The sequence below is a fragment of the Allobosea sp. GW822-FHT05A11 genome (assembly GCF_058800455.1).
The window spans coordinates 55259-112929 of the sequence record NZ_JBXAMI010000007.1 but is presented as its reverse complement, the minus strand read 5'-3'; the positions used below and the strand labels follow the sequence as shown (position 1 = coordinate 112929).

The window sequence follows — 57671 nt, the reverse complement described above, 5'->3', positions numbered from 1 at the left end:
TTGACCGCCAGCACGATGTGCCGGATGCCGAGGAGCGAGCAGATGTAGGAGTGCCGCCGTGTCTGCATCAGCACACCCGTGCGCGCATCCACCAGTAGAACGGCCAGATCGGCTGTGGAGGCGCCCGTCGCCATATTGCGGGTGTACTGCTCGTGGCCGGGGGTGTCGGCGACGATGAAGGAGCGGCGCTGCGTGCGGAAGAACCGGTAGGCGACGTCGATGGTGATGCCTTGCTGGCGCTCCGCCTCGAGACCATCCATCAGAAGAGCCAGGTCGACCTCTTCGCCGACCGTGCCATAGACGCGACTGTCGCGCCGTAAGGCTGACATCTGGTCTTCGAAGATCGATGCCGTCTCATGCAATAGCCGGCCGATCAGGGTGGATTTGCCGTCGTCTACTGAGCCGCAGGTCAGGAAGCGCAGCAGGCCCTGGGGGGCCACAGAGGCGGTGGACGCCATCAGAAATAGCCCTCGCGCTTCTTCTTTTCCATGGAGGCGCTCTCGTCGCTGTCGATCAGCCTGCCCTGGCGTTCGGATGTGCGCGCCGCTCGCATTTCGGCGATGATCTCTGGCAAGGTCGTAGCCTCGGATTCGATCGCTCCGGAGAGCGGGTAGCAGCCGAGGGTCCGAAACCGGACCGAGCGCATCTCGACAGTTTCACCCGGTGCAAGCTCGAGACGGTCGTCATCGACCATGATCCAGGTGCCGTTGCGCTTCACCACCGCTCGCTTCTGGGCGAAGTAAAGCGGCACGACCGGGATGTCTTGATCGAGAATGTAGTCCCAGACGTCGTATTCGGTCCAGTTCGACAGCGGGAACACCCGCAGCGACGTGTCGGGGCGCAATTTGGTGTTGTAGAGCGACCAGAGTTCGGGACGCTGCTGGCGCGGATCCCAGCCATGGTGCTCGTCACGGAACGAGAAGATGCGTTCCTTCGCCCGGCTGCGTTCTTCGTCGCGCCGCGCCCCGCCGAATGCCGCGTCGTAGCCGCCGACATCGAGAGCCTGCTTGAGGCCCTCTGTCTTCATCACCTGCGTGTGGAGCGACGATCCAGAGCGGATCGGATCGATGCCGCGCGCGATGCCGTCTTGATTGACGTGCACGATGAGATCGACCCCGAGCCGGCGCGCGGTCTCGTCGCGAAAGGCGATCATGTCGCGGAATTTCCAGGTTGTGTCGACATGGAGAAGCGGGAAGGGTAACTTCCCGGGAAAGAATGCCTTGCGCGCGATGTGCAGCATCACGCTGGAATCCTTGCCTATCGAATACAGCATCACTGGTTTGCGGCATTCTGCCACGACCTCGCGCATGATCGCGATGGCTTCGGCTTCGAGGCGCTTCAGATGCGGAAGCAAGTCAGGGAAACTCCATGCATTGGGCGCGCTGGCCGAGTGGCGGCACGCCGCCGGCTAGCCGAAGCGCTGCTCTAGCAGTTGCGCGACCTTGAGGCTCGCGTCACCGTTGCCGTAATCGGGGATTTTGCGCCGCTCGGCGTAGGTGTCGGTCGTCCACAGCCGATTCCAGCCCGCCTCGACGGTTTCCACCCATTCGGTTTCCTGGCGCAGCGTGACGCACGGCACCCGGTGGAAATACGCCTCCTTCTGCAGGCCTCCCGAATCGGTGAAGATTCCCGCCGCGTTATTGGCAAGGCGGGCCATGTCGATATAGCCGACTGGCGCTATAATGCGGATGCCTTGCGGCTCCAGGCCGAGGCGCTCGAGAATTTTGCGCGTGCGCGGGTGGAGCGGCATGATGATCGGCAGGCGCGCGGCCTGTTCGGTCAGCCAGGCGAAGACGCGTTGCAACTGGTCCGGATCGTCGGTGTTTTCAGCGCGATGAAGCGTTGCGAGCGCATACTGGCCCGGCTGCAATCCCAACTCTTCCAGGACCCGCGATTCGGCTTCAGCACGCGCGGTCGCCTGTAGGGTCGCATCGTACATCACGTCGCCAATCATGTGGACGTTCTCGGTGATGCCTTCCCTTGCCAGGTTGGCCACGGCGATTTGCGTGGGGCATAGCAGCATGTCGCTGGCATGATCGGCGAGGACCCGGTTGATCTCCTCCGGCATCTGACGGTTGAAGGAGCGCAACCCGGCTTCAACATGGACGACGGGGATATGAAGCTTCGCTGCGGCGAGCGCGCCGGCGATCGTCGAGTTGGTGTCGCCATAAACAAGAACGGCGTTCGGCTTCTCCTTCAGCAGCGCGGCCTCGATGCCCTCGAGCATGCGCCCGGTCATGGCGCCGTGGCCGAGGCTGCTGATTTCCAGATTATAGGCCGGCTTTTCCAGTCGCAGCTCGGAAAAGAAGACGTCCGACATCAGCGCGTCGAAATGCTGCCCGGTATGGACGATGATCTCCCGTAACGTGGTATGCGCCGCGATCGCAGCGGCTACTGGCGCAGCCTTGATGAACTGCGGTCTGGCGCCAACAATGGTTACGATCGTCCGCGTCACTGGTACCTCTGCATGGTGGGAAAGAGCAGCAGCGCTATTTAAGTTTCGCGCTATAGTCAATTCGAGTGCCTGCGGTCCCCGCCGCAGGCAGCAGAAGGCTAATGTTCCCTTCGAGTTGCCGTCATGCCCTCGCGTTCTGCCGGTACGGGTGCTTGAAATTTGCAGGCCGCTCGGTTAGCTGGGCGGCGCGGATCATGCCGCGTGCCCCTGTGCGGGCGGTCGTTCTGCGCCCACATTATGGGAGGCGACCCCGCGACGGATCGAAAGTTGCCGGATGACTGTCGCGAAACTGCGGATATTGATTGCCCTGTGCCTGCTCGTCGGGATTGGATTGATCGCTTATCCGGCTGCTGCCTGGCTTCATTCCGGGCTGATCGCTTGGATGCGCGACCCGATCGTCAATGCCCAGCTTGGTCGCTTTGCGCCGCTTTGGGGAGGCGTTGCGCCGGCCGCCAGCAATCTCGGTTTCTATCTGCCGTTTCCGATAGCGTTTTTCATCGCCTGCGTTGCTCTCAAGGGCCAGCTGCGCAACCTGATGGCGGATGGGATCGGCGCGGCCGTGCGTGGTGCCGTCTTGGTGGCGGTCGCAGCCTGCTTCCTCTGGATCGGTCTGCTCTTCGCTTTTTCGCTGCTTGCGTCGCTCGACCGCCTTTTCGTCGCCACGCTTTTCATTGCGACGCTGGGGCTGCTGGTCTGTGTGCGGCTGGGGCTTGGTCTTGTGCGCCCGTCTGGCTGGACCGTCATCGGCGGTATCGGCGCGGTCTTCGCAGTAAGTTACGGCGTTCCGGCGGAGCACGCCGCTTTGAGGTCGGCTGTCGCGGTCGTGATGGCACTTTCCATGCTGGTCAGCTTTTCGGTGCTGGGCGGGGCGCTGGCCCGGCGCGGTTCCGCGGCGACCATCGAGTTGATCATCTGTGTCGTCGCTGGCCTTGTGCTATTCGTCGCCGGTTCTTTCTTTCTCGGCGCGCTCGCGGCCGTGCCGCGCGGCCTGCTGCTGGCCTCGCTCGTGGTGGCCGTTGTCCTTGGCCTGGCTCCGATCCTGTTCGAGGCCCTGTTCGATCGCCGCGCGGGCAACCCGGCATTCTACCACCCCAGTCAGTCAATCCAGCCCGGGGCATGGGCTGAGCTCCAGCGGCCGTCTGCCGCAGCCGACAAGAGCGACGCCGTATGGATCGTGCAACGCGGCGAGGGGAGCCTTGCGCGTTTGCATTTCCTTGCAGGCGCTCTCGCGGATGCCGGCCGTTCGGTAGTCGTCTGCGTTCCGGCTGTCCTTGCTGGCCAGGTAAAACAAGGTCCTTGGGCGGTTGTGACCTTGCCTCGGATCGTTCCGCTGCGCCTACGCGCGACGGCACTGCTCGCTCTGCTGCGTACCGCCGCGCGGCTCCTGCCGTTTGTCGGCGAGGCGAAGTCCCGTCGATTCGCCTATGATCGTCGTTCCCAGGTCTTCCACGATAAGACGAGCTTGCGGCGTTTCGCGTCCGACCACCAGGAGCTGCGTCCGGCTGTCGTGATTTGCGTGGATTGGGAAGGTGGGCCGGTGGCCGAGGCTCTCGCCCGGAGTGCCGCCGCTAAGCTAGCCTATGACGTTTCCGAGTACGAGCCGGATCAGTATTTCAACGACGCGCGCTGGGTTGCGAGCGAAGCATCAGTGGCGGCGACGGTGGCCGCGGCCACTCAGAAGGCCTCGACATTGACGATCGTTGCTGCCGAAGCCCTGCGTTCGCGCGTTCGCGAGCGCAACCCTGCTGGCGGTGAGGTTCTGGTGGTTCGCACGGCTCCTCCCATGACCATGGCGCCTGCTTTCAGGCCGATCGATGGGCGCATCCATTTGCTTTATAGCGGCGATATCGTCGGAACCCTCGGAATCGAGATGCTCGTCGATGCGATGGCGGCTGTCCGAGGGCGTTATCGGCTGACCCTCAGCGGGCAAGCCGATCACGGCTTCCTGGGTGATCTGAAGCGGAGGATCGCCAAGCTCGGCCTCGATGAAGATGTCGCGATAGACCTGATCGACGCGCCGGGCCATGAGCGGGCCGGGGTCGTTGCCGATGCGGGGATCGTGCTCTGGTCGCTCGATACGCCGAAGGTCGCCTATTCCGTCCCGGAGCAGCTTTACGAGCATGTTCAGGCCGGACGCGCCGTTTTCCTTGTCGGTTCGGGCGAGGCGGCTGATCTCGTCCGGGAGACGAAGATCGGCTATGTGATCGGTGGCCGCGAGGCCGCCGACATTGGCGCAGCGCTGGATTCGGCCGGCGCCAGCGAGATTAACGCTTGCAAGCTTGCGGCTGTCGATGCAGCAGCCGAGATGAATCGAATGCATGGCGGGCACAAGCTCGCGGCTTCGCTCTGAGCGAGGCTGCCCGGCTGGCGGGTGAGGCTGCCGACTGGGTGCAGGGTATTCCGCAGCCGATGATATTCCCCATCCCCAAGGGGGCAGGGGCAGGAACCGGCCTATCCGAATGCTGTCTAAGGCAAACTCACGGCCGAACGGGGCAGGCGAAGATCGGTGAGGCCGGATGACGAGGTCGCTGATCTCGGCTCTTGTTCCTATGCGCCCGGTCCGACGGCTCGAGCCTGCTGTTGCTGGCTGCGGTCCATAGGGCGGGGGGGCGCGGCTTTCCGACGCGGAACTGGGCAAAGAGGGGTAGACTTTGCCCGTCACGTTCTGGACCGGCTTTTTAGGCCGCGCAGATCGAGCTGAGGCCCGAATAGCGCGGTCGGCCGGAATTCACGATGGGCGTCCTTCGCGCAATCGGCTCAAGTGAAGACGAGTTGACGAGGTCGCGAACGATCAATTCGCGGGCCCGATATCGCATTCTCCTGTTGATTCGAGAAAAAATCGCAAGCTCGGCCATCTTGCTGGCAAATGCACACCCTTCTTCTGACGCTTAGAATTCGCTTGAGCAGCTCTAGCCTGAGGTTTAGATGGTCATCATGGCTTGAAATAGCCATGCGGGACTCCCCGGTGGTCGCTCTCCGAATGCCGGGTTTGTCTGTACCTTCTTTCGGAATGCTTGATGGCGATCATTACTAAAGCTTGGGATCCCGCGGGGCGAGAACGCCAGTACCAGATGTGCCGGCGCTGCGTGATGGATACGACCGATCCGGAGATCACTTTCGACGCCGACGGAGTCTGCAGCCATTGTCGGCGCTTCGAGGTCGAGATGAAGCCGCATTGGAAGCCGACGCCGGAGGGCGCGCATGAGCTTGAGCAGATCATCGCCCGGATCAAGGCCGAGGGGCAGGGCAAGCGCTACGACTGCGTCATTGGATTATCCGGCGGAGTCGACTCCTCCTATCTCGCCGTCAAAGTCGTCGAATGGGGATTGCGACCGCTCGTGGTCCATGTCGATGCCGGCTGGAACTCGGAGCTGGCAGTCAAGAATATCGAACAGATCGTGACGAAGCTCGGTCTCGACCTGGTAACCTGCGTCGTCGACTGGGAAGATATGAAGGAACTGCATCTGTCCTTCCTTAGCGCCGGTCTCGCCAATCAGGACGTGCCTCAGGACCACGCCTTCTTCGCTGCTCTTTACAAGTACGCCACCGATGCCGGCATCCGCCATGTCATCAGCGGGGCAAACTACGCCACGGAAGGCGTTCTGCCTCAATCCTGGGGCTACGACGCGATGGACGCGACGCATGTCCGCTCCGTGCATCGGAAATTTGGGACGCGGCCGCTGAAGAATTTTCCGATCATTTCATTCTATCAGTATTATTTCTACTTTCCTAAGATCAAAAATATGGAGGTCATCGCGCCGTTGAACTATATGCCTTATGAAAAGGCGATCGCAGTCGAATATCTTGAGAATAATTTTGGTTGGCGCTATTATGGCGGGAAGCATTACGAGTCGCGTTGGACGCGCTTCTTCCAGGCGCATTACTTGCCGACGAAGTTCGGATACGACAAGCGCAAGGCGCATCTGTCGAGCTTGATCGTCTCCGGGCAGCTCAGCCGGGACGAGGCCCTGAAAGAGTTAGAAGGGCCGCTCTACTCCGACAACGAGCTTGCCGATGACAAGGCGTTCGTCGCGAAGAAGCTCGGCATCGACGTTGCTCAGCTCGAGCGGTTTATTGCCGAGAAGCCGCATCATTATACCGAGTTCCCTACCAATGCCCAGCAGGTGAAATGGGGGTTGCGCGCCATGCGATGGACCCGTCTTCCCGGGCTGGTGATCAGGAAGCTCCTGCGGAAGCACTGACACACGGCGCTGGCACAGCCTGTGCCGGAATTGACGTATTTGACTGCCAAGTTCGACGAAGCGGCGCGGTCGAAACTATACTCGATAGCTCATTTTCCTTTGATGGGAGTTTCCTTGAAGGCGGACGAACCTGGCCCTGGGCAGCATTCGCCTTGCATCGGCATCCTCTCGCTTTCGGCTGTTCCCGATGATCCGCGCGTAAGGCGACAGGGCGACCTTTTTGCGAGCCAAGGCTGGCGGGTGCGGGTATTCGGTCTCGGCGGCGCCAGTTCAGCCGCGCCCGAATGGCCGTATTTCGCTCTGCCCGATGCTGAAGCTGACGGTCAGCAGACGCAGGAGGGAGCGGCTGTTAAGAATGGATTTACACGATGGGGCCGCAGCCGCATGGCTCGCAGGTTACGCAAGCTGCGTCATGCCTGCCAGACCGCGCTCGATCCGCGGCATGCCCAAGCTGCCTACTGGGCGCTCGATCGCCGTTTCGCCGCGCTGCGTGACCTAGCTGGCCAGCACAAGGTGGACATCTGGCTGGCCAACGACTGGCAGATGCTGCCGATCGCGCGTCAACTCGCGGAGCAGCAGGGCGTTTCTTTCGCTTACGATACGCATGAGCTTGCGGTGCACGAATATGCACATCGCTGGCTCTGGTCCTTATTCCAGCGCCCGCTCATCGCTGCCGTCGAACGCGAAGGCATCGCCAGGGCGGTATTGGTCAGCTGCGTCTCACCTGGCATCGCCGACTTCCTCCAGTCCCACTACGGGTTGTCGAAGCGTCCGACGGTGGTGAGGAACATGCCGAGCTATGAGGCGCATCCGCTGCGCTCCTGCTGTGAGACGATTGAGGTCCTCTATCACGGGGTCGTGTCCCCGGGGCGAGGTCTTGAAGTTTGTATCGAGAGCGTCGCGAGCTGGCGGCCGGAGTTCCGGCTGACGATTCGTGGCCCCGCGAGCGCGAGCTATCGCGCGGAGCTGCTCGGGCGAGCGAAAGACGTCGGCGTGGAGGAGCGCATCGTGTTCGCTCCACCGGTGCCCATGCTCGGCCTCGTCAAAGAGGCGGCGCGGTTCGACATTGGGCTGTTCGCTCTGCCCGATCATTCGAGGCAGAATGTTCTCGCGCTGCCGAATAAGTTCTTCGAATATATGATGGCTGGTCTGGCGCTCTGCGTCTCGGACCTTCCGGAGATGTCTGCACTTCTGCGGCAGTACGACCTCGGCCGCTCGATCCCGGCGGTGACACCTGCTGCAGTTGCGGCAGCGATCAACGGCTTCAATCGAGCCGACGTCGAGCATCACAAGGCGCAGGCACTGGAAGCGGCCAGGACGCTGAACTGGGAAACCGAGGGCGGGCGCTATTTTGCCGCTGTCGCAGAGGTGTTGCGCGAAAGCCAGGGCTTGGTCTGGCGGCATAGCGGCGGCTAGGTCCGCAGTAGCTGGTCGACCAGGCTGAGCAGCTTCAAGCCCTCCTTCTCAAAGTTGAATGACCGCGCCCCGGCCAGGCTGGCCTGCTTGCAGCGGTCGATGAGCTCTGGCGTGAGAGCGGCCAGCTGCGCTGCGATCGCCGCCGGCGTGTCCTCTTCCAAGGCTAGCCCGCCGCCCACCCGCTCCAAGAGCGCGCGGACCTCCGGCAAGTCGCTGCTGATCACCATCAGCCCCGCCTGCATGTACTCGAAGATCTTGTTGGGCATGGCGAAACGCGCATGCGTCGTGCTGTTCGATAGAAGGAAGATGCCGATATCGGCCTGCGCGGCGGTCGAGATGAGCTGATCGGGGGGGACCGGCGGCTCGATGGCGATACGCTCCCCGAGCGGACCGGCGAGATTATGCAGATGCTGGTCGAAGCCGCCCTGGGCCGGTCCCCGGATCACCAGGCGGAATTCCTCTGGCCAGGAGGCGACGCTTTCGATCAGCGTCTCAAGGCCGCGACGCGGCACGACGGCGCCATGATAAAGCACGGTGACAGGGCGGGCCGTGGGGCGGAATGCCGTGGCCTGCCACGCCGGCGTATTCGAGACGACGGTCGGCCGCGCCAGGCCGTAGCGCTGCGCGAGCGCATCGGCGATGCCGTCACTGACCGTGGCGACCGCATCGGCCTCGCGGATATAGCGGTCTTCGATTCGGACGACATGCTGCCGGGCGAGAACCCGCCAGCGCCAGCTATCCGTGAACTCCTCCGAGGCGAATTCGTGGCTGTCATAGATGATGCGGGCACGGCACGCCTGCTTGGCCGCGTAGGCGATTGGCAATGCGCGCCAGTCGTTGGCGATGACGAGGTCGGGCTTGAAGCGGAGCAGGTCGCTGCGCGTCGTCAGCCTGCTCGGAGAAAGCCAGTAGAGGAGATCCGCGCTCGCCGGCAGGAGCGTGGCCGGCGCCTGCCGAAGCACCATGCCGAGACGCACCCGTGTATCGCTGCCTGGGCCGGGGATGACACTGACGGGGGCAGGGGGAGTGGCTGGCAGGGGAGCTTGCGCGAAGATACGGACGTCGTAGCCGGCGCCGACGAGCAGCGCCGCATGGCGCAGCACGCGCGAATCGTGCTGCAGGGGCGAAACGCAGACAAGCGCGATCCGTGTCATGGCGCTGCGCGCTCCTGGTCAGGAGCGGGTGCCGACGTGGGAGCGAGGACAGTCATGGTGGGGCGGCCGTTCTCTCGGTCCACTGTTTCGCCGTTCTTTGGCAATGTCGGTTGGCGCTATCAGTTCCGGAGCGCAATGCAAATCCTGATCTGCAAGGTATCCGTGCAAGTCTGACGATATCCGGAAAATCCAAATCGATCAGGCAGTCGATGTCGCGTCCGTGATTTACTTCGAACGGGTCTGCGAGGTGACCGAGCGCAAAATGCGATCGATCTCCTGCGCACGTTGATTCCAGCTGGCTTCGCGTGTGACGTAATTCACGCCGTTCTGCCCTAACGTTCGGGCTCGCTCCGGCGCCTCGGTAAGCGCTTTTACGGCCGACGAGATCGCGGGGGCAGCCGCTGGTGGCACGATCAGCCCGGCATCGGCGCTTTTGACGAGGTCGGCCTGGAACGGCAGGTCGCTGGCAATGACGGGAACCCCGCAAGCCATGGCCTCGAACAGTTTCAGGGGAGCCACGCCCGAAGCGGAGCGGCCATCCTGGTTCTCGATGACGCAAAGCGATGCCAGGGCTCCGCGCAGGATGGCTGGAACGGCGTCGTAAGGCTGCCGGCCCAGCCAAAGCAGCCGTCGGTCGGAGAGCGCCTGTTCGACCTTGTCGCGCTCGATGCCGTCGCCGACGATGACCAGCCGCAGATCGGCCGGCCAGTCCGGTTCTTTCAGGGCGGCGAGCATCGTGTCGATCCCGTGCCAGGCGACGAGGCCGCCGACAAAGACCACATAGCGGCCTTCGACCGGGCTGGGCGCGCCCTCCGGCTTGAACAGATCGGTATTGGCGCCGTTCGAAACCAGGCTGACGCGGTTGTGGCCGGCAAAGCTCCTGGCCCAATCGACGAGCCCGGGCGTTACGGCAAGCAGATGCGCAGCGCGTCGATATTGCGCGCGGTAAAGCCAGGAGAAGAGCGGGGATAAAGGCTTCAGCGAGGGATAGGTCACGCCGATATCCGCGGCCGTGCCGTTGATCTCGTGAACCACGGGAATATTGCGCCAGCCTGCCCAGAGCGTCAGCGGCAGCGCCATGAAGTGCGAGCGGATGAAGACGGCGTCGAATTCCGGCAGGCGTTTGCCGAGCGCGGCCTGTGTGCGCCCATAACCGAAGAGGCGACTCAGAAACGAAGAGCGCGTGCTCGCGCCGCCGCTGCTCGTCGCAAACAGCTCCACCTGCCAGCCGCAGCCCTCAAGCCCGGCGATGATCTCGTCGATATGGGTTTGCGAAGCCTGACCCGGCCGCGGCGTCTCGAGCGAGAGATAAGCCAGCCGCAGGGGCCGGCTCATGCCACCGCAGCCGCCGGTGCAGCCAAGGCCTCGAGAACCTGCGCGATGATGTAATCCTGCGTCGCCTCGTCGAGATAGGGGTGCATCGGCAGCGCGACGACCTCCTGCGCGGCGCGCTCCGAGATCGGCAGGCCGTTTCCGGCGACGGGATAGTGCTTGTAGGCGGTCTGCTGGTGCAGCGGCTTCGGGTAGTAGACCGTGGTCGGCACGCCCTTGGCCTTGAGCGCCGCCTGGAAGGCGTCGCGGCGGTCGGCGGCGACGCGGATGGTGTACTGGGCCCAGGTCGAGACGCAATCCGTCATGACATGAGGCGTCACCACGACGTCCTTGAGCGCAGCGGTGTAGCGCTGGGCCACGACCTGCCGCTTCTCGAGCTCCTCGGCATAGACCTTGAGCTTCTCGATCAGCACGGCCGCCTGGATGGTGTCGAGCCGCGAGTTCACGCCGACGCGGACATTGTCGTATTTGTACGAACCCTTGCCGTGGAAGCGCAGCGACATCAGCAGCGCGGCATGCTCGTCATTGTCGGTTAGGATCGCGCCGCCATCGCCATAGCAGCCGAGCGGCTTGGCCGGGAAGAAGCTCGTCGTGGCGAAATCGCCGATCGCGCCGGCCACGCGGCCCTTGTAGCGTGCGCCGTACCCCTGAGCCGAATCCGAGATCAGGACGAGGCCGTTCTGCTTGCAGAAGGCCTCGATCGGCTCGTAGTCGCAAGCCTGGCCGAAAAGATCGACGCTGATTAGGGCGCGCGGGTTGAGCTTGTGCTGCTTCGCGGTTTCGAGTGCGGCACTGAGGCTCTTCGGGTCGATATTGTAGGTGGCTTCGTCGATCTCGGCGAAGACCGGGGTCGCGCCCATCCAGGCGACGACCTCGGCGGTCGCGGCGAAGGTGAAGCTCGGGCAGATCACCGCGTCGCCGGGGCCGATGCCGAGCGCTTCGAGCACCAGGATCAGCGCATCCGTGCCGTTGGCGACGCCGATCGCGTGCTTGGCCCCGCAGAAGGCGGCAAGCTCGGTCTCGAACTGCTGGACCTGCTGGCCGAGAATGTAGTTGCCGTCATGGACGACCTTGAGGATCGCCTCGTCCATGGCCTTGCCGATGTGCTGGCGCTGGGCCTTGAGATCGATGAACTCGATCGTGGGACGTTCGCTCATCAGGCCATCTCCTCCAGATGCTCCGGGCCGGCTTCCCGGTAGCGGACTCCGGTCAGCGGGCAGGTCAGGTCCGGGCCGAGTTTCTCGCCCGCCTTGCTCATCCAGCCGATCCGGCGCGCCGGCACGCCGGCCATCAGAGCATAATCCGGCACGTCCTTCGTCACCACTGCGCCGGCAGCGATGAAGCAATACGCGCCGAGCGTATGTCCGCAGACGATGGTCGCGTTCGCCCCGATGCTCGCGCCGCGCTTCACCAGCGTGCGGCGGAACTCGGCCTTGCGGTTCATGAAGGCGCGCGGGTTGTTGACGTTGGTGAAGACGCAGGAGGGGCCGCAGAACACGTCCGCTTCCAGCTCGACGCCGTCATAGAGCGCGACATTGTTCTGGATCTTGCAGCCGTCGCCGATCGTGACCCGCGGCCCGGCCATCACGTTCTGGCCGAGCACGCAATCCTTGCCGATCGTGGTCTGGCCGAGGACATGGACGAAATGCCAGATCCGGGTGCCGCTGCCCAGCGTCGCGCCTTCGTCGACATAGGCGCTTTCATGGATGAGTGCGCCGGGGAAGCGCGGGTCTTCCCGCATCTGCGACGCGCCGGCCATGGCTCAGCCCTTGATGTATTTCGCGGCGAAGGGGTGTTTCTCGCCGCCGGTCACCACCGGGAGCTGGCGAAACTGCGAGACGACCTCGATCGAAAAGCGCACATCCTCGAGCCCGTAACCCTTGCCCGCGAGAATCTCTTCGTAGCTGCGGGTGTGCAGATCGGTGAAGCCGTCCGAGAATTCGACCTCTTCGCCGTCGACAGTGATCGAACGGAAGGTCGTCTTCTGGCCCTTCACGCCATCGGGAAGGTCGTCGGAGTCGACCGAGAGGAACCAGCGCACATCGGCCTTCTCATAGGAGAGCAGGCCGCCGGCGCGCTCGCCTTCGCGCAGGTTCGCGGTCTGCGACTGCAACGGGCCGAAGACGAAGGCCAGCATGTCGAAGAAATGCACGCCGATATTGGTCGCGACACCGCCCGACTTCGAGTCGTCGCCCTTCCAGGAAGCGTGGTACCAGCGCCCGCGCGAGGTGATGTAGGTCAGGTCGACGGAATGGCGCTGGTTGGAGGCGGCGACGCGGTCGCGCAGCGCGATGATCGCCGGGTGCAGGCGCAGCTGCAGGATGGTGTTGACCTTGCGGCCGGAGTCGCGCTCGATCTCGATCAGCCCATCGATATTCCAGGGGTTGAGGACGAGGGGCTTCTCGCAGATCACGTCGCTGCCGGCGCGCAGGCCGAAGCGGATATGGGCGTCGTGCAGGTAGTTCGGCGAGCAGATGCTGACGAAATCGATGTGCTCGCCACGACGGTGCAGCTTGTCGACATGCCGGTCGAAGCGCTCGAACTCGGTGAAGAAATGCGCCTGCGGGAAATGGCTGTCGATGATCCCGACGGAATCATTGGGGTCGAAAGCGACCTTGAGGTCGCCGCCGATGGCCTTGATGGCCTTCATATGGCGCGGCGCGATGTAGCCGGCGGCACCGATCAGTGCGAATGACGTCATGGCGTTGATCTCTGACTTTTCCCGGGGCGTCCTGGCTCAGGCCTTGACGATATTGTCGCCGGTCAATCCGGCCTTGGCGCAGGCATTGCGCGTATCGACCACGAGACGGGCGGCAGCGACGAGCGCCTTGTAGTCGACCGCGTCATGGTCCGTGGCGATCAGCACCGCGTCATAGCCCTTGAGCGTCTCGGGCGACAGTGCGGCCGAGGCGCGGCCGGTCAGGTTGGCATGCTCGCGGGTCGGCGGGATCACCGGCACGTGGGGGTCGTGATAGTCGGCGACGGCGCCGCGCTCTTCCAGAAGTTCGATCAGGCGCAGCGAGGGGCTCTCGCGCATGTCGTCGATGTTCTTCTTGTAGGCGATGCCCATGACGAGGATCTTCGCCTTGCTGAGACCGCGGCCCTGCTGGCGGTCGAGCGCCTCGGCGACGCGGTCGACCACCCAATGCGGCATGGCGGTGTTGATCTGCCCGGCGAGCTCGATGAAGCGGGTGGTGACGTCGAACTCGCGCGCCTTCCAGGTCAGGTAGAACGGATCGATCGGGATGCAGTGCCCGCCCAGGCCGGGGCCCGGATAGAACGGCATGAAGCCGAAGGGCTTGGTCTTGGCGGCGTCGATCACCTCCCAGACATCGATGCCCATCTTGCCGTAGATCACCTTGAGCTCGTTCACGAGCGCGATGTTGACGGCGCGGAAGATGTTCTCGGTCAGCTTGACGGCTTCGGCCGTGGCCGAGGAGGAGACCGGCACGGTCTTGACCACGAGCGCGCCATAGACCGCATTGGCCAGTTCCAGCGCATCCGCGCCATCGCCGCCGACGACCTTCGGGATCGTCGATGTCCCGAAATCCGGATTGCCGGGGTCCTCGCGCTCGGGCGAGAAGGCGAGGTAGAAATCGACGCCGCTCTTCAGGCCGGTCTTCTCGAAGATCGGGCGCATGATCTCGTCGGTGGTGCCGGGCCAGGTCGTCGATTCCAGCACGACGAGATGGCCCTTGCGCAGGCGCGGGGCGATCGCCCGGGCCGTTGCCTCGACATAGCTCAGGTCCGGTTCGCGATGCTTGGTCAGTGGCGTCGGCACGGCGATGATGATGGCGTCGACATCGCGCAGCTCGTCGAAGTCGGTCGTGGCGCGGAAGCGCTCTTCCTTGATCGCGGCGGCGATCGCCGAGGTCGGGATATGCTTGATGAAGCTCTCGCCGCGGTTGATCTGCGCGACGCGCTTCGCGTCGATGTCGAAGCCGACCACCGGGAAACCGGCGTTGCAGGCGGTCAGCGCCAGCGGAATGCCGACATAGCCGAGGCCGATGATGCCGATCCGATAGTTCTTCGCGGCGATGCGCGCGAGCTGCTCGGTCAGGGGCTGGGGCCTGTCTGAAACGAGCGGCGCTGTCGGTGATGAAGACATGACCGGCTTTCTGCGTGGGAAGGCGCTCTGGGCGCGGCAAGCGGGATTTGCGGCTGGCTTTGCCGCCGCATTGGAAAGATGTCAACCTGCGAAGGCAGCTAACAAGGCGAAGCAACGCGACGTCGCCGAAAAATGGACGCGCTTCCAGGAATATTCGGCCGTCGGATCATCGGGCCGCCTATCGTATTCGGTCCGATGATCCAGGTCTCTGATCTTGCACCGGCTTTTCCCGAAAACCGCATGCCGCCTTTCGGGCCGCTGCTTCAGGTCGATATCCCGAGTTCAGCCCTTGAGCTTGTCGATTCGGGCCGAGCCGTCGATGTTCTGGCAGCAATGGCGGACATGTCTGCGACTACCACCGCGATCCGCGGGCGGGCCGGAGAGGCCAACTGGATCTGCGTGACGCCGGAAGCCCCCGGTATCGGCGTCATCGGCAGGGCATTCGCATGTGAAGCCCAGAGCGCAAACGCGGCAAGGGCGATGTTTCGCAGGAAAGATCGCATGGCAGGACTCCTTTGGCATCTAAGCTACGCGCGCGATTCTGAACGGTTCCCTGCTGCGCCACGGGCGGATCAGGGCCAAAAGAAATTTCAAACGGCTCTACGCGTTCGATGACTGCCGCGGCAGAAATCCGTGCCGGGTGCAGGGCGCCCCCGGGCTTTGTCAGGCCGGGCCGGGCAGGTTATTATCTTCCAGCCTCTTGCTGCTGTCCCCGATGAGTTGCGATGACAACAGTCGCAATATCTCTGTCTGGTGCCCCATTGAACCACAGCCTATCGTTGAACCGTGTCGTCGTGACGGGAGCCGCGGGCTTTATCGGCCTCCACGTCGCGGAGGCGCTGCTGCAGCGCGGCATCGAGGTCATGGGTGTCGATGCGCTCGTGCCCTATTATGATCCGGCGCTGAAGCAGGCGCGCCTCGCCCGGCTCACCGGCCGCAACGGCTTCGCGTTCGAGCAGATCGATGTCGCGGATCATGATGCCTTCGATGCCGCGATCGGCGCGTTCCGTCCGGACGCGATCATCCATCTGGCGGCGCAGGCGGGGGTTCGCTATTCGCTTGAGAACCCGCGCGCCTATGCCAGCGCCAATCTCGACGGCTTCCTATCGGTTCTCGAAGCCAGTCGTCGGCATGCCGTGGGGCATCTCGTCTATGCCTCCTCGAGCTCCGTCTACGGGGCCAACGCGAAGGTGCCGTTCAGCGAGCATGACGGCGCCGATCACCCGATTTCCCTTTACGCCGCGACCAAGCGGGCCAACGAGCTGATGGCGCATTCCTACGCCCATCTCTACGGGATACCGATGACGGGCCTGCGGTTCTTCACGGTCTATGGGCCCTGGGGCAGGCCGGACATGGCCTATTTCAAGTTCACCAAGGCGATCCTCGCAGGCGATCCGATCGACGTTTATGCGCAAGCGCAGATGAGTCGCGATTTCACCTATGTCGACGACATCTGCGAGGCGATCATACGTCTCGCGGCGCGTCCTGCGGCAGCCGATCCGGCCTTCGACCGCGAGCATCCCGATCCCGCGACATCCGCGGCGCCCTGGCGCATCTACAATATCGGCAATCACACCCCGGTGGCGCTCTCGCATTTCATCGACGTGGTCGAGGCCGCCTGCGGGCGCAAGGCGGTCCGGCGCCATCTGCCGGCGCAGCCGGGCGACGTGCCGGCGACCTATGCCGACGTCGCGGATCTGGCGGCTGCGGTCGATTTCCGGCCCGATACGCCGATCGAGACCGGGATTGCGCGCTTCGTCGCCTGGTACCGCGCGTTCTATCGCGTCTGAACCGCAACCGCATGCCGTCCCGGCAGCCCAGGCAAGCCTTGCCCGGCAGGCTCCGTCTGCGCGATAAGCGATGCGCCGCAACGGCGGCATCCGGCTGAACGGAGTCTCGATGAGTTTCCGCAATATCCACGCCCACGGTCTTGTCCGCATCGCCTGCGCCGCGCCACGGCTCAAGGTGGCCGATCCGGCTTTCAACGTGGCCGAGACCATCGCCATGCTGCGGCGCGCGGAGGAGGGCGGTACCTCGCTCTGCCTGTTCCCGGAGCTCGGCATCAGCGCCTATGCGATCGATGACCTGCTGCAGCAGAACGCGCTGCTCGATGCGGTCAAGGAAGCGCTGGCGCGGCTGGTTGCGGAAAGCCGCAACCAGCGTTGCGTCGCGGTGGTGGGCGCACCCTTGCGCGTCGAAGGGCGGCTGTTCAACTGCGCCGTCGCGATCCATCGCGGCCGCATCCTCGCCGCCGTCCCCAAGACCTATCTGCCGAACTACCGCGAATTCTACGAGCGCCGCCAGTTCGCCTCGGGCGAGCGGGCGAGCGCGCTCTATGTCGATCTCTGCGGTCAGGAAGTGCCCTTCGGCACCGATATCCTCCTGACGGCCACCGATATCCCCGATCTCACCGTCCATATGGAGATCTGCGAGGATGTCTGGACGCCGATCCCGCCCTCGTCCTACGCGGCGCTCGCCGGCGCGACGCTGCTGCTCAATCTCTCTGCCTCGAATGTCACGATCGGCAAGTCGGACTGGCGCCACGCGCTGTGCAAGGCTCATTCCGGCCGCTGCATCGCGGCCTATGCCTATTCCGCCGCCGGCACCGGTGAATCGACCACCGATCTCGCCTGGGACGGGCAGGCGATGATCTATGAGAACGGCGCGCTTCTGGCCGAGGCCGAGCGCTTCGCCGCCGAGCCGCAGCTCATCCTCGCCGATATCGATCTCGAGCGGCTGGCGATGGATCGCATTCGCCAGAACACCTTCGGCGACAGTGCCGATCTGCACCGCGACCGGCTCGGTTTCCGTCGCGTCGATTTCGCGCTGGAGCCGGATCGCGACAGCGATCTCGGGCTCGCCCGCGAGGTCGAACGCTTCCCCTTCGTGCCGAGCGACGATGCAAGGCTGAACGAGCTCTGCTTCGAGGCCTACAACATCCAGTCGCACGGCCTGCGCAAACGGCTGGAGAGCACGCGGCTCGACAAGGTGGTGATCGGCATCTCCGGTGGTCTCGATTCCACCCAGGCGCTGCTCGTCGCGGCCCATACCTTCGACGCGCTCGGGCTGCCCCGAGAGAACATCCTCGCCTATACGCTGCCGGCCTTCGCCACCAGCAAGGACACCAAGGACAATGCCTGGCGTCTGATGCGGGCGCTCGGCGTCAGCGCCGAGGAGATCGACATGACGCCGGCCTGCCGGCAGATGCTGGTCGATATCGGCCATCCCTTCGCCAGGGGCGAGCCGGTCTACGATATCACCTTCGAGAACGTGCAGGCCGGCGCGCGCACCTCCGTACTCTTCCGCCTCGCCAACCGGCACAATGGCCTGGTGATGGGCACCGGCGATCTCTCGGAGCTGGCGCTCGGCTGGTGCACCTATGGCGTCGGCGATCACATGTCGCATTACAACGTCAACGGCTCGGTGCCGAAGACGCTGATCCAGCACCTGATCCGCTGGGTCGCGCAATCCGGCCGCTTCGGATCGGAGGCCTCGGATGTCATGCTCGACATCCTCGCGACCGAGATCTCGCCGGAGCTGGTGCCCGGCGACGGCGACAAGCCCGCGCAGAAGACCGAGGACTTCGTCGGCCCCTATGCGCTGCAGGACTTCAACCTGTTCTATACGACGCGCTACGGCTTCCGTCCGAGCAAGATCGCCTTCCTCTCGGAACGGGCTTGGCGCGATGCCGAGGCCGGGGACTGGCCGCCGAACATGGAGGCGGCCAAGCGCGTCGCCTATGACCTGCCGGTGATCAAGCGCTGGCTCGGCGTCTTCATCCGCCGCTTCTTCGAGACCAGCCAGTTCAAGCGCTCGGCCGTGCCGAACGGGCCGAAGGTCTCCTCCGGCGGTTCGCTCTCGCCGCGCGGCGACTGGCGTGCGCCCAGCGACGCTTCGGCCGCGCCCTGGCTGAAGGACTGGGAGCGGATTCCGGATTGAACGCCGGGGGCTCTTGTCGCCTTCTCCGCGAACGTATTACCGTGACCGCGTTCTCAGGGCGGGGCGGAAATCCCCACCGGCGGTATGCGGCCTCGGCCGCGAGCCCGCGAGCGCCCTCCTTGCGGAGGGGTCAGCAGATCAGGTGCGAGGCCTGAGCCGACGGTCACAGTCCGGATGAAAGAGAACGTGTCGCCGTCCGTGCATCCCTGCGCGGCGCTGGCCCGTGATCGCCTTGGGTGACGTGTCTGTCGCGAAAGGAGATCACCATGACACTCGCCCGCTATGCCTTCGTCAAAGCCGCCTGGCATGCCGATATCGTCGATCAGGCGCTCAAGGGCTTTTGCGAGGTTATTCCCGCCGACCAGGTCGATGTGTTCGACGTGCCCGGCGCGTTCGAGATGCCGCTGCTGGCCCGCGATCTCGCAGCCAGCGGCCGCTACGCCGCGGTTGCTGCGGCGGCGCTGGTCGTCGACGGGGGCATCTACCGTCACGAATTCGTGGCGCAGGCCGTGGTCGACGGCCTGATGCGTGCGGGCCTGGACACAGGCGTGCCGGTGCTGTCGGTCTCGCTGACCCCGCATCACTACCGCGAGGGCGCGCATCACGGTGAGATCTATCGGGCGCATTTCGTCACGAAGGGGCGGGAAGCCGCGGCGGCGGCGCTGATGATCGGGCGGACGCGCGCCCGCCTTGCCGCCTGATCTCGATCGGATGCCTGCCTGGTCCCGCCTCGGCGAGGGCAGTCTGTTGCTGGCCTGATCATGCCGGCCCGACGAAAAAGCTCGCGGCTTGCGCCGCGGGCCGATTATGTCGAGCTTCGGAAGGCTCAGGCCGCGATCGCGGCCGGATCCTTCTTCTCCCACTCCTCGCCCCAGATCATCACGGCATGGCCGGGCGAGACCTCGCGATACTGGCGCACCGGCGGGACATAGTCGGGCGCGCGGACCGGGCTCTTGATCTCGTCGTTCGAGACCGGGCGCTTCTGCAGGCGCCGGGCCGGATCGGCGATCGGCACCGCCGCCAGCAGTCGCTTGGTATAGGGGTGCTGCGGGTTCTGGAAGATCGCCTCGCGCGGGCCGATCTCGACGATCTCGCCGAGATACATCACCGCGACGCGATGGCTGACGCGCTCCACCACCGCCATGTCGTGCGAGATGAAGAGATAGCCCAGCCCCATGCGCGCCTGCAGGTCGAGCATCAGGTTGACCACCTGGGCCTTGACCGAGACGTCGAGCGCCGAGACCGCCTCGTCCGCCACGATCAGGCGCGGCTCGACGGCGAGTGCGCGCGCGATGCAGATGCGCTGGCGCTGGCCGCCCGAGAACTCGTGCGGGAAGCGGTTGGCCATGTCCGGCAGCAGACCGACGCGCTTGAGCAGGTCGGCGACCTTGTCGCGCGCTTCCGAGCGGCTGGCGAGGTTGTTGATCAGCAGCGGCTCGGCGATCGCAGTGCCCACGTTCATGCGCGGGTTCAGCGAGGCGAAGGGGTCCTGGAAGATCATCTGCATGCGCTTGCGCTGCTCGCGCAGGTCATGCTGGTTGAGCTTGAGGACGTCGACGCCGTCGAGCAGGACCGAGCCTTCGAGCGGCTCGATCAGCCGCATCACGGAACGGCCGGTGGTCGACTTGCCACAGCCGGATTCGCCGACCAGCGCCAGCGTCTCGCCGGCCTTGAGGCTGAAGGAAACGTTCTCGACCGCGTGCACGCGCCCCTTGACCGAGGAGAGCAGCCCGCCGCGGATCTCGAAGCGGGTCGTCAGCCCGGCGACCTCGAGCACAGGGCGTTCGGCCGCCTTGACGGTGTCGGGCGTCTCGGTCGGCACGTCCGACTCGCCGGTATTGCGGTCGACGACCGGGAAGCGCATCGGGCGGCCCTTGCCGATCATCGAGCCGAGCTTCGGCACGGCCGAGATCAGCGCCTTGGTATAGGGCTTCTTCGGGCTGGCGAAGATGTCCTCGGTCGCGCCGGTTTCGACCTCGTCGCCGTTGTACATCACGACCGTGCGGTCGGCGATCTCGGCGACGACGCCCATGTCGTGGGTGATGAAGAGGACGGACATGCCCTCCTCGTCCTGCAGCGTCTTGATCAGCTCCAGGGTCTGCGCCTGGATGGTCACGTCGAGCGCGGTGGTCGGCTCGTCGGCGATCAGGAGCTTGGGCTTGCAGGCGAGCGCCATCGCGATCATCACGCGCTGGCGCATGCCGCCCGAGAAGCGGTGCGGATACTCGTGGAAGCGAGACTTTGCCGCGGGAATGCGGACCTTCTCCAGCAGGCGGACCGTCTCGGCCTCAGCCTCCGAACGCGACAGGCCGCGATGCAGGATCAGCGCTTCCGCGATCTGGAAGCCGATGGTCAGCACCGGGTTGAGCGAGGTCATCGGCTCCTGGAAGATCATCGCGATCTCGTTGCCGCGGATATGGCGCATCTCCGCATCCGGCAGCGTCAGAAGTTCCTTGCCGTTGAGCTTGACCGAGCCTTCGATCCTGCTCGACTGCGGCGGGGTCAGGCGCATGATCGACAGCGCGGTCACGCTCTTGCCGGAGCCGGATTCGCCGACGACGGCCAGCGTCTCCTTCGGCTTGATGTCGAAGGAGAGGTTGCGGACGACCGACTTCCATTGGCCTTCGACCCGGAAGGAGGTCGTGAGGTTCGAGACGGTCAGGATCGGTGAGGTCATGTCTAGCCCTTCGCTGGATTAGATGACGCGGCGCGGGTCGAGCGCATCGCGCAGGCCGTCGCCGATGAAGTTGATCGAGAGCACGGTAAGGAAGATCGCGGCGCCTGGGAACAGGGCCCAGTGCGGCGCGGTGTCGAGCTGGTCCTTGGCGTCGAACAGAAGCCGGCCCCAGGTCGGGATGTCCGGCGGGAAGCCGAGACCGAGGAAGGACAGCGTCGATTCGGCGATGATGGCCGAGGACACCTCGATCGTCGAGGCGACGATGACCGGGCCGACCGCGTTCGGCAGGATATGCCGGAACATCTGGCGCATCTTGGTCGCGCCCTGGGCGCGGGCGGCCTCCACGAATTCTTTCTCGCGCAGCGACAGGAACTGCGCGCGCACCAGGCGCGCCACCGGCATCCAGCGCAGGCCGCCGATGACGACGACGATCAGCACGAAGACGCCGCCTTCGACGCCGAACACGGCTTTGAGCTGCTCGCGGAACAGATAGATGATCAGCAGCAGCAGCGGCAGCTGCGGCAGCGACAGGAACAGGTCCGTCACCCACATCAGGATGGGGTCGGCGTATTTGCGCGACATGCCCGCCAGCGCGCCGATCAGCACGCCGACGATCGTCGCCACGATCATCGCCGCGAGGCCGACGGCGAGCGAGATGCGTCCGCCATACATCATCCGCGCCAGGATATCCTGGCCGAGATCGTCGGTCCCGAGCGGGTGCGCCCAGGACGGGCCCTGGAGTTGCGCCGAGAAGTCGATGTCGTTGATCGCCACCGGCCACAGCCAGGGGCCGACGATGACGCCCAGCACGAGCAGGCCGAGCACGACCGTGCTCGCCATGGCCAGGCGGTGGCGGCGAAAGCGGCGCCAGGTCTCGCGCCCGGGCGAGACCGAGACCTGGCTCACGGCAGCGCCCGCAGCCGGATCAGCTGAAGGAGATGCGAGGGTCGAGCCAGCCATAAAGAATATCCGCGATGAGGTTGAAAAGAACGACCAGGCAGGAGAACACGAAGGTCACCGCCATGATGACCGGCGTGTCGTTGGCCAGGATAGCGTCGATCAGCAGCGATCCGATGCCCGGCACGCGAAAGATCTGCTCGGTGACCAGCGCGCCGCCGAACACGGCGGGCATCTGCAGCGCGACCAGTGTCACGACCGGGATCAGGGCGTTGCGCGTGATGTGCCGGATCGTGACCCGGCGCTCGCTGAGGCCCTTGGCGCGCGCCGTCGTGACGTAGTCGAGCCGGATGACGTCGAGCACGGCCGAGCGGACATAGCGCGTATAGGAAGCCGCCTGGAACAGGCCGAGCACGGTGATCGGCATGATCGCCTGGCGGAACATCTCCCAATACCAGCGCCAGCCCGTGGCGGCGATGTCGGAGCGATAGACGAAGGGGAACCAGTCGAGCGTGACCGAGAAGATCAGGATGAAGAGCAGACCGGTGAAGAAGGTCGGCAGGGAGAAGCCGACGAAGGCCAGCGTATTGGCGATCTGGTCGAAAACCGAATAGGGCCGCGTCGCCGCGTAGATGCCGACAGGCAGCGCGACGCACAGCGCCAGGATCTGGGACGACCCGACGACGAACAAAGTGGTCGGCAAACGCTGCAGGATCAGATCGTCGACATTGATGCGGCTGGCGAAGGAGAAGCCCCAGTCGCCCTGGGCCATGTTCGAGAGCCAGCGCAGGTAGCGCACCATGATCGGGTCGTTGAGGCCGAAGCTGGCGCGCAGCGCCTCGCGCACCTCAGGCGGAACGTTCGGATTCGTCGCCATTTCCGAAAACGGATCGCCTGGCGCCAGCGCCAGGATGGTGAACAGAATCACGCTGATGCCAAGCAAACTTGGAATGGCGATCAAGAGCCGCCTGATAAGATATGTCGCCATGAAATAGTCTCTGTGCGCGCGGCACGTCCGCGGACTGGTGTTGATGACGGCCGGCCCGCCCCTGTGGCTGGTGGAGCCGCAGGAGCGGGCCGGCGCGCCTGTCGCCCCTCACGACAGCCGAAGCTGCCGTGAGGGGGAATCGGGGACTTAGCTACGATACCAGGCCGCGATGTTCCAGCTGTCGACGTCCCAGCCGCTATGATCGTGCGACAGGTTGTTGAGCGATGCGGCGACGCGGGTGCGCGACAGCAGCGGCAGGATGACGTTGGCCTCGCAGAAGATCTCGTTGACCTTGATCAGCAGCGCTGCGCGCTTGGCCGGGTCGAGCTCCTTCTGGGCGGCCTTGTAGGCCTTGTCCGCTTCCGGGTCGGAGTAGCGCGAGACGTTGCGGCCCAGCCACTTGTTCTCCTTGCTGGCGACTTCCCAGGAGGTGAACTGGTTGAGGAACCGCTCCGGATCGGGCTGCGGCTGCGTCGTCGTATACATCTCGATGTCGGTATAGAGCTTGGTGTAGGTGTCGGGGTTGGCGACGTCCGACGAGAAGAACACCGAGGCCGTGACCGACTTCAGCTCCAGATCGATGCCGGCGCGCTGGCAGGCCTGCTTGATGATGGCCTGGGTCTTCTGGCGCGGGGCGTTGATCGAGGTCTGGAAGACGTATTTGAGCTTCTTGCCATCCTTTTCACGGATGCCGTCGGAACCCTTCTTCCAGCCGGCGTCGTCGAGGATCTTGTTGGCCTTCTCGATGTTGAACTCGTATTTGAGCTTGGTCGACTTGAACTGCTTGGGCTCGTTGACGAAGCTCGCCGTGGCGATGCCGCCGCGGCCATAGATGAACTTCTGGATCGAATCGCGGTCGATCAGCAGGTTGATCGCTTGGCGCACGGCCGGGTCGGTCAGGGTCGGGTGCTTGGTCTTGGCGCTCGAGCGCTCGCCGTCGACCTCGGTCCACGGATCGGTCGTGTTCAGGATGATGAACTCGATATCGCCCGAGGGGACGGCGCTGATCTTGCCGCGCCCGCCGGTCTCCATGCGCTTGAGGACCTCGTCCTCGACCTGCAGGTTCCAGGCATAGTCATATTCGCCGGTCTGGAGGACGGCACGGGCCGCCGAGACCGCATCACCGCCGCCCTTGACCTCGATCGTGTCGAAATGCGGCTGGTTCTTGACGTGATAGTCGGTATTGCGCTCGCCGGTCAGGATGTCGCCCGGCTTGAACTCGGCGAACTTGTAGGGGCCGGTGCCGACGGGTTTCAGGTTGGCCGGGGCCTCGCGCGACTTGGCGCCCTTGTACTCGCCGAAGAGATGCTTCGGGATGATCATGCCGGCGACGCCGACGAAGGGATCCGCCCAGAACGGCGTCGCTTCCTGGAAGATCACCTTGAAGGTGTGGGTGTCGACCTTCTCGACCTTGATGTCCTTGTAGGAGCCGGTGGTGTAGGCGGCGGTCGCCGGGTCGGCGGCGTATTCCCAGGTGAAGACGGCGTCGTCGGCGGTCAGCGGCTTGCCGTCATGCCATTTCACGCCCTGCTTCAGCTTCCAGGTCACGGTTTTGCCATCCTCGGACAGGCCGCCATTGGCCTTGCTCGGGATCTCGGCGGCGAGCTGCGGGAAGAGGTTGCCTTCCTTGTCCCAGCCGGCGAGCGGCTCGTAGAAGATGCGCGAAGCGATCTGGTCCTTGGTGCCCGAGGCGAAATGCGGGTTCAGCAGGGTCGGGGCCTGCCACAACAGCATCTTCAGCGGGCCACCGCCGCCGGCCTTGGTCGGCTTGTATTCGAGCGTGGCATTCGCCATCGCGACGTCGTTCCAGATCAGGATCTGGGTTGCGAGCGGCGCGGCAATGCCCACGGCCGCCATTTTCTGCATGAAGGACCGGCGCGACAGCGTGCCTTCCTTCACATCCGCGACCAGGCCGCGGATTTCCTGCTCTTTCATCGAATAGCCTCCACCTTCAAACAAAATTCATCCCCGGCGCCTTCGCACCGTGTTCTCGTTGATCGGCGCAGCAAGGCATGTGCCAACGAAAGCGTCAACTGTGCGGCGCAGGGCAGATGCGCGTTTGCCGCGAGGGTAAGAGTTTCGTGACGGCGATCATTGCATGAATATGTCGAATTTTATTCACAGAACACAATATTATGCCGATCGCCCTCTGAAGACGACAGTTTTCTTTCCGTTGAGAAGGAGCCGTCTTCCGCGTTTCGTGAAGCCGGTCGGCTTCGTCCCCGTCAATGTCGTCATCCTGTGCAGCGGCGCTGCGCGTGTTTTTGACATGGCGGGGCCTCGCGTCGTCTTGACTCGCTTATGCCAAGAATGGAATGTTTATTCCAACTAGCGGGATGTTTAAAAAATTCCTGCCGTTTCGCTTCGGGAGGCGGGTCGTTGTCGCAAGCTGGTTCGTTCAGCCGTGATCTCCACGGCAAGGTTGCTGTCGTCACTGGCGGCAGCCAGGGCCTGGGCGAGGCGATCGCTCGCGAATTCGCGGAACGCGGTGCGCGCGGGCTGTTGCTGACCGGGCGCAATGCGGCGCGCGGCGAGGCCGTGGCGGAAAGCCTGCGCACGGCGGGCTGCGAGGCCCGTTTCCATCAGGTCGATCTCGCCGATCTCGATGCGGTTCGCCAAGTCGTGCCGGCGGCGGAGCAGGCCTTCGGCCATCTCGACATTCTTGTGAACGCCGCGGGCGACACCGATCGCGGCACGATCTTCGACACCTCGCCTGCGCTCTACGAGCGCATCATGGCGGTGAACCTGCGGGCGCCCTTCTTCCTCATTCAGGATGCCGCCGACCTGATGCGCCGTCAGGATATCCCGGGCGCCATCGTCAACATCCAGTCGATGTCGGCCCATGGCGGCCAGCCTTTCCTCTCCGCCTACAGCGTCTCGAAGGCGGCCTTGGCCGCGCTGACGAAGAATGCGGCCTATGGGCTCTTGAAGCACCGCATCCGGGTCAACGGCCTCAATATCGGCTGGATGGCGACGCCGGGCGAGGACGCGATCATGAAGCTGCGCCATGACGCCAGGGACGGCTGGCTGGACGAGGCGAATGCCTCCCAGCCCTTCGGCCGCCTGATCGATCCGCGCGAGGTCGCCAAGGCGGTCGCCTATCTCGCCTCGGCGGAATCCGGTCTGATGACCGGCTCGAATATCGATTTCGACCAGACCATTCTGGGTGCGCACGACTAGCCGCCGGATTTCGCTGCGGCGTAGCGGCCGCATGACTGCCTTAAGAGACGCGACGACGGGAATGACCAAGACCATGAAGATCGGATTGCTGGGCGCCGGCCGTATCGGGCGCATCCACGGGCTGAACGTCGCCGCGCGCGGCGATGCCGAGCTCGTCGCCGTCACCGACGCGATGCCGGAGGCCGCTGCCTCGCTTGCCGCTGCGACAGGTGCCAAGGCCACGAGCACCGAGGCGATCCTTGCGGATGCCGCGATCGACGCCGTGCTGATCTGCACGCCGACCGACACCCATGCCGACCTGATCGAGCAGGCGGTTTCCGCCGGCAAGGCGGTGTTCTGCGAGAAGCCGGTCGATCTCGACGCCGCACGCATCCGCCGCTGCCTCGCGACGGTGGAGAAGTCCGGCAAGCCGCTCATGATCGGTTTCAACCGCCGCTTCGACCCGAATTTCGCTGCGCTGGAGAAGCGCTTGCGTGCAGGCGAGGCCGGCGCGATCGAGATCGTCACGGTGATCTCGCGCGATCCCGCACCGCCGCCGGTCGATTACGTCAAGCGCTCGGGCGGCCTCTTCCGCGATATGATGATCCATGATTTCGACATGGCGCGCTTCCTGCTGGCCGAGGAGCCGGTCGAGGTCTTCGCGCTCGGCTCCGCCCTCGTCGACAAGGCGATCGGCGAGGCCGGCGATGTCGACACCGCTGCCGTCGTCATGAAGACGGCTTCGGGCCGGATCGCCCAAATCTCGAATTCGCGCCGCGCCACCTATGGCTATGACCAGCGCATCGAGGTCCACGGCTCCAAGGGCATGCTGCGCGCCGGCAACATCCACGAGACGACGGTCGAGATCGCGACGGGGCAGGGCTTCCGCGCCGATCCCGTGCAGAACTTCTTCCTGGAGCGCTATGCTGCCGCTTATCGCGCCGAGCTCGACGCGTTCATCGCCGCCTGCCAGGGCAAGGCAGCGGCCTCGCCGACCGGGCTCGACGGCCTGAAGGCGCAGATCCTGGCCGATGCGGCGACGCAATCCGCGCAGACCGGCAAGCCCGTCCGCGTCGATCTCGGGGGTAAGTGATGACGCCGGCCGAGCGCGACCTGCGCTATTATGCTGCCCTCGGCCTCGCGGCCGAGGCGAGCCATCTGGCGCTGAGCTATTTCAACAGGCGCGAGTCGCTCGGCATTACCATGAAGGGCGCGCAGGACTGGCTGACCGTCGCCGACGGCAAGGTCGAGGATTTCCTGCGCCGCCGCCTCTCGGAACTCTTCCCGCAGGATACGGTCATCGGCGAGGAGGGTGGCGGCGAGGCCTCCGACGCCGTCTGGATTCTCGATCCGATCGACGGCACCGCGAATTTCGCCCATGGCGACCGCAACTGGTGCATCTCCATCGGCTTCCTGGCCAATCGCAAGCCGGAGATCGGCGTCGTTGCAGCGCCTGCCCTGGGTGAGGTCTATGCCGCCCGCCGCGGTGCCGGCGCGACCCTGAACGGCGACCCGATCAAGGTGTCCGGCGCGGCCGATATCGCCCGCGCCTCGGTGGAGCTGGGCTGGTCGACCCGCGTGCCGGCTGCGAACTACCTCAAGGTGATCGAGCGCGGCTATACGGCAGGTGCCGCGATGAAGCGCGGCGGCTCGGGCACGCTCGGCCTCTGCCATGTCGCCAATGGCTCGAGCGACGCCTATGCCGAGCTCCATATCAACGCCTGGGACGTCGCTGCCGGCATCGTCATCGCAAGCGAGGCGGGTGCCCGGATCAACGATTTCTTCACCGGCGAGGGGATCGCCAAGGGCAATCCGATCCTGTGCTGCACCCCGGAACTGGCGCTGGTGCTGAAGGAGATCACCGGAATCGTTTAGCCAGCACGATATTCAATTGATCTTTCGGCGAAGTCATCACAGCTTCGTCGCAAGCGGCAAAAAACAAAAGATCCGATCAGGGAGGTTCATATGCAGTCGAAATCCTGGCTCAAGGCGGGGCTTTTCGCCGCGCTTGCAACGGCGGCCTTCGCCGCCACCCCGGTCCGCGCTCAGGGGTCGCTCGTCATGTATTGCGGCGTCCAGGAGGAGTGGTGCCGCGCCATGTCGAACGCCTTCGAGAAGGAGACCGGCATCAAGGTCGCGATGACCCGTAAATCGGCGGGCGAGATCTATGCCCAGCTCAAGGCGGAATCCTCCAATCCGCGCGGTGATATCTGGTGGGGCGGCACCGGCGATCCTCATCTCCAGGCGGCGGAGGAGGGGCTCACCCAGGAGTATGAATCGCCGAAGAACAAGGAGCTTCATCCCTGGGCGCTCGACCAGTGGAAGGCGGCCAAGCAGCGCTCGGTCGGCATCTATGCCGGCGCGCTCGGCTTCGGCTTCAATACCGAGCAGATCAAGGCGAAGGGCATTCCCGAGCCGAAATGCTGGGCCGACCTGCTCAACGCCAAGCTGAAGGACGACGTCCAGGTCGCCGACCCGAACTCCTCCGGTACCGCCTATAACCTGCTCGCCACCGTCGTGCAGCTGATGGGCGAGGACAAGGGCTTCGAGTACCTCAAGGCCCTCCACAAGAACATCAGCCAGTACACCAAGTCGGGCGCGGCGCCGGCCAAGGCGGCGAGCCTCGGCGAGACCGCCGTCGGCATCGTCTTCATCCATGACGCGGTGGTCTTCGCCGTGCAGGGCGACCCGATCAAGCCGGTCGCGCCCTGCGAGGGCACGGGCTACGAGATCGGCTCGATGTCGATCGTCAAGGGCGCGCGCAATCTCGACAACGCCAAGAAGTTCTATGACTGGGCGCTGACCCCGGCCGCGCAGGCTCTGGCAGCTCCGGCGAAGTCCTATCAGGTGCCGTCGAACAAGGCCTCGCCGGTGCCCGCGCAGTCGCCGAAGATGGATCAGATGAAGCTGATCAACTACGACTTCGTGAAATACGGCTCCTCGGCCGAGCGCAATCGCCTGCTCGCCAAGTGGGACAAGGAAGTCAAGGCGCTGCCGAAGTAAGGCTGCGTCTCTCCGGCGTGTTTCCCGGGCAGTCTCGGAAACACGCCGTCATCCCGGGCTTGACCCGGGATCCATGCCTGAACCTCCGCCGGATACGCTCCGGCATGGATCCCGGATCTCCGCTTCGCTGCGTCCGGGATGACGCTGGTGGTTCGGGTGCAGGGTAAAGGCTGGGCCGTGAAAGCCGGGGCAACCGGTTCGGACCGACAAGGAATGTGAGGGCAGGGCAACCATGGCGCCAGCGACGAGACTCGTGCTGCTGATCGGCTGGCTCGGCTATGCGCTGATGCCCTGGTATCTCGTCGAGGGCATGAGCCTGACGAACTGGGCCTGGCTCGCCGAATATCCGTTCGGCAAGGCGGGCAGCGCGCTGGCGCTTTCCCTTTCCGGCCAGGCGCCCTGGCTCCTGCCGGTCGGCATTGCGCTCGCGGCTGCGACGATCTTCGGGGGCAGCGCCGACCGCCAGCGTACGGCGACCGTGCTGGTCTGGGCCGGCCTTCTCGGCATGGTCCTGTTCTTCGCCCAGGCCTTCTCTATCGTGCTGAAGGACCAGGGCATTTCCTGGCTTGCAGCCTTGCTCGGCGGCGCAGGTGCCTCGCAACGCGGCATCGGCGGCGGCGCCTTCCTGACGCTCCTGTCGCTGCTCTTCCTGCTCTGCCATGGCCTGGCCTATCGCGGCGTCTGCCGGGGCGACCTCTTCACGACCTCGACGATCGGCCTCGTCGTCCTGCTGATCGGCATCTTCATCTTCTTCCCGGTCGCGATCATCCTGAAGAGCGCGCTGGTCGACCAGAACGGCGCCTTCGCGCCCGCGGCATTCTTCGAGCGCTTCCTCGATTCCTCGATCTGGGGGCTGGGCTGCCTCAGTGCCAACGTCAATTGCGGCGTCGCCTGGAACACGCTGGTCCTGGCCGTGCTCTGCGGCGTCATCACCACGCTTCTCGGCCTCGCCTGCGCGCTGCTGATCCTGCGCACCGGCATGCCCGGCAAGCGCGTCATGCGCGCCCTGACGGTGCTGCCGATCATCACGCCGCCCTTCGTCATCGGCCTCGCGCTGATCCTGCTCTTCGGCCGCGCCGGCGCGGTCTCGACCGTTCTCTACGAATGGTTCGACATCCCGCGCTCGCGCTGGCTTTACGGCCTGCCCGGCATCTTGCTGGCGCAGGTGCTGGCCTTCGCGCCGATCGCCTTCCTCGTCCTGATCGGCGTGGTGCAGGGCATCTCGCCCAGTCTGGAGGAGGCCTCGCAGACGCTCGGTGCCAAGCGCTGGCAGACCTTCCGCACCGTGACCTGGCCGCTGCTCAGGCCCGGCATCGCCAATGCCTTCCTGCTCGGCTTCGTCGAGAGCATGGCCGATTTCGGCAATCCGCTGGTGCTCGGCGGCAATTTCGAGGTGCTCTCGACCAAGATCTTCTTCGCGGTGGTCGGCGCTTCCTACAATCAGGGGCAGGCGGCGGTGCTCGCCATCGTGCTGCTCGCCTTCACGCTCGGCGCCTTCTGGGTGCAGCAGCGCTGGCTCGGCGATAAATCCTACACGACGGTCACCGGCAAGGGCGATGCCGGGCTGCCGACGCCGCTGCCGCGTCGCATCACCTGGCTCTCTGCGGCCGTGATCGTGCCATGGGTCGCGCTGACCGTGGTGATCTATATCGTCATCCTGGTCGGCGGCTTCGTGCGCAACATGGGCCGCGACTACACCCCGACCCTGCAGCACTACATCACCGGCTTCGCCATCGATTTCAGCGACGGCATCTATTTCCAGGGCTCGGCCTGGTCGTCCTTCTTCACCACGGTGAAGGTGGCGGCGATCTCGGCACCGCTGACGGCGGTGGTCGGCCTGCTCACCGCCTATCTGTTGACGCGCCAGCGTTTCCGCGGTCGGGCTGGGCTCGAATTCGCGACCATGCTCTCCTTTGCTATTCCCGGCACGGTGCTCGGCGTCGCCTATATCCTGGCCTTCAACGTGCCGCCGGTGGAGATCACCGGTACCGGCCTGATCCTCGTCATCGCCTTCGTCTTCCGCAACATGCCGGTCGGCGTGCGCTCCGGCATTGCCGGCCTTTCGCAGATCGACAAGAGCCTGGACGAGGCCTCGACCACGTTGCGCGCCCGCAGCTTCACCACGCTCTGGCGCGTGGTACTGCCCCTGCTCAAGCCGGCGCTGGTCTCGGCGCTGGTCTACTCGTTCGTGCGCTCGATGACGGCGGTCAGCGCCGTGATCTTCCTGGTCTCGGCCGAATACAACCTCTCCACCGCCTATATCGTCGGGCGCGTCGAGGCCGGCGAGTTCGGCCTCGCCATCGCCTATTCCTCGGTGCTGATCGTCTTCATGGCGCTCGGCATCGTCCTCATCCAGTTCCTCGTCGGCGAGCGCAAGCTCGGCCGGCGTGGCCGCACCGCCACGATTGCCGCCCCGGCGCCCGCTCCCGCGATCGGATAAGGATAAAGACTCAAGATGGCCAAGGCCGGACCCGCTTCCGTCGAATTCCGCAACGTCTCGATGCGCTATGGCGCGGTGACGGCGGTCGACAACATCAACTTCACCATCGAGGCCGGCAAGCTCGTGACCCTGCTCGGCCCCTCCGGCTGCGGCAAGACCACGACCCTGCGCATGATCGCAGGCCTCGAGATCGCCAGCGACGGCCAAATCCTGATCGGCGGCAAGGACGTCACCAAGCTCTCGGCTGCCGATCGCGACGTCTCGATGGTGTTCCAGTCCTATGCGCTCTTTCCCCATATGAGCGTGCTCGACAACGCTGCCTACGGCCCGACCGTGAAGGGCCTCGGCAAGGAGCAGTCGAAGCAGATGGCGCTGGAGAAGCTGGCGCTGGTCGGCCTCAAGGGGTTCGAGAACCGTTACCCGTCGGAGCTCTCGGGCGGCCAGCAGCAGCGTGTCGCGGTGGCGCGTGCCCTCGTGCTGGAGCCGCAGGTGCTGCTCTTCGACGAGCCGCTCTCCAATCTCGATGCCAAGCTGCGTCGCCGCGTCCGCGAGGAAATCCGCGAATTGCAGCAGGACCTCAACCTGACCGTGGCCTATGTCACCCATGATCAGGAGGAGGCGCTTGCCGTCTCCGACCGCATCATCGTGATGTCGAATGCCCGGATCGCGCAGGAAGGCGCGCCGCGCGACCTCTACGAGCAGCCCTCCAACGCCTTCGTCGCCGACTTCATCGGCGATGCGAATCTGATCGACGTCACGGTGAAGGCTGTGACTGACGATCGCGCCGATGTCGCGATCGGCTCCGCCACGGTCAACCTGCCGGCGCGCGGCATCGGGCCGGGATCCGCCAAGGTCGCGATCCGGCCTGAGGCTTTGCTGCTGGGCGAGCCGGGGCTGGGCGGTTCGCTGCCGGGCACGATCCGCAAATGCGCCTATCTCGGCAACCATCTCGACATCATGGTCGAGACCGAGGTCGGTGAGCTCTTCGTCGTGCAATATGGCGGGCGCGAGATGCTGGCGCCCGGTACCGCGGTCTCGGTTTCCTTCGCCAAATCCGGCGTGACGCTGATTCCGCCGGCCTGAGCGCTGGCGAAACCGGGCATCTCCCTTCGCGCAGCCACCAGGGCTGAAAGTGCCGCCCAAATATCAGCACTTTCAGCGTGTATTTCTGTTGAGTTGGCTAATCAAAAATTGATAGATTTAGCCGAAGATCAACGCCTGAATCGGGGAAAGACCGCACGAAAATGGCCATGGGCGAGAGCGCTACCAACATCCTGATCCACCTTGCCGGCGGCGTCGCGCTGCTGATCTGGGCTGTCAGGCTGGTGCGAACCGGCGCGATGCGCGCCTTCGGCTCGCAGCTCAGGCAGGCGCTGCAGAGTTTCACGCGCAATCGCTTCGCCGCTTTCGGCAGCGGCGTCGCCGTGACCATGGTGCTGCAGAGCTCGACGGCGACGACGCTGCTGGTCTCCTCCTTCGCCGGTCAGGCCCTGATCGTGCCGGCCATGGCGCTCGCGGTGCTGCTCGGCGCCAATCTCGGCACGGCGCTCGCGGCCTTCGTCATCTCGATGGACCTGGGCTGGCTCTGGGGGCTCTGCGTCGCCATCGGCGTCGCCATGTATCTCTCCAGCGAGGCGATGGAGCGTCCGCGCAATATCGGCCGCGTGCTGGTCGGCATCGGCCTGATCCTGCTCTCGCTGATCGAGCTCAACACGGCCGCAGCCCCGCTGGCGCAGTCGCCGACCTTCCGCGTGGTGCTGGCAGCCATGGGTTCCGAGCCGCTGCTCGGCATCCTCGCCGCCATCGCCGCGACCTGGCTCGTCCATTCCAGCATCGCCATCATCCTGCTCGTCGCCACCTTCGCGGCGTCAGGCCTGTTCCCGCCGGCGACGGCGCTCACCCTGGTCATCGGCGCCAATCTCGGCAATGCCGTGATCCCGGTGCTCGACCAGCTCGGCGCGCCCGCCGCCCAGCGCCGTGCCGCCGTCGGCAACCTGCTGACGCGCCTGATCCTGGCTCTCGCGGTGCTGCCCTTCGTCGGCCCGCTTTCGACCTGGCTCATCGGCTTCTCCTCGTCCGAGGCCCGGCTCGCCATCGAGTTCCATGTCGTGCTCAACGTTGTCGGCGCGCTGGTCTTCCTGCCCTTCGTCGGGCCGATTTCAGGCCTGGTCGAGCGCTTCATGCCCGGCAAGCAGGACAAGGCCGAAGCGGTGACGCCGCGCTATCTCGATCCCAACGCGCTCGACAGCCCGACCGAGGCGCTTGCCGGCGCGATGCGCGAGGCGCTGCGCCTCGGCGATCGCGTCGAGGCCATGCTGCGCGATACCATGACACTGCTGGAGAAGGACGAGCTCAAGCTCTCGCGCGCCATCGCCCAGGCCGATGACGGCGTCGACACCATTCACGAGTCGATCAAGCTCTATCTGGTCAAGGTCTCGCGCAACGAGTTGTCCGAGGAGGAGAGCCGGCGCCTGTTCGAGATCATCACCCTGATCACCAATCTCGAGCATATCGGCGACGTCATCGACAAGAACCTGCGCGAGCTCGCCGAGAAGAAGATCCGCAAGCGCTACTCGTTCTCGCCGGAGGGCCTGGCCGAGATCCGCGATTTCCATCATCGCGTCGCCTCCGCGCTGGCATTGGCGCTCAACGTCTTCGCGACGCGCGATCTCGATCTCGCCCGCCAGCTCTTCGCCGACAAGGCGGCGATGCGCGATGCCGAGCGGCGCGCCACCGACAGCCATTTCCAGCGCCTGCGCTCGGGCAGGTCGGAATCGATCGAGACCAGCGCGATCCATCTCGACATCATCCGCGATCTCAAGCGCATCCACGGCCATATCGTCTCGATTGCCTATCCGATTCTGGAGAGCGCCAACGAGTTGCGCGAGAGCCGTCTGCGCGAGACGAAGGCGGCGGCCGAGCAGCGCGAGATGCCGACCGTGCTCATTCCCGCCGCGCATTCTGGCGGTTGAGGCTCTCCATCAGCGCGGCGCCGCCAGTATAATCGCGGCGCCCACGAGGCAGATCGCGCCGCCGGTCAGGTCCCAGCGATCCGGCCTGATGCCTTCCACCACCCAGAGCCAGCCGAGCGAAGCGGCGATATAGACCCCGCCATAGGCGGCGAAGGCGCGCCCTGCCGCGGCGCTCTCGACCAGGGTCAGCAGCCAGGCGAAGAACCCGAGCGAGACCAGTCCCGGCACCAGCCACCAGATCGGCTTGCCAAGCCTGAGCCAGCCCCAGAAGGCGAAGCAACCGGCGATCTCGAAGAGCGCGGCGCCGATATAGGCGGCGATGGTGGGCATGGCATCATCCGGGAGGGACGTAAACGAGGTTCCCTCGCGGGAAGCCTCAGTCTAAGCCGTCATTGCGAGCGAAGCGAAGCAATCCAGGAGCGGCCGGGCTTCACGTCCCCTGGATTGCTTCGCTTCGCTCGCAATGACGAATGGTGCGCCACGCAAGCAAGTCGGGGTCATGTCAGCAAAGAACATCGCCATCATCGGCGCCGGCCCGGCCGGCCTCATGGCTGCCGAGCGGCTGGCGAGCGCCGGCCATCGCGTCACGGTCTACGAGCGCATGGCCTCGCCGGCCCGCAAGTTCCTGCTCGCCGGGCGCGGAGGCCTGAACCTCACCCATTCCGAGCCGCTGGACGTCTTTCTCGGGCGCTACCGCGAGGCGGGCGACTGGCTGGAACCGGCCCTGCGCGCCTTCCCGCCACAGGCATTGCGCGACTGGGCCGACGAGCTCGGCGCGGAGACCTTCATCGGCTCCAGCGGCCGTGTATTTCCGCTGATGATGAAGGCTTCGCCGCTGCTGCGCGCTTGGCTCGGCCGGCTTGACGGATTAGGCGTTCGGCTCGCCTCTGGTCGGCTCTGGACCGGCTGGGATGCCGATGGAGCCCTGATGTTCCGCCTCGCGAACGGCGAAGCCGAGACGATCCGCCCCGATGCGACGCTATTGGCGCTCGGCGGCGCGAGCTGGCCGCGGCTCGGTTCCGACGGTGGCTGGGTGCCGCTGCTGGCGGCGCGCGATGTCGCGGTCTCGCCGCTGCGCCCCGCCAATGGCGGCTTCACGGTCGCCTGGTCGCCGCAGATGAAGGAGCGCTTCGTCGGCCAGCCGTTGAAGCGGATCGTCATCAGCTGCGCCGGCGAGCAAGCCGCGGGCGAGGCGATGATCGATGCCGATGGCATCGAAGGCGGTGCGATCTACGCGCTGTCGGCAACCATCCGCGAGGCGATCCGGCGCGATGGCGCCGCCACGATCGATATCGACCTGCGCCCCGATCTCTCCGCCTCGGAACTTGCCGCCCGCCTCGCGAAGCGGCGCAAGGGCGAGACGCTCAGCAATCACCTGCGCAAGGCTGCCGGCCTCGCACCGGTCGCGATCGCCCTGCTGCGGGATGCGGCCGGCGCAACCCTACCGGCCAAGCCGGAGGCGCTGGCGGCACTGATCAAGGCAGCGCCGCTGCGCCTTGGCGCTCCCATGCCGATCGCGCGTGCCATTTCGACGGCCGGCGGCATCATCAGTGACGAATGCGATGGCGGTTTGATGCTGAAACGCCTGCCGGGTATCTTCGCGGCCGGGGAGATGCTGGATTGGGAGGCGCCGACCGGGGGCTATCTCCTGCAGGCGAGCTTCGCGACGGGTGTCGCGGCTGCGGCGGGCATCGAAGCCTGGCTGGCCGGCCGGGCCTGAACCTGTGCTGATCGGCCTCGCGTCCCCGCATCGGTCGACGCGGACAGGGCCAGTCTGAAGTTCCCGCTCATCCCGTGCCGGTCAGTCGTCGCGCGAAGCTCTGCCCGCCATCGAGGGGCGAGATCTCCCCAACCCGCGCCAGCGAAACCAGAATGTCGCGGATCGCGCGTTCCACCTTGAGGCCCTGGCGGAAGCGCGCTGCGATCGCCCTTGCTGCGATCGGCGTCGATGTGTCGGCCAACGCCGCGAGCACGGCGGCGACCCGCCCGACTGCCTCGGTCGGAAAGGCCGGCTTGCCGGCCGCGGCCGAAATCGGCGTCGGCAAGGCCGCTTCGAGCTGCTCGCCGGCGCGGCCGGGTGTCCCGAAGCGCGGGCGCTGATAGTCCGGCCTGAGCCAGTGGACGATGCCCTGCACCTCCTCCCGCGCACGCTGCCGGTTCAGGGCGACGAGGCGTGCCAGAATCTCCGCTTCGGCCAGGGTGGCCGGCCAGCCATAGGCTGCGGCGGCGGCTTCATCGATGGCCTGGTGATGCTCGTTGAGGATCATGACGAGCCCGCGATCCCGGATATCGGCTTCGGCGGAGCTGAGGGCGCGGCCGGAACGGATTCCTTCGCGGATATTGTACAGCTTGGTGAGGGTCAGGTCGGGATGCGCAGCCAGAACCTCTTTGCGCAGGGCATCGAGTGCCTCCGCCGGGCGCCGGATGGCCTCCTTCTGCACCTCGCTGGCATCCGGGAACGGAAACGGGTCGAAGCAGCGGGATTTCGAATAGCGGGGGCGGTCTTCCAGTGTCGCGCCCTGATGCCGCGACCAGAGGACATGGACATGCGATGAAAGCACGCCGAGATGGAAGGCATCCGACAGCCCGACGGCGACCAGCATGTTGTCGGGCAGGATCGCGGCGTCGAGGAACTGGAAGATGCGGTGCTTCGCCGTCTCGACGGTGACGATATAGCGCTGGAGCGGCGCGAGGACAGGGCGCAACTCGCGGCGCGGTTCTCCGAATATCCACCATTGCAGCCGGTAGTTGTCGCGCCGGTTGGCGTCGCGGCCGACGACCTTGCCGGCACCGTTCCGGGCTTCCTTCACCGTTAGCTTCACATGCTGGTAGACCTCGGGAAAGCGCTCCCGCACGTTTTCCGCTGTAAGCCCGAATAGATCGATCGCCATGGCACCGCGTGGCCGTTCGGTGAGGTCGCGCCCGTTGCGATAGGGCCGGATATGCGCTTCCAGCCCCGGCCTGCGGCTGAGCCCGAGTGCTTCGGCTTCGGCCGGTGTCACGATGAAGCCTGCACCATGCAGCGAGACGCCGCGCGAGCAGAGCCCGCCATTGCTCCGCAAGGGAGCGGCTCGGGTCATGTCCGCACCGATCGTCAGGTCGGCATTGATCCGCCCTTCGCTGACGCCGAGCTCGATCTGCGGCTGGTCGCCGTCTAGTTCTTTCTCGACCATGACGGTACAGAGCTTCCCTTCGTGATACCCGGCTCGTGCGACCGTCATCGCTATCCGCACGGCGGCGGTATCCTTCCCTGCCTTCGTCCAGGGATGATCCGGAATCGCCATGACGATCGAGAGCGGTCGCTTGCCCGTGAGATGCCGCTCGACCGTGCGGCGCTGGAAGAGCTGGGTGATCGAGTTGGTGGTGACGAAGCCGAAGCGGCGCAGGCGCGTGCCGGGCCGTGTCAGCAATTCGGCGGCGTGGTCCCACCAGTACATCACGAGATCGGCGCTTTCGTTCATCTGCGGATGTGCTGCCCAGAGCGCCTCGGCGTAGCTGTCCCCGAGCCTTGCCCGCAGGTCCTTGCCACCGATGAAGGGCGGATTGCCGACGATGAAGGCGGCTTCCGGCCATTCCGGCCGGCGCGGGTTGGGCAGGGTTTCCCGCCCATCGCGCCATTGCGGGATAGGCCAGCCATCCCAGCTCAGCACCGCGTCCTGCTTGTAGATATGGTCGAGCTTTTCGAGGATCGGCTCGCGCGGCGCATGAGGGCGCGTGCGGAAATGCCATTGTAGATGGCCGATCCACAGGACGAGATCGGCTATGGCCACCGCCCGGCGATTGGTCTCCATGCCCAGGAACTGATGCGGCCCGACCTGATGGGCGGCGAAGCCGGAGAGCTCTTCGTTGCGGCCGAGCTCGCCCGCGGCATCGAGGACTTCGCCCTCCAGTTTCTTCATAAGCTCCTGCGAGACGTGGAGAAAATTCCCCGTCCCGCAGGCCGGATCGAGAATCCGCGTGGCGCAGAGCGTCTCGTGGAAATCCTCGACCAGCGCCAGCGCCTTCCGGGCTTCGCCGCCGTCGCGCGCCCGCTGTGCTGCGCCGAGCACGGCCCGCCAGTCCTCGCGCAGCGGGCCGATCACGGTTTCGACGACCAGCCGCTCGACATAGGCGCGCGGCGTGTAATGCGCGCCGAGCCGGGCGCGCTCCTGCGGATCGAGCGCCTGTTCGAGCAGCGTCCCGAAGATCGCGGGTTCGACCTCCTTCCAGTCATGCTCGGCCGCGGCCAGCAATTCGCCGATCTCCTCGCGCCCGAGCGGGAAGACCTGCGCATCCTCGTAGAGCTTGCCGTTGAAGCGCTTCATCCGCTCGCGCACGGAGGTCGAGTATTCCCCCTTGTCCATCGCCTGCCACAGCTCCGAGACGAGCGGCAGGAAGGAATCCGGCGCGTCGCGACACTCGCGCAGCAGGGCCTTGAAGGCGTCCTTGCGGATCAGCCCAACATCCTCGGCGAACATCGTGAACAGGCAGCGCATCAGGAAGAGCGCGACCTCCTCCGGATCATGCGCGCGCTCCAGCACCCGGGAGACGGCGGCCAGCCGCTCGGCGATGGCGCGGGTGACGCGGGCCGCATGGCGGGCAGGATCGAGCGAGGAAGGCTCGGCCCAGATCGCCGCGAGGCGCTGGCGCAGCCCGGCATCGCGCAGATCGTCGAGATAGACGCGGTAGCTCTGCCGGTCGGGAAACTGGACGTAGTTCTTACCCTGTCCGGTGAAGTCGGCATAGAACTCGAAGCAATGCCCGACATCGCAGACGATCAGGAAGGGCGGCCAGCCATGGCTCGCTGGCAGCGCCTTGGCATAGTCCTCCGCCTGGCGTCTGGCATTGAGCATCAGCACGTCCCAGGCGCGATCGGCCCCGCGCCTCCCGCGCGGTCCGGCCGGTTCCGCGAAGGGCAGGGCGCCTTGCGCCGGCAGGACCTCCTTGGCCTGCCCCTTCAGGCGGCTCTGCTTGGCTTCGAGGACGAAGGCGCCCTTGCGGTAGAGGTCGATGCGCCCGGTGCTGTGTCCGCCCCGCCCATCCGGAAAGCGCACGGGATACTCGAAGCGATAGGTCACGGCATCGGAATCGCTGGTCGGCGGCTGCGGCGGCTCGACCCCGATCAGCCCGCAGAATTCGCTGAGGAATTGCGCATAGGCCGCCCGCTCCGCACCTTCCGAGAGGCGCCAGCGGGCGATGAAGGCTTCGACCGCCGCCTCGGCTTCGGACCCGCCCCCCCCCCGACATGGTCCATCTCCATAGGTTGTTGTTGATCGATATATGCAATCTAAGATTGTATTAAGTGTTCCTGTCAACTCCTGTCACCAATCAGCCCTGCGATGCGCCGCACCCCCTCGCATCGCAGGCGGTTCCGCCCCATATTGCGGCCATGCCGAAAAGCTCCGACACCACCGCGACCAAGCCCAAGGCGGCGAAGAAGCCCTCTTCGGCCCGCACACCGAATTCCAAGGCGACCAAGCCTGAGCTGAAGCCGCTCGAAGGCTATCTCGCCGACCTGCTGAACCCCGCGATCAACCGCGGCACGGCGGTGCCCGGCGGCGCCTCCGGCTTCAGCGACAGGCCACAGGCCGGCTACGAGGCGAAGCCGAGCTATGCGCTGGAACGGCCCGGCGGCGAGGAGCGGCCGAAGCGGAAGCTCTCCAAGAAGGCGGATTCCGCCTTCATCGGTGCCGAGGGTGCGGCCGCCGCGACGGCGAGCTCGCTGCAGCATCTCCTGGAGACTGGCAGCCCCTTCATCCAGCCCGGCAAGCCCTGGACGCCTCATAGGCCTGAGCGGCCCGAGAAATCCGAAGGCGGCATCGCCTTCACGATGAAGTCCGACTTCTCCCCGTCAGGCGATCAGCCGACCGCGATCGCCGATCTCGTCGACGGCATCCGCCGGCAGGAGCGCGATCAGGTGCTGCTCGGCGTCACCGGCTCGGGCAAGACCTTCACCATGGCCAAGGTGATCGAGGAGACGCAGCGCCCGGCCCTGATCCTCGCGCCGAACAAGACGCTGGCCGCGCAGCTCTATGGCGAGTTCAAGAGCTTCTTCCCCGACAACGCGGTCGAGTACTTCGTCTCCTATTACGACTATTACCAGCCGGAGGCGTACGTCCCGCGCTCGGACACCTATATCGAGAAGGAATCCTCGATCAACGAGCAGATCGACCGCATGCGCCACTCGGCGACGCGCTCCCTGCTCGAACGCGACGACGTGATCATCGTCGCCTCGGTCTCCTGCATCTACGGTATCGGCTCGGTCGAGACCTATACGGCGATGACCTTCTCGGTGAAGCTCGGCGAGCGCATCGAGCAGCGCCAGCTCATCGCCGATCTCGTCGCGCTCCAGTACAAGCGCACCCAGCACGACTTCGCCCGCGGCACCTTCCGGGTTCGTGGCGACGTGATCGAACTCTACCCGGCCCATTATGAGGACCGCGCCTGGCGCATCGGCCTGTTCGGCGACGAGGTCGAGAGCATCAGCGAATTCGACCCGCTGACCGGCCAGAAGACCGGCGAGCTCGAATTCATCAAGGTCTACGGCAATTCGCACTACACCACGCCGCGCCCGACGCTGACCCAGGCCGTGAAGTCGATCAAGGAGGAGCTCAAGGCCCGCCTCGACGAGCTCAACCGCATGGGCCGCTTCCTGGAGGCGCAGCGGCTCGACCAGCGCTGCACCTTCGACATCGAGATGATCGAGGCCACCGGCTCCTGCAACGGCATCGAGAACTATTCGCGCTATCTCACCGGCCGCAAGCCGGGCGAGCCGCCGCCGACGCTGTTCGAATACCTGCCCGACAACGCGCTGGTCTTCACCGACGAGAGCCATGTCTCCGTGCCGCAAATCGGCGGCATGTACCGGGGCGACTTCCGCCGCAAGGCGACGCTGGCCGAATACGGCTTCCGCCTGCCCTCCTGCATGGACAACCGGCCGCTGCGCTTCGAGGAATGGGACGCGATGCGGCCCCAGTCGGTGCATGTCTCGGCCACGCCCGGCGGCTGGGAGATGGAGCAGACCGGCGGCGTCTTCACCGAGCAGGTCATCCGCCCGACCGGGCTGATCGACCCGCCGGTCGAGATCCGCCCCGCCAAGCATCAGGTCGCGGACCTCCTCGACGAGGTCAAGGAGGTCACCGAGAAGGGCTACCGCACCCTCGTCACCGTGCTGACCAAGCGCATGGCCGAGGACCTGACCGAATACCTGCACGAGAACGGGATTCGCGTCAGGTACATGCACTCGGACATCGACACGATCGAGCGCATCGAGATTCTTCGCGATCTAAGACTGGGTGCGTTCGATGTCCTCGTCGGCATCAACCTGCTGCGCGAGGGCCTCGACATCCCCGAATGCGGCTTCGTCGCCATTTTGGACGCCGACAAGGAGGGCTTCCTGCGCTCCGAGACCTCGCTGATCCAGACCATCGGCCGCGCCGCCCGTAACGTGGACGGCAAGGTCATCCTCTATGCCGACCACATCACCGGCTCGATGGAGCGGGCGATGGCGGAGACCAACCGCCGCCGCGAGAAGCAGGTCGCCTATAACGAGGCGAACGGCATCACGCCGCAGACGATCAAGCGCGCCATCGGCGACATCCTCGGCTCGGTCTATGAGCGCGACCATGTCACGGTCGACAAGGGGCTGGTGACGCCGGCCTCGGGCCACAATCTCAAGGCCGCGATCGCCGATCTCGAGAAGCGCATGCGCGAGGCCGCGGCCGATCTCGAATTCGAGACGGCGGCCCGCCTGCGCGACGAGATCAAGCGCCTGCAGGCGACGGAACTGGCGATCTCGGACGACCCGCTCGCCCGCCAGAGCGATGTCGAGGCCTCCGCCGGCAAGTACAAGGGCGAGCGCTCTTACGGCTCCAGCGCCAACCTGCCGCCGACCCGCGCCCGCAAACCGACGGATGAGGACATGGGCCCGCATAACTGGGGCGGCGGCGAGGGCAAGCCGAAAGCCGGCGAGAAGCCGAACCCGCTATTGACCGGCACCTCACGCGTGCGGAAGCCGACGCTCGACGAAATGGGCCCGGTGCCGGAATCGCGGCCGAAGGGGGCGGGGGAGAGAAGGCGGCGAAAAGGCTAAGCGAGCACTAGGAGCTAACGTTTAATCCTCATCAATGAAGGGGATGACTATTCCGTTGTCGTCGTCGTTATCGTCGTATCCATATCGTGATCGACTTATCGCGCGGCTGTTTTTTTCTTTGAGTTTGTCGACTGACGATTTTATGTCTATGAGCTTTATATTCCTATTTGAGAGATGCTCAAATTCATCTGACATTAATCCGCCGAAGCTGGATTTAACAGTATTTGTCGTTCGCCCAATGATATTTGTCGGCCAGTTTGCGTCAGTTGTCTGTAGTTTCGTAGAGAATCGGACGGAGGGCTTTTTGGATATTTTTCCTTCTGAAAAAGCCTGCACCAAGAGTGCGTTAATGTGAGAATTATTAATGTTTACAAGTGAATCGCATATATCTTCTGATATACTTAGGTCGCAACTCAGCATCATCCAAATAATCCATAGGATTTCGTGGTGATTGCGATATGGCGTGTTGCTTTTTATGATGTTCTCAGAGAGATCTTTCCACGATCCTTTGTCAATTTTGCCGGTTACCGCAAACCTTTTGACTACCAGGAGGCACACATAATCAATCGCATGCGGGAAATAATGTACGCTTCTTTGTAGGTATCCTTCAATCAATTCCCAATGAGCGGTTTTGTAGATTTTTAAGGTATCAAGACCGCGGAGGGCCATCTTTACGGGGCTATCTGAATTGAGAAATTTGGCTTGCTCAAAGGCATTATCAATAAGCAGCGTGAATTTCTGATGGTCCAAATTGTAGCTATGCAGCCCCGAAATCTCGTTCCGGATGCGTTGCGCCCATAAGTCGTTAATCGGTTCGACGCTAGGAAAAACGCGCGTTTTATTGTCATTAAGTTGAAGTTCGTGGTCTGCTAGGATGTCGCGCAGTTTTGAAAGGACTACGAGGGCGTCGGCCTCCGACTTCAGGCCAATATAAAAATCGTCCACATGTCTGACTGCCCCCACTATCGACGCTCCAGCCGATTTCATTAGTTCGTCATCAATGCCGCATGAGATGAATTCGGCGACTAGACGAAAAGCGTCAGGCCCGATCAAGATGCCTCTAGTTTGCGCAGACTGGCAATTCCTAATATGAAAATCCAGTTCGTTAAAGTATATATTAGCTGATTTTTTATCAAAGTCAGCTTTGGAGGCCTGTTTTCCGTGCTTCGACCAAGGTATTGAGCGTGTGTATATGCTCGAAAAGTACTGAGATATATCAGCTTTCAATATAACTGGTGCATACTTGAGATTAGTTGAGCATCTCTTGCTCAATTCTGATAGGGATGGGACCTTAATGCATCTATCTCCGTCGTCTTCCATTATAGACGGAGAGCTTATAGAAAATTTGGACAAATTAAATCTATCTCTAAAATCGACCCAGTTGTTCTTTATAAAACTAGAGACATGAAAATATGAAACGATATTTGGTGTTCCAAACGAACGTCTGTTCCTATCGTGTTTTGTGCCGTTGTATCTTATATAGTCAGTTTCTCTTTTTTGAAATTTCTTCGCGTCGAGGTTCCCGATTATGCCACGGAACGCCCGTTCCGCATCCTTCGAATCGAAGCATGGGGGTAGAGTTTCTGGAAAAAGGCCTCGACTAAGCAAAGAAAGGCGTTTCTTCATTTAGTGGATTCCATCCCGATGCAGCCAGATTGCTTTGAGCATAAATTGAGTGATTTGTTGATAGTATTATCGGATCTGTGATTTCAAGTGTTTGAGCCCATTCGAGGCAATTTCACTCCTGCCATGACCGCTCCCTCCACCTTCGTCCACGCTTCGCGCGATCTCGAACGCTTCCTGCTCGATGCGCGCGATGAGCTCGGCCATGCCACCACGCACCAAACCTGGCCGCAGGGAATCCTTCTCCCCGAGGGGAGAAGGAAGGAGGAGTCGAGATTCGGCTGCCCTATCGGTCCTGAGCCTCAAGCCCCGTCGAAAGCCGCGTGATAGCGCACCGTGCCGGCCGGCATCTTCGCGCCAAAACCCAAGCGCATGAAGTATTCCGGCGGCACGCCCTCCAGCACCAGCGCCGGATCGTTGGCGAAGCCGAAGCGGCCGTAATAGGCGGGGTCGCCGAGCAGGACGCAGCCACCGGCGCCCATCGCGCGCAGGCGCCGCAAACCGTCGCGGATCAGGCCCGAGCCGATGCCGCCGCGCTGCCTGCTTGATCGCACCGAGACCGGCCCGAGCCCGAACCAATCGCGCTCCGCCCCGTCGATCGTCACCGGCGAGAAGGCGACATGGCCGACGATCTCCCCGTCTTCGACGGCGACGAGCGAGAGCGTCAGCGCCCCAGCCGCGCGCAAGCCGTCGATGATCGCCGCTTCGGTGCCGCTGCTATGCGGCGCCGTCGCGAAGGCCTCCGTGGTCAGGGTGCGGATGGCGTCGGAATCGGCGGGCTGTTCGGGGCGGATTTGCATGCGGGGCTTATGCCATGCCTGTGCCGCCGATGAAAACCAATCCCCGCCCGCGCGACCCATGCCTATGCTCTGTTCACCTCACCCCGAGGGGCAGCCATCCGGAGGCATGCTGCATGGCGGGGCGGGGGCGGCGCCCTGCGGCCGGGTTTGCACCCCGGACTCGGGAGGCTGCGGGAACCGCCCTGGGCGTACTACGGCGCCTGTGCGAGGAGCTCGCTGGAAGGCTCGGGATATCCGAGGCCGGGCGCAGAACGGGTGACGAGGCGATGAGCCGAACTGATCCGTGAAGCGCCGGGCCTACGGAACTCCGACCGTATAAGCGCGGCCCGTGGCTTTCAAATCGCCGGCAAGCGGAGCGCCACGGGGCGTGCGGATGGTGGCTCAATCCATCCGCGCCGCATCCTGGCTCAACGGAAGCGGCAAAATACCCCGCGCCTCGCGGCGCTCCGCTGCCCCTCATTCTCCCCGCACGCGGCGACGCGGGCGGCCGCAGGCGCTTGCGCGTTTCTCGACGCCGCCAACGCAGATGTGATGGCCCGGCTGCAACCCGGCCGTGGCAGGCTGGTTGTTGGGAGGCGCGCGGCTCGCGCGCCCGAGCAGGGAGACGTTGCATGACGATGTTGAACCGCCGCCGCCTTCCCGTCCTTCTCGCCGGCCTCGCCGCCACCGTCGCGCTGCCGGCGCTGGCGCATCACGGCTGGGCCTGGGCCGAGGGCGAGCAGATGACGCTCAAGGGCAAGATCAGCAAGATCTCGATGGCCCCGCCGCATCCGATGCTGATGGTCGAGTCCGAGGGCAAGCTCTGGCAGGTCGACCTCGGCAATCCCAACCAGACCGAGCGCTCCGGCTTCCGCGGCGACACGGCCAAGCCGGGCGATGCCATCACCGCGCTCGGCAACCGCCATCTCGACAAGACCAAGCTTCACATGAAGGCCGTGCGCATCACCCTCGCCGGCAAGGATTACGACATGTATCCGGAGCGCATCCGCACGAACTGAGCGTGGCCGGCTTGATCGAAGCGCTGGGGCACTGGCCGGGCGCGCTGTGGCTGCAGCGCTCCGGCACCGCCTATCTCGTCGTCAACGCCGCCCATATCCTCGGCATCGGCTTGCTCGTCGGCGCGATCCTGCCGCTCGATCTCCGATTGATCGGCCTGTTGCGCGCCGCCCCGCTCGCCGTGCTCGCGCCCTTCCTGACCCGCGCTGCCGCCTTCGGCCTCGCCCTGGCGCTATTCACCGGCGCCTGGCTGTTCACGGTGAAGCCGTCCGAATATGCGGGGAACCCGGCCTTCCTCGCGAAGCTCGCCCTGCTCGCGCTGGCGCTCGGCAATATCGCGCTCCAGCATCGGGGCAGGGCGCTGGCGGAGGCCTTGGCGACCGAGCGGGCGCCGCTCGGGGTGCGGGCGAGCGCCTTCGCCTCCTTCACGCTCTGGCTGGCAGTGCTGCTGGCGGGGCGCTGGATCGGCTTTGTCTAGGCCGCGACGGCGAGCTGGGTGTCGAGCTTGCGGATGGCGGTGCTGAGCTCGGGCTCGTCGACGATATCGGCGGCGTCGGCCAGCGTGAACCAGTGCAGGTCGCGCTGGTGCTGCTCGGCCCAGCTGTCGAGCTGCTGCTCGACCTCAAGCAGATAGAGCTTCACCTCGCAGAGCGCGAAATGGTCGTTCATCCGCTTCCAGTAGGTATAGCGCCCGGCCGGCTTCTCGCTGACGCGGCCGATCACGCCGGCTTCCTCATAGGCCTCGCGCGCAGCGGCGTCGCGGTCCTTGAGGCCCTTCATCGGCCAGCCCTTGGGCACGATCCAGCGGCGCGTCGTGCGCGAGGTCACGAGCAGGATTTCGGTCGAGCCGTCGGCGGCGTGACGGATCGGCATGGCGGCGATCTGCGACCGCTTCTCCCCCGGCTTCCGCTTGGCCTTCTTCATCGACGTCGAGAGCCCTTTCCCGGCTGCACATTCGTCCGGCTTCGAATCACAGATGTTCGCCGGAACGAATAAATATTGCATCGATCCGGAAAAATGGAAGAGGCGTTCCGTCGAATCGCATCAGCCCTTCGATTCGCGCATATCCTCTGGCCTCGCCAGCCGCAGCAAGAGCCAGCCGCAGATGCCGGAGAGCAGCGAGCCGGCGATGACGCCGATCTTCGTCTGGCTCTGCAGGGCTTCCGAATCCGGGAAGGCAAGCAGCCCGATGAACAGGCTCATGGTGAAGCCGATGCCGCAGAGCAGGGCGGTGCCGTAGAACTGCGCCCAGGAGGCGCGGGCCGGCAGATCGGCGAAGCCCGTGCGGATCGCCAGCCAGCTGAAGCCGAAGACGCCGATCTGCTTGCCGAGGAACAGCCCGAGCATGATGCCGAACGGAACGGGGGCGGCGAGCGTGGAAAGCCCGAGCCCGGCGAAGGAGACGCCGGCATTGGCGAAGCCGAAGACCGGGATGACCAGGAAGGCGACCCAAGGGTGCAGCCCGTGCTCCAGCCGGTGCAGCGGCGAGCCGGCATCGTCGGGCTTGGCCGGCGAGGGGGTGAGCGGGATCGTCAGCGCCAGCGCGACGCCGGCCAGCGTCGCATGCACGCCGGATTTCAGAGTGAAGTACCAGAGCGCCAGGCCGAGCAAGAGATAGGGCGCCAGCCGCATCACGCCGAGCCGGTTCAGCGCGATGAGCGTCGCGAGCGTCGCGGCGGCGAGCCCGAGGTGAAGGCCCGAAAGACCGGCCGTGTAGAAGACCGCGATGATGATCACCGCGCCGAGATCGTCGAGGATGGCGAGCGCTGTCAGGAAGACCTTGAGCGAGGCCGGGACGCGCGAGCCCAGCAGCGAGAGCACGCCGAGCGCGAAGGCGATGTCGGTGGCTGTCGGGATGGCCCAGCCGCGCAGGCTTTCGGGCGCGCCGAGATTGAAGGCGACATAGATCAGCGCCGGCGCGACCATGCCGCCGAGCGCGGCGAAGCCGGGCAGGACGCGGCGGCTCCAGCTCGAGAGTTGCCCGTCCAGCATCTCGCGCTTGATCTCGAGCCCGACGAGCAGGAAGAACACCGCCATCAGCGCGTCGTTGATCCAGTGCAGGACCGACAGGCCCAGCACATAGCTCTTCAGCACGCCGAAATAGAGCGGCGCCGCCGGCGAATTGGCGACGACGAGGGCAAGGGCCGCGACGACCATCAGGACGATGCCGCCCGCTGCCTCGCCGTGCAGGAAGTCCCGCAAGGCGGAAAGGGGTTTCGTCCGGGTCGCTGGGGCGGCCATCAAGCTCTCCTTGGTCGATCAGACGCGGAGAGATACGACAGGCAGCCGCCGAAGACCAAGTTTGCCGATGCCGCAGGCGGCTTCAGGACTTCTTGCCGTCCTTGTCGAACTGCTTGAGGAAGGCGGTGAGGTCCTTGATCTCCTTCTCGCTCTTGATGCCGGCGAAGATCATCTTGGTGCCGGGGATCTTGGTCCTAGGGTCCTTGATGTACTCGGCGAAGGTCGCCTCGTCCCAGGTCAGGCCGGAATTCTTGTTGGCGGCCGAGTAGCTGTAGCCCTCGACGGCGCCGGAATGCCGGCCGATCAGCCCGTTGAGCTCGGGGCCGACGAGATTGCGCGCGCCTTCGCCGATCTGGTGGCAGGCGCGGCATTTTGCGAAGGAGCGTTCGCCTGCCGAGGCATCCTGTGCCGCGGCCGGTTGGGGGAGGAGGGGGAGAAGGAGAACAAGGCTGGAGAGAATGGCTCGCATGATCACGTCTTTCGACTTGGAGGCATTCTCAGCTTAGCGCCGAGCCGCGTGCCGATGGCATGAGCCATTTCGACGCGCGGCGCGCTGGCCTTTCAGCTGGAAAATGAGAGCTCGGGGAATTCCGAAGCGATTCTCAGAGTTCGCCGATCCATTCCGCCACGGTCGCGGTGAAGGCGTCCGGCCGGGAGATCGGGAAAAGATGCCCGCCGGTCTCCATGATCGCCCGGCGGCAGCCGGGCAGGGCGGCGGCGAGCTCCTCCTGATGATAGACGGGCACGACCATGTCGTCGCGCGTGCCGAGGACGAGTACGGGCATCAGCAGCTGGTCGATATCGGCGGTGCCGTCGAAGGCGAGCAGCGCGTCGAGGCGCTCGCGGGCGATCGTCCGGGCGTGCTCGCTCACCGGCGCAGCTTCGATCGCGGCGTCATAGATATGCCAGTTGGCTTCGATCCAGCGCGGCTGGTAGCCGTTCAGCACCGAGGTGGCGGCATAGGCATGTGGATCGCAGCCCAGGATCGCCCGTCGGGTACCGAAGACCGCGTTGAGATAGCGGCCGGGCTTGAGCCAGCTCGCGCTCAGGATGAGGCCGTCGAGGCGGCCGGGGGCCTGCTTGGCGATGGCCTGCGCGATGCAGCCGCCGGTGGAATGGCCGAGCACCACGGCGCGCGAGACACCCGCTGCGTCGAGCACGGCGAGGCTGTCCTGCGCCAGCAGGTCGATGGAGCAGGGCACTTCGCCGCGGCTGCTGGCGCCGATGCCGCGCTGGTCGAACCGGATGACCTGGAAGGAGCGCGAGAGGGTCGCGGCGATCTGGCTCCAGAAGGCGGCACTGCCGCTCAGGCCGCTGACGAGCAGCAGCGGCTGGCCGTGGCCTTCCTTGAACGCGTGGAGCGTCGCGCCGTCCGGCGTCTCGATCTTGAAATCGATGATGTCCGTAGTGGCCGTCATGCATCACCTCGCGGACGGAGATGCCGAATGCTGCGCTGCCGGCGCTTGATGTCGTCCATGGCCCCATCCTCCCTGGAATAGTAGGTCGCCCGCCCTGATCGCTCGGTCTTGATTTGGCCGATGGGATCACTTCGTGGCAGGATGGCGCATCGGGCCCGCCCCCGCCATGGCTTGAGTGCAGGGGGAGCAATGTTCTTGACGCAGATCAAATAGACCAAAGACTAATTGGCCTGCGTGTGGCGCATATCTTTGTGCGCGGTGCCTCAGGGTCAGGAGGGGTTCAGCCCTTCGCTGAGAGCGTAGGGCGCGAGCACGTCGCGGATGTCGCGCTCGATGCGCGGCGTCAGCAGGGCGCGGGTGACGACGGCCCGCAGATGGTGGTCCATCAGGTCGGCGGCGCGGGCAGCGTCGCCGGCGCGCAGCGCGTCGATCAGCTGGCGATGCTCGGAGACGGCGCATTCGGTCGAGTGCGGGCGCCCGTAGATCGCCAGGATCAGCGAGCAGCGCGACGAGGCCTCCTGGACATAGCGCAGCAGCAGCGCGTTGCCGGTCATCTTCGCAAGCTTGATGTGGAACTCGCCGGAGAGGCGGATCGATTCCGGGCCGTCCTGCTCATGCGCCTTCTCCTCCTGGCGGACATGGGCTTCCAGCTCCGCGATCTGGGAGGGGGTGATGCGCCCGGCCAAGCTTTCCGCGACGAGCCGCTCGAGGCCGCGCCGGACCTCGAAGACGTCGCGTGCTTCTTCCAGAGTCGGATAGGCGACCGAGGCGCCGCGATTGGGCTTGAGCTCGACCAGGCCCTCGACGGCGAGGCGCCCGAAGGCCTCCCGCACCAGGGTGCGGCTGACGCCGAGCTGCTCGCCGATCGAATCCTCCGGCAGCTTCATGCCGGGCTTCAGCGCCTGCTCGATGATCGCCCGGCGCAGCGCCCGGTAGACGGATTCGGCGCGCAGAACCGGGGTTCGCTTCTCGCCCATCGTGGCTGTCCCTCGTGCTGGAATGGTCTTGTCCGGGGGCGTCAATGTCACGATCGCGGGCTCCGCGCCAGTTTCCGCTTGTGCTCAATAATCGCATACAATACGCTTCTCACATCGTATGCAAGTATGCCTGATAATCGCACACGAAATTGGCGCGCAAAGCGCCAGGTGCATAACGGAACGGCAACAAGCGATCGAGGTTCGGCGGGCCCGCGGCACGTCGATGCAAAAGGGGAGAAGTCGATGAAGAAGGCCTGGTTGCTGGCGGCCGTCGCCGCCTTCGCGCTCACCGGCGCGGCGGAAGCCAAGACGCTGAAATGGGGCGCGTCACGCGAGATCGCCTCGCTCGACCCCTATTCCTACGGCGAGACCTTCACGCTCGCGGTGCTCAATCACGTCTATGAGGGGTTGGTTCGCTATACCGGCGACCTCAAGATCGAGCCGGCTTTGGCCGAGTCATGGGAAACGGTGTCGCCGACCGTCTGGCGCTTCAAGCTGCGCCCGGGCGTCAAGTTCCATAACGGCAACCCCTTCACCGCCGATGACGTCATCGCCTCGCTGGCCCGCGTCACCCACGAGACCTCGCCGCTCAAGGGCAATCTGCCGGCCTACAAGAGCTCGAAGAAGATCGATGACTTGACCGTCGAGATCGAGGTCAACGGCCCCTACCCGCTGCTGCTGAACGACCTGACCAACATCTTCATCTTCGACAAGGAATGGATGGAGGCGAACAACTCGCTGCTGCCCACCGATTCTGGCAAGGGCGTGAAGGGCTACGCCACCGACAATGCCAACGGCACCGGCCCGTTCAAGGTCGAGAGCCGCCGCGCCGATTCCAAGACGGTCTTCGTCAGGAATGCCGGCTGGTGGGACAAGCCGAAGCACAATATCGACGTGATCGAATTCTCGCCGATCACCTCGTCCTCGACCCGCGTGGCCGCGCTGCTCTCCGGCGAGATCGACTATACCAACGTCGCGCCGCTGCAGGACCTGCCGCGCCTCTCCGCCTCGCCGGACGTCAAGGTGCTGCAGACCAACGAGCTGCGCTCGGTCTTCTTCGCCTTGAACCTTGGCGACAAGCTCACCGAGAGCGACGTCAAGGACAAGAACCCCTTCAAGGACATCCGGGTCCGCGAGGCGCTCTACCGGGCCATCGACATCGACGCGGTGCAGAAGCGCGCCATGCGCGGCCTGTCGCGCAATACCGGCGCGCTCGTCGCCCCGGCGATCCCCGGCTACGATCCCTCGCAGGACGAGCGCCTGCCCTTCGACCTGAACGGCGCCAAGAAGCTGCTGGCCGATGCAGGCTATCCCAACGGCTTCTCCTTCCAGATCAACTGCCAGAGCGACTCCCTCGTCAACGAAGAGGAGTTCTGCCAGGCGATCGCGGCGATGTGGTCGCGCGCCGGCCTGAAGCCAAATCTCAGCATGGCCCCGCGCAGCCAGCAGACGCCGAAGCGCGTCAAGGGCGATTTCGACGTCATCTCCTTCGGCTGGGCCAACGAGCCGATGATCGACGCCTATTCCCTGCTGGTGCAGGTGCTGCATTCCAAGAACGGCACCAGCGGTGTCTTCAACTGGGGCAATTGGGGCGATCCGCGCATCGACGCGCTGATCGACAAGGCCGGCGTCGAGCTCGACACGCCCAAGCGCATCGAGATGATGAAGGAGGCGCTCAAGATCGCCAAGCAGGAGCAGCTCTTCATCCCGCTGCACCAGCAGCCGATGGCCTGGGCGATGCGCTCGACGATCCTCTCGACCGTGCAGGCCTCGGATAACAAGCCGCGGCTCTGGCTGACCATGATGAAGTGAGGCTGATGCGGTTCTGCCGTCATGGCCGGGTTTGACCCGCGGTCATCTCGGAAACCAGTGCCTCTTCTCCTGAAGTTCCCGGGTCTTCGCCGCGCGAAGCCCGGGAATGACGCCGGAACGCAGGAGTTCCCATGCCGGCCTTTCTCCTCAAGCGACTGCTCAACGCTGCCGGCGTCATGCTGGCGGTGGCCTTTCTCGCCTTCCTGATCTTCCGCTTCGTCGGCGACCCCGTGGAGCTGATGCTGAACGAACAGGCGAGCCAGCAGCAACGTGACGAATTGCGCGTCCGCCTCGGCCTCGACAGGGGCTTCGTGCTGCAATACGCGACCTTCGTCGGCAATGCCGTGCGCGGCGATTTCGGTATTTCCTACCGCAACCAGCAGGACGTCTTCACGCTGATCTCGGAGCGCTTCCCGGCGACCTTCGAACTGGTGCTGGTCGCGACCTTCCTGTCGCTGGCCGTCGGCATTCCCCTCGGCGTCTACACCGCGATCCGGCGAGACAGCCTCCTCGCCAAGACCCTGCAATTCGTCTCTGTGCTCGGGGTCTCGCTGCCGAGCTTCGCGCTCGGCATCCTCTTCATCCTGATCTTCTCGGTGACGCTGCAATGGCTGCCGGCCTTCGGGCGCGGCGAGGTCGTGCAGATCGGGTGGTGGAGCACGGGCCTGCTCACCGCGTCGGGCCGCAAGGCGCTGATCCTGCCCGGCATCACGCTCTCGCTCTTCCAGATCACGCTGGTGATGCGGCTCGTCCGCGCCGAGATGCTGGAGACCATGCGCACCGACTTCATCCGCTTCGCCCGGGCGCGCGGCCTGCCGGCACGCGCCGTCCATTTCGGCCATGCTTTGCGCAACTGCCTGATGCCGGTCATCACCGTCACCGGCCTGCAGATCGGCAACCTCATCGCCTTCGCGCTGGTCACCGAGACGGTGTTCCAGTGGCCGGGCATGGGCATGCTCTTCGTCCAGGCCGTGACCTTCGTCGATATCCCGGTGATGGCGGCCTATCTGATCGTCGTCTCCTTCATCTTCGTCACGCTCAACACGCTGGTCGACCTGACCTATGCCTGGGTCGATCCGCGCCTGCGCGAGGACGCGCTGACGGGAGGCGCCAATGCTCGCTGAGAAGACTCGGCCCGCTGACACCGCCAGGCAACCCGGCCGCCTGGGCCGCTTTCTCGACAGCGACATCGGCTGGAGCTTCTGTCATACGCCCGTGGCCTGGCTCTCGGCGCTGATGCTGGCGCTGCTTGTCCTGAGCGCGTTCTTCGCCCCGCTGATTGCGCCGCAGGACCCTTACGACCTCGCGCAGATCTTCATCGACAAGGCCGAGATTCCGCCGATCTGGCGGGATGGCGGCGAATGGCCCTTCCTGCTCGGCACCGATCCGCAGGGCCGCGACGTGCTCTCGGCCATTCTCTACGGTTCGCGCATCTCGTTGATCATCGGCTTCGCGGCGGTGATGGTCTCGATGCTGATCGGGGTCTCGATCGGGCTGATCGCCGGCTTCCATGGCGGGCGCATCGACAACCTGCTGATGCGGCTCGGCGACACCGTGCTCTCGATCCCGACGCTGCTGATGGCGATCCTGGTCTCGGCGATCTTCCGCGAGATGCTGCCGCCGGCCCTGCGCGAGCCCTTCTCCGCCGTGGTGCTGGTGCTCTCGATCGCGCTGACGAGCTGGGTGCAATATGCCCGCACCGTGCGCGCGCTGACCATGGTCGAGCGTCGCAAGGAATATGTGCTCGCCGCCCGCATCATCCGCGTGCCGGCGACGCGGATCATGGGCCGCCACATCCTGCCGAACACGATGACGCCGGTGCTGGTCTCGGCGACGCTGAGTCTCGGCCTCGCCATCCTCTCGGAGGCGACGCTGTCCTTCCTCGGCGTCGGCATGCCGATCACCCAGCCGTCCCTGGGTACGCTGATCCGCATCGGCAACCAGTACCTGTTCTCCGGCTCCTGGTGGCTCGTCGTCTTCCCCTCGCTGCAGCTCGGGCTGATCGTGCTCTCGGTCAACCTGCTCGGCGACTGGCTCCGCGATGCGCTGAACCCGAAACTGCGCTGACCATCACAAGAAACCACGAGGATACGCCCGCGATGACTGCCTCTCTCCTGATCCGCAACGTCCGCCCGAACGCGGGGCCTGCCCTCGACATCCTGATCGAGAACGGCCGCATCGGCCGGATGGCGAAGGACATCGCCGCGCCCGCCGGCGTGACGGTCGAGGATGGCCGCGGCGAGATCGTCATTCCCGGCCTGGTCGAGGCCCATGCCCATCTCGACAAGAGCCTCTGGGGCCAGCCCTGGTACGTCAACGAAGTCGGCCCGAAGCTGCTCGACAAGATCGACAACGAGCGCCTGAACAAGCGCCGCCTCGACATGGACCCCGCCCGCCAGTCGGCACGCCAGACCGTCCAGTCCTCGACGATGGGCTCGACCCATACCCGCAGCCATGTCGATGTCGACACCGATCACGGGCTCTGGGGCGTCGAGGGCATCCTGAAGACCCGCGAGGATTACGCGGACATCATGGACATCGAGCTCGTCGCCTTCCCGCAATCCGGGCTGCTGCGCCGGCCGGGCACGCTGGAATTGATGCACGAGGCGATGAAGGCCGGCTGCGAGATCGTCGGCGGCCTCGACCCCTGCGCCATCGACCGCGATCCCAAGGGCCATCTCGATGCGATCTTCGGGCTCTGCCAGACCTATGGCCGGCCGCTCGACATCCATCTGCACGAGCCCGGCGAGATGGGCCTGTTCTCGCTCGACCTGATCATCGAGCGCACCCGCGCGCTCGGCATGAAGGGCAAGGTGACGGTCAGCCACGCCTTCTGCCTCGGCACCGATCCGCAACTGGTCGATCCCGTCATCCCGCAGCTCGCCGCGCTCGACATCGCGATCATGACCACGGCACCGGCCCGCAATACCGCGCCGGCGGTGAAGAAGCTGCTCGATGCCGGCATTCGCGTCTGCTCGGGTTCGGACGGCATCCGCGACACCTGGGGCCCCTATGGCAATGCCGACATGGTCGAGCGCGCCATGTTCATCGGCCTGCGCAACAATTTCCGCCGCGACGACGAGGTCGAACTCGGCCTCCACGTCTGCACGACCGGCGGTGCCCAGGTGATGGAGATCGCCGATTACGGCCTCGCTGAGGGCAAGGCCGCCGATCTGGTGATCATGCCCGGCGAGAGCCTGACGGATATCGTCGTGACCCGTTCGCCCAGGCGCCGCGTGATCAAGCGCGGCAGGATTGTCGCCCGTGACGGCGTTTCGGTGAGGACGGCCCCGTGAGCCTTGAGGCCAAGAAGCGGCCCGAAGGCCGCATCCTGATGACTGCGCGCTGGGTGGTCGGCCACAAGGACGGCCGCCATCGCCTCTATGAGAACGGCGAGGTCGTGTTCGAGAACGGCGAAATCGTCTTCGTCGGCCATGGCTTCCCCGGCGAGGTCAGCAGACGGATCGACTACGGTCACGCCCTGATCGGGCCGGGCTTCATCGATTGCGATGCGCTCTCCGACCTCGACACCACCATCCTCGGCTATGACAACCAGCCGGCCTGGAAGAAGGGTCGCGTCTGGCCGCGCAGCTATCTCGATGCCGGCCCCTACGAGATGTACACCCGCGCGGAGCTGGCCTTCCAGAAGCGCTACGCCTTCTCGCAGCTCATCCGCAACGGCATCACCACCGCTTTGCCGATCGCCTCGCTGTTCTACCGCGCCTGGGGCGAGACGGTGCAGGAATTCGAGGACGCTGCGGTTGCCGCCGCCGATCTCGGCATGCGCGCCTATCTCGGCCCAGCCTATCGCACCGGCAACCAGGTCGTCGAAAGCGACGGGCGCGTCGTCACCTATTACGAGGAGGAGCGCGGCCTCGCCGAGCTCGACGCGGCGATCGACTTTGCCAAGCGTCATGAGGGTGAAGCCGGCGGCCTGATCCGCGCGATGTTCGCGCCGGACCGCATCGAGACCTCGACCGCCGAGCTTCTGCGCCGCACGGCGGCAGCCTCGCGCGAACTCGACATCCCCGTTCGGCTCCATTGCTGCCAGTCGAAGATCGAATACGACCTCGTCCTGGCTCAGCACGGCATGAGCCCGCCGGAATGGCTGGAGAGCCTCGGCTTCCTCAACGAGCGCTGCCTGCTGCCGCATGGCACCGTCGTCTCCGGCAGCCGCCTGATCGATCGCCCCGGCCGCGACCTCGAGATCATCCGCGATTCCGGCGCCAGCATCGTGCATTGCCCGCTGGTCTCGGGCCGGCACGGCAACACGATCAACCATCTCGGCAGCTATCGCGCGATGGGCCTCAACATCGCCATGGGCACGGATACCGCCCCGCCAGACATGGTGATGAACATGCAGACCGGCATGATCCTCGCCCGTACCATGGCCGGGAATGTCGGCGCGGTGCGCTCCGAGGACTATTACGACGCGGCGACCATCGGTGGCGCGGATGCGCTGCAGCGCCCCGATCTCGGCCGCCTCCAGCCGGGTTCCCGCGCCGACATCACCGTCTTCGAATTCGACCGGCCGCATAGCGGGCAGGTCATCGATCCCATCCAGACGATGATGCTGACAGGACATGGCCGCGACTTCGCGACCGTGGTGATCGATGGCCGCTTCGTCATGGAAAACCGGGCGATCCCCGGCCAGGACGAGGCCGCCGACAACGCCCGCGCCCAGAAGCAGTTCGAGGGCGTGATGGCGCGCTATCCCGAGCGCACGCTCGGCCACCCGCCGATGAGCGAGATCTTCTCGTCGAGCTACGCGATCGAACGCAGCGAGGCCTCTGCATGACCGCATCCGCCGCAGCGCCTCTTCTCTCCGTGCGCGACCTGCGCATCGTCTTCGACGGCCGGCATGGCGCGTTGACGGCGCTCGATGGCGTCTCTTTCGACATCGCGCCCGGCGAGATCTTGGGCGTGGTCGGCGAATCCGGGGCGGGCAAGTCCCTGACCGGCACGGCGGTGATCGGCCTGCTCGATCCGCC

47 protein-coding genes and 1 riboswitch (2 of these 48 running past the window's edge) are annotated in these 57671 nt (G+C 65.0%); of the genes, 25 read left to right on the top strand and 22 right to left on the bottom strand.

The features are described from left to right. The 3 genes in view from cysN to wecB are tightly spaced (at most 54 nt apart) and all read right to left on the bottom strand, a layout consistent with a single transcriptional unit that may run on beyond the window. Positions 1-458 carry the 5' portion of a sulfate adenylyltransferase subunit CysN gene (cysN, locus tag AC1RLU_RS22540; RefSeq protein WP_492798336.1) on the bottom strand. 1411 nt of this gene lie to the left of the window's left edge, so 458 of the gene's 1869 nt are visible here — the first part of the coding sequence; the start codon lies at positions 456-458; its stop codon lies beyond the left edge, outside the window. Then, entirely contained in the window at positions 458-1354 is an 897-nt protein-coding gene (cysD, locus tag AC1RLU_RS22535) for a sulfate adenylyltransferase subunit CysD (protein WP_492798334.1), read from the bottom strand. The genes cysN and cysD overlap by 1 nt, the downstream gene beginning before the upstream one ends. Before the next feature lie 54 nt (positions 1355-1408). After that, positions 1409-2455 (bottom strand): non-hydrolyzing UDP-N-acetylglucosamine 2-epimerase, encoded by a 1047-nt coding sequence (gene wecB / locus AC1RLU_RS22530; protein WP_492798332.1) that lies wholly within the window; start codon positions 2453-2455, stop codon positions 1409-1411. A 274-nt stretch (positions 2456-2729) separates the two neighbouring features. Between wecB and AC1RLU_RS22525 the strand changes: the two genes are divergently transcribed. From AC1RLU_RS22525 to AC1RLU_RS22515, 3 genes are all read left to right on the top strand, one after another. Next, a complete protein-coding gene (locus AC1RLU_RS22525) occupies positions 2730-4805 on the top strand; it encodes a glycosyltransferase family protein (RefSeq protein WP_492798330.1) in 2076 nt (691 codons plus the stop codon). A 667-nt stretch (positions 4806-5472) separates the two neighbouring features. Continuing rightward, positions 5473-6657, top strand: coding sequence for an N-acetyl sugar amidotransferase (locus AC1RLU_RS22520; RefSeq protein WP_492798328.1), 1185 nt, complete (start codon positions 5473-5475; stop codon positions 6655-6657). A 39-nt stretch (positions 6658-6696) separates the two neighbouring features. Then, positions 6697-8073, top strand: coding sequence for a glycosyltransferase (locus AC1RLU_RS22515; RefSeq protein WP_492798326.1), 1377 nt, complete (start codon positions 6697-6699; stop codon positions 8071-8073). Here the strand turns inward: AC1RLU_RS22515 and AC1RLU_RS22510 are convergent. The 6 genes from AC1RLU_RS22510 to AC1RLU_RS22485 all read right to left on the bottom strand — a co-directional run bounded on the left by AC1RLU_RS22510 (position 8070) and on the right by AC1RLU_RS22485 (position 14667). After that, on the bottom strand, positions 8070-9176 hold the full coding sequence (locus AC1RLU_RS22510) for a glycosyltransferase family 4 protein (protein WP_492798324.1): 1107 nt from the start codon (positions 9174-9176) through the stop codon (positions 8070-8072). The genes AC1RLU_RS22515 and AC1RLU_RS22510 overlap by 4 nt on opposite strands. A 276-nt stretch (positions 9177-9452) precedes the next feature. Then, positions 9453-10562, bottom strand: coding sequence for a glycosyltransferase (locus tag AC1RLU_RS22505; RefSeq protein ID WP_492798323.1), 1110 nt, complete (start codon positions 10560-10562; stop codon positions 9453-9455). Then, positions 10559-11716 carry a DegT/DnrJ/EryC1/StrS family aminotransferase gene (locus tag AC1RLU_RS22500; protein ID WP_492798321.1) on the bottom strand — a complete coding sequence of 386 codons (1158 nt, stop codon included), beginning with the start codon at positions 11714-11716 and terminating at the stop codon, positions 10559-10561. Before AC1RLU_RS22500 ends, AC1RLU_RS22505 begins: the two co-directional genes overlap by 4 nt. Further along, positions 11716-12318, bottom strand: a complete 603-nt coding sequence (locus AC1RLU_RS22495; protein ID WP_280140818.1) for an acyltransferase — start codon at positions 12316-12318, stop codon at positions 11716-11718. Before AC1RLU_RS22495 ends, AC1RLU_RS22500 begins: the two co-directional genes overlap by 1 nt. Positions 12319-12321: 3 nt before the next feature. Further along, positions 12322-13260: a Gfo/Idh/MocA family oxidoreductase gene (locus AC1RLU_RS22490; RefSeq protein WP_492798320.1), complete on the bottom strand. Its 939-nt coding sequence runs from the start codon at positions 13258-13260 to the stop codon at positions 12322-12324. Positions 13261-13296: 36 nt separating this feature from the next. Beyond that, positions 13297-14667: a nucleotide sugar dehydrogenase gene (locus AC1RLU_RS22485; protein ID WP_492798319.1), complete on the bottom strand. Its 1371-nt coding sequence runs from the start codon at positions 14665-14667 to the stop codon at positions 13297-13299. Here AC1RLU_RS22485 and AC1RLU_RS22480 point away from each other — a divergent pair. From AC1RLU_RS22480 to AC1RLU_RS22460, 5 genes are all read left to right on the top strand, one after another. Next, positions 14666-14866 (top strand): hypothetical protein, encoded by a 201-nt coding sequence (locus tag AC1RLU_RS22480; RefSeq protein ID WP_492798318.1) that lies wholly within the window; start codon positions 14666-14668, stop codon positions 14864-14866. The genes AC1RLU_RS22485 and AC1RLU_RS22480 overlap by 2 nt on opposite strands. Then, entirely contained in the window at positions 14863-15282 is a 420-nt protein-coding gene (locus AC1RLU_RS22475) for a hypothetical protein (protein ID WP_492798317.1), read from the top strand. Before AC1RLU_RS22480 ends, AC1RLU_RS22475 begins: the two co-directional genes overlap by 4 nt. Before the next feature lie 110 nt (positions 15283-15392). Further along, positions 15393-16457 carry an NAD-dependent epimerase/dehydratase family protein gene (locus AC1RLU_RS22470; RefSeq protein WP_142114632.1) on the top strand — a complete coding sequence of 355 codons (1065 nt, stop codon included), beginning with the start codon at positions 15393-15395 and terminating at the stop codon, positions 16455-16457. Between the two features lie 109 nt (positions 16458-16566). After that, a complete protein-coding gene (locus AC1RLU_RS22465; protein ID WP_492798315.1) occupies positions 16567-18606 on the top strand; it encodes an NAD(+) synthase in 2040 nt (679 codons plus the stop codon). A 45-nt stretch (positions 18607-18651) separates the two neighbouring features. Further along, positions 18652-18796, top strand: a riboswitch (FMN riboswitch). A gap of 76 nt (positions 18797-18872) precedes the next feature. Next, the gene (locus AC1RLU_RS22460; protein ID WP_091858414.1) at positions 18873-19307 is read left to right on the top strand and encodes a 6,7-dimethyl-8-ribityllumazine synthase; all 435 of its coding nucleotides are present in this window, start codon (positions 18873-18875) and stop codon (positions 19305-19307) included. A gap of 125 nt (positions 19308-19432) precedes the next feature. Here AC1RLU_RS22460 and AC1RLU_RS22455 read toward each other — a convergent pair whose 3' ends face one another. The 4 genes from AC1RLU_RS22455 to AC1RLU_RS22440 form a co-directional block, all read right to left on the bottom strand. Beyond that, positions 19433-21283 (bottom strand): ABC transporter ATP-binding protein, encoded by a 1851-nt coding sequence (locus AC1RLU_RS22455; protein WP_091858411.1) that lies wholly within the window; start codon positions 21281-21283, stop codon positions 19433-19435. Positions 21284-21301: 18 nt separating this feature from the next. Beyond that, positions 21302-22243: an ABC transporter permease gene (locus tag AC1RLU_RS22450; RefSeq protein ID WP_492798314.1), complete on the bottom strand. Its 942-nt coding sequence runs from the start codon at positions 22241-22243 to the stop codon at positions 21302-21304. Then, positions 22209-23168 carry an ABC transporter permease gene (locus tag AC1RLU_RS22445; protein WP_061968767.1) on the bottom strand — a complete coding sequence of 320 codons (960 nt, stop codon included), beginning with the start codon at positions 23166-23168 and terminating at the stop codon, positions 22209-22211. The genes AC1RLU_RS22450 and AC1RLU_RS22445 overlap by 35 nt, the downstream gene beginning before the upstream one ends. A 147-nt stretch (positions 23169-23315) precedes the next feature. Beyond that, the gene (locus AC1RLU_RS22440; RefSeq protein WP_492798313.1) at positions 23316-25103 is read right to left on the bottom strand and encodes a peptide ABC transporter substrate-binding protein; all 1788 of its coding nucleotides are present in this window, start codon (positions 25101-25103) and stop codon (positions 23316-23318) included. Positions 25104-25547: 444 nt separating this feature from the next. On the opposite strand from AC1RLU_RS22440, the gene AC1RLU_RS22435 reads away from it, so the two are divergent. From AC1RLU_RS22435 to AC1RLU_RS22405, 7 genes are all read left to right on the top strand, one after another. Next, positions 25548-26348: an SDR family oxidoreductase gene (locus tag AC1RLU_RS22435; RefSeq protein WP_492798312.1), complete on the top strand. Its 801-nt coding sequence runs from the start codon at positions 25548-25550 to the stop codon at positions 26346-26348. A gap of 61 nt (positions 26349-26409) precedes the next feature. Then, positions 26410-27420, top strand: coding sequence for an inositol 2-dehydrogenase (iolG, locus tag AC1RLU_RS22430; RefSeq protein ID WP_492798311.1), 1011 nt, complete (start codon positions 26410-26412; stop codon positions 27418-27420). Continuing rightward, positions 27420-28202, top strand: coding sequence for an inositol monophosphatase family protein (locus AC1RLU_RS22425; RefSeq protein WP_492798310.1), 783 nt, complete (start codon positions 27420-27422; stop codon positions 28200-28202). The genes iolG and AC1RLU_RS22425 overlap by 1 nt, the downstream gene beginning before the upstream one ends. A 90-nt stretch (positions 28203-28292) precedes the next feature. Further along, positions 28293-29330, top strand: coding sequence for an ABC transporter substrate-binding protein (locus tag AC1RLU_RS22420; protein WP_492798309.1), 1038 nt, complete (start codon positions 28293-28295; stop codon positions 29328-29330). Positions 29331-29562: 232 nt separating this feature from the next. After that, positions 29563-31770, top strand: a complete 2208-nt coding sequence (locus AC1RLU_RS22415; RefSeq protein ID WP_492798308.1) for an ABC transporter permease — start codon at positions 29563-29565, stop codon at positions 31768-31770. A 15-nt stretch (positions 31771-31785) separates the two neighbouring features. Continuing rightward, positions 31786-32853, top strand: coding sequence for an ABC transporter ATP-binding protein (locus tag AC1RLU_RS22410; protein ID WP_113587144.1), 1068 nt, complete (start codon positions 31786-31788; stop codon positions 32851-32853). Between the two features lie 167 nt (positions 32854-33020). Beyond that, the gene (locus tag AC1RLU_RS22405) at positions 33021-34742 is read left to right on the top strand and encodes a Na/Pi cotransporter family protein (protein ID WP_162766431.1); all 1722 of its coding nucleotides are present in this window, start codon (positions 33021-33023) and stop codon (positions 34740-34742) included. A gap of 9 nt (positions 34743-34751) precedes the next feature. On the opposite strand, the gene AC1RLU_RS22400 is transcribed toward AC1RLU_RS22405, so the two are convergent. Continuing rightward, entirely contained in the window at positions 34752-35072 is a 321-nt protein-coding gene (locus tag AC1RLU_RS22400) for a YnfA family protein (protein WP_492798307.1), read from the bottom strand. A 169-nt stretch (positions 35073-35241) separates the two neighbouring features. On the opposite strand from AC1RLU_RS22400, the gene AC1RLU_RS22395 reads away from it, so the two are divergent. Continuing rightward, the gene (locus tag AC1RLU_RS22395) at positions 35242-36462 is read left to right on the top strand and encodes a BaiN/RdsA family NAD(P)/FAD-dependent oxidoreductase (protein ID WP_492798306.1); all 1221 of its coding nucleotides are present in this window, start codon (positions 35242-35244) and stop codon (positions 36460-36462) included. Positions 36463-36529: 67 nt separating this feature from the next. Here AC1RLU_RS22395 and AC1RLU_RS22390 read toward each other — a convergent pair whose 3' ends face one another. Next, positions 36530-40003: a class I SAM-dependent DNA methyltransferase gene (locus tag AC1RLU_RS22390; protein ID WP_492798593.1), complete on the bottom strand. Its 3474-nt coding sequence runs from the start codon at positions 40001-40003 to the stop codon at positions 36530-36532. Positions 40004-40110: 107 nt separating this feature from the next. Here AC1RLU_RS22390 and uvrB point away from each other — a divergent pair, with 107 nt between their 5' ends. Next, complete coding sequence (uvrB, locus tag AC1RLU_RS22385) at positions 40111-42813, top strand: excinuclease ABC subunit UvrB (protein ID WP_492798305.1); 2703 nt, start codon at positions 40111-40113, stop codon at positions 42811-42813. Positions 42814-42834: 21 nt separating this feature from the next. Here the strand turns inward: uvrB and AC1RLU_RS22380 are convergent, their stop codons facing one another. Next, positions 42835-43866 carry an RNA-directed DNA polymerase gene (locus tag AC1RLU_RS22380; protein WP_492798304.1) on the bottom strand — a complete coding sequence of 344 codons (1032 nt, stop codon included), beginning with the start codon at positions 43864-43866 and terminating at the stop codon, positions 42835-42837. Positions 43867-44738: 872 nt separating this feature from the next. Then, positions 44739-45236 (bottom strand): GNAT family N-acetyltransferase, encoded by a 498-nt coding sequence (locus tag AC1RLU_RS22375; protein ID WP_492798303.1) that lies wholly within the window; start codon positions 45234-45236, stop codon positions 44739-44741. A gap of 611 nt (positions 45237-45847) precedes the next feature. Between AC1RLU_RS22375 and AC1RLU_RS22370 the strand changes: the two genes are divergently transcribed. Continuing rightward, a complete protein-coding gene (locus AC1RLU_RS22370; protein ID WP_091858370.1) occupies positions 45848-46234 on the top strand; it encodes a DUF6152 family protein in 387 nt (128 codons plus the stop codon). A gap of 2 nt (positions 46235-46236) precedes the next feature. After that, positions 46237-46710, top strand: a complete 474-nt coding sequence (locus AC1RLU_RS22365; protein WP_492798302.1) for a DUF6644 family protein — start codon at positions 46237-46239, stop codon at positions 46708-46710. On the opposite strand, the gene AC1RLU_RS22360 is transcribed toward AC1RLU_RS22365, so the two are convergent. From AC1RLU_RS22360 to AC1RLU_RS22340, 5 genes are all read right to left on the bottom strand, one after another. Further along, the gene (locus tag AC1RLU_RS22360; RefSeq protein ID WP_113587151.1) at positions 46707-47156 is read right to left on the bottom strand and encodes an NUDIX hydrolase; all 450 of its coding nucleotides are present in this window, start codon (positions 47154-47156) and stop codon (positions 46707-46709) included. The two genes, AC1RLU_RS22365 and AC1RLU_RS22360, sit on opposite strands and share 4 nt — an antisense overlap. Positions 47157-47276: 120 nt before the next feature. Continuing rightward, complete coding sequence (gene nhaA, locus AC1RLU_RS22355; protein WP_492798301.1) at positions 47277-48473, bottom strand: Na+/H+ antiporter NhaA; 1197 nt, start codon at positions 48471-48473, stop codon at positions 47277-47279. Positions 48474-48555: 82 nt separating this feature from the next. Beyond that, positions 48556-48942: a c-type cytochrome gene (locus AC1RLU_RS22350; protein WP_492798300.1), complete on the bottom strand. Its 387-nt coding sequence runs from the start codon at positions 48940-48942 to the stop codon at positions 48556-48558. A gap of 133 nt (positions 48943-49075) precedes the next feature. Continuing rightward, positions 49076-49891, bottom strand: coding sequence for an alpha/beta fold hydrolase (locus tag AC1RLU_RS22345; protein WP_492798299.1), 816 nt, complete (start codon positions 49889-49891; stop codon positions 49076-49078). A gap of 269 nt (positions 49892-50160) precedes the next feature. Next, positions 50161-50868, bottom strand: coding sequence for a GntR family transcriptional regulator (locus tag AC1RLU_RS22340; RefSeq protein WP_492798592.1), 708 nt, complete (start codon positions 50866-50868; stop codon positions 50161-50163). A gap of 243 nt (positions 50869-51111) precedes the next feature. Here AC1RLU_RS22340 and AC1RLU_RS22335 point away from each other — a divergent pair, with 243 nt between their 5' ends. The 6 genes from AC1RLU_RS22335 to AC1RLU_RS22310 form a co-directional block, all read left to right on the top strand. After that, complete coding sequence (locus tag AC1RLU_RS22335) at positions 51112-52680, top strand: ABC transporter substrate-binding protein (protein WP_492798298.1); 1569 nt, start codon at positions 51112-51114, stop codon at positions 52678-52680. 131 nt (positions 52681-52811) lie between these two features. Further along, positions 52812-53804 (top strand): ABC transporter permease, encoded by a 993-nt coding sequence (locus AC1RLU_RS22330; RefSeq protein WP_113587155.1) that lies wholly within the window; start codon positions 52812-52814, stop codon positions 53802-53804. Then, positions 53794-54747 carry an ABC transporter permease gene (locus tag AC1RLU_RS22325; RefSeq protein ID WP_492798297.1) on the top strand — a complete coding sequence of 318 codons (954 nt, stop codon included), beginning with the start codon at positions 53794-53796 and terminating at the stop codon, positions 54745-54747. The genes AC1RLU_RS22330 and AC1RLU_RS22325 overlap by 11 nt, the downstream gene beginning before the upstream one ends. 32 nt (positions 54748-54779) lie before the next feature. Continuing rightward, positions 54780-55976 carry an amidohydrolase family protein gene (locus AC1RLU_RS22320; RefSeq protein WP_492798296.1) on the top strand — a complete coding sequence of 399 codons (1197 nt, stop codon included), beginning with the start codon at positions 54780-54782 and terminating at the stop codon, positions 55974-55976. A gap of 38 nt (positions 55977-56014) precedes the next feature. Further along, entirely contained in the window at positions 56015-57478 is a 1464-nt protein-coding gene (locus tag AC1RLU_RS22315) for an amidohydrolase family protein (RefSeq protein WP_492798591.1), read from the top strand. Continuing rightward, positions 57475-57671: the start of an ABC transporter ATP-binding protein gene (locus tag AC1RLU_RS22310; RefSeq protein ID WP_492798294.1), read on the top strand. It continues 793 nt past the right edge of the window; only the first 197 of its 990 coding nucleotides appear in the window; its start codon is at positions 57475-57477; its stop codon lies off the right edge, out of view. The genes AC1RLU_RS22315 and AC1RLU_RS22310 overlap by 4 nt, the downstream gene beginning before the upstream one ends.

Excerpts from the sequence above, each read along its gene's own strand:
- AC1RLU_RS22520 (WP_492798328.1), top strand. The coding sequence starts at position 5,473 with ATGGCGATCATTACTAAAGCTTGGGATCCCGCGGGGCGAGAACGCCAG.
- AC1RLU_RS22460 (WP_091858414.1), top strand. The coding sequence starts at position 18,873 with ATGACACTCGCCCGCTATGCCTTCGTCAAAGCCGCCTGGCATGCCGAT.
- AC1RLU_RS22450 (WP_492798314.1), bottom strand. The coding sequence starts at position 22,243 with ATGGCTGGCTCGACCCTCGCATCTCCTTCAGCTGATCCGGCTGCGGGC.
- AC1RLU_RS22505 (WP_492798323.1), bottom strand. The coding sequence starts at position 10,562 with ATGAGCCGGCCCCTGCGGCTGGCTTATCTCTCGCTCGAGACGCCGCGG.
- AC1RLU_RS22370 (WP_091858370.1), top strand. The coding sequence starts at position 45,848 with ATGACGATGTTGAACCGCCGCCGCCTTCCCGTCCTTCTCGCCGGCCTC.
- AC1RLU_RS22375 (WP_492798303.1), bottom strand. The coding sequence starts at position 45,236 with ATGCAAATCCGCCCCGAACAGCCCGCCGATTCCGACGCCATCCGCACC.
- AC1RLU_RS22410 (WP_113587144.1), top strand. The coding sequence starts at position 31,786 with ATGGCCAAGGCCGGACCCGCTTCCGTCGAATTCCGCAACGTCTCGATG.
- AC1RLU_RS22320 (WP_492798296.1), top strand. The coding sequence starts at position 54,780 with ATGACTGCCTCTCTCCTGATCCGCAACGTCCGCCCGAACGCGGGGCCT.
- AC1RLU_RS22495 (WP_280140818.1), bottom strand. The coding sequence starts at position 12,318 with ATGGCCGGCGCGTCGCAGATGCGGGAAGACCCGCGCTTCCCCGGCGCA.
- AC1RLU_RS22480 (WP_492798318.1), top strand. The coding sequence starts at position 14,666 with ATGACCGGCTTTCTGCGTGGGAAGGCGCTCTGGGCGCGGCAAGCGGGA.
- AC1RLU_RS22440 (WP_492798313.1), bottom strand. The coding sequence starts at position 25,103 with ATGAAAGAGCAGGAAATCCGCGGCCTGGTCGCGGATGTGAAGGAAGGC.
- AC1RLU_RS22470 (WP_142114632.1), top strand. The coding sequence starts at position 15,393 with ATGACAACAGTCGCAATATCTCTGTCTGGTGCCCCATTGAACCACAGC.
- AC1RLU_RS22350 (WP_492798300.1), bottom strand. The coding sequence starts at position 48,942 with ATGCGAGCCATTCTCTCCAGCCTTGTTCTCCTTCTCCCCCTCCTCCCC.
- AC1RLU_RS22525 (WP_492798330.1), top strand. The coding sequence starts at position 2,730 with ATGACTGTCGCGAAACTGCGGATATTGATTGCCCTGTGCCTGCTCGTC.
- nhaA (WP_492798301.1), bottom strand. The coding sequence starts at position 48,473 with ATGGCCGCCCCAGCGACCCGGACGAAACCCCTTTCCGCCTTGCGGGAC.
- AC1RLU_RS22445 (WP_061968767.1), bottom strand. The coding sequence starts at position 23,168 with ATGGCGACATATCTTATCAGGCGGCTCTTGATCGCCATTCCAAGTTTG.
- iolG (WP_492798311.1), top strand. The coding sequence starts at position 26,410 with ATGACCAAGACCATGAAGATCGGATTGCTGGGCGCCGGCCGTATCGGG.
- AC1RLU_RS22485 (WP_492798319.1), bottom strand. The coding sequence starts at position 14,667 with ATGTCTTCATCACCGACAGCGCCGCTCGTTTCAGACAGGCCCCAGCCC.
- AC1RLU_RS22315 (WP_492798591.1), top strand. The coding sequence starts at position 56,015 with ATGACTGCGCGCTGGGTGGTCGGCCACAAGGACGGCCGCCATCGCCTC.
- AC1RLU_RS22420 (WP_492798309.1), top strand. The coding sequence starts at position 28,293 with ATGCAGTCGAAATCCTGGCTCAAGGCGGGGCTTTTCGCCGCGCTTGCA.
- AC1RLU_RS22325 (WP_492798297.1), top strand. The coding sequence starts at position 53,794 with ATGCTCGCTGAGAAGACTCGGCCCGCTGACACCGCCAGGCAACCCGGC.
- AC1RLU_RS22360 (WP_113587151.1), bottom strand. The coding sequence starts at position 47,156 with ATGAAGAAGGCCAAGCGGAAGCCGGGGGAGAAGCGGTCGCAGATCGCC.
- AC1RLU_RS22465 (WP_492798315.1), top strand. The coding sequence starts at position 16,567 with ATGAGTTTCCGCAATATCCACGCCCACGGTCTTGTCCGCATCGCCTGC.
- AC1RLU_RS22475 (WP_492798317.1), top strand. The coding sequence starts at position 14,863 with ATGATCCAGGTCTCTGATCTTGCACCGGCTTTTCCCGAAAACCGCATG.
- AC1RLU_RS22455 (WP_091858411.1), bottom strand. The coding sequence starts at position 21,283 with ATGACCTCACCGATCCTGACCGTCTCGAACCTCACGACCTCCTTCCGG.
- AC1RLU_RS22330 (WP_113587155.1), top strand. The coding sequence starts at position 52,812 with ATGCCGGCCTTTCTCCTCAAGCGACTGCTCAACGCTGCCGGCGTCATG.
- AC1RLU_RS22490 (WP_492798320.1), bottom strand. The coding sequence starts at position 13,260 with ATGACGTCATTCGCACTGATCGGTGCCGCCGGCTACATCGCGCCGCGC.
- AC1RLU_RS22345 (WP_492798299.1), bottom strand. The coding sequence starts at position 49,891 with ATGACGGCCACTACGGACATCATCGATTTCAAGATCGAGACGCCGGAC.
- AC1RLU_RS22335 (WP_492798298.1), top strand. The coding sequence starts at position 51,112 with ATGAAGAAGGCCTGGTTGCTGGCGGCCGTCGCCGCCTTCGCGCTCACC.
- uvrB (WP_492798305.1), top strand. The coding sequence starts at position 40,111 with ATGCCGAAAAGCTCCGACACCACCGCGACCAAGCCCAAGGCGGCGAAG.
- AC1RLU_RS22395 (WP_492798306.1), top strand. The coding sequence starts at position 35,242 with ATGTCAGCAAAGAACATCGCCATCATCGGCGCCGGCCCGGCCGGCCTC.
- AC1RLU_RS22415 (WP_492798308.1), top strand. The coding sequence starts at position 29,563 with ATGGCGCCAGCGACGAGACTCGTGCTGCTGATCGGCTGGCTCGGCTAT.
- AC1RLU_RS22425 (WP_492798310.1), top strand. The coding sequence starts at position 27,420 with ATGACGCCGGCCGAGCGCGACCTGCGCTATTATGCTGCCCTCGGCCTC.
- AC1RLU_RS22340 (WP_492798592.1), bottom strand. The coding sequence starts at position 50,868 with ATGGGCGAGAAGCGAACCCCGGTTCTGCGCGCCGAATCCGTCTACCGG.
- AC1RLU_RS22400 (WP_492798307.1), bottom strand. The coding sequence starts at position 35,072 with ATGCCCACCATCGCCGCCTATATCGGCGCCGCGCTCTTCGAGATCGCC.
- AC1RLU_RS22405 (WP_162766431.1), top strand. The coding sequence starts at position 33,021 with ATGGGCGAGAGCGCTACCAACATCCTGATCCACCTTGCCGGCGGCGTC.
- AC1RLU_RS22500 (WP_492798321.1), bottom strand. The coding sequence starts at position 11,716 with ATGAGCGAACGTCCCACGATCGAGTTCATCGATCTCAAGGCCCAGCGC.